Source organism: Actinoplanes subglobosus, assembly GCF_042650585.1.
In the GTDB taxonomy this organism is placed as follows: domain Bacteria; phylum Actinomycetota; class Actinomycetes; order Mycobacteriales; family Micromonosporaceae; genus Actinoplanes; species Actinoplanes subglobosus.
In genome coordinates this window covers 286,673-344,343 of the sequence record NZ_JBHSBL010000028.1, presented here as the reverse complement: position 1 = coordinate 344,343, position 57,671 = coordinate 286,673, and the positions used below count along the sequence as shown (strand labels likewise).

Here is a 57,671-nt window from a genome sequence, read left to right as displayed (position 1 = left end):
GTCGGGGTGAAGAAGACGATGACCGCCCGGCCGAACGGGCGATCCGCCGATTTCATCGCGCCGTCGACCGCCAACGGATGCGCAATGGCCTGCGCGTACTGCTACGTGCCCCGGCACAAGGGGTACAGCAACCCGATCACCGTCTTCGCGAACATCGAGCGCGTGGTGGCGTACCTGCAGAGGCATGCGACCCGTCAGGGCGCCAAACCGGAACCGAACGAGTGCGACCCGGTTTCCTGGGTCTATGACATCGGCGAGAATTCGGATTGTTCGGTGGACGCCCGGGTCAGTGACAACGTCCGCGACCTGGTCGAGCTGTTCCGGTGGCTGCCGAACGCGAAAGCCAGTTTCGCCACCAAGCACGTCAACCGGGATCTACTGGAATGGGATCCGCAGGGTCGGACGCGGATCCGTTTCTCGTTGATGCCACCGGCCGACGCGAAGGTTCTGGACATCCGCACCAGCACCGTCGCGGAACGCATCGCGGCCATCGACGACTTCGTCGCCGCCGGATACGAGGTGCACGTCAATCTCAGCCCGGTCGTGGTCCGGGACGGCTGGCTCGACGACTGGCGTGACCTGCTCGACCAGCTGGACGCCGGCATCGGCCCGGAGGCGCGACGGCAGCTCGCCGCCGAGATCATCTTCCTGACCCACAACCGGGGTCTGCACGAGGTCAACCTGGGCTGGCATCCGCGCGCCGAGGACCTGATCTGGCGTCCCGAGCTCCAGCAGGTGAAACGCTCGCAGAACGGCGATCTCAACGTCCGCTACCGCACCGGCGCCAAGGGGGCGTACGTGCGGGCCCTCACCGGCCTGATCGCCGAACGGACCCCCTACCTGCGGGTCCGGTACGCGTTCTGACACGACGCGCCCGGCGGGGCTGAGCCGCCGGGCGCGCCACTGTGGGGAGCGGGTGGGTCAGGTGAAGCGGGCGGCGATCCAGTCCGCGACCACGGTGACCGACTGGACGACAGCCTGGTCGTGGTTGGCGCCGGGAATGGTGTGGAAGGTGACCGGCACCCCGTAGGCCTCGATCTGGTCGACGAGGATCTCGGAGGCGAAGTACGGGACCGCCTCGTCCTCGGTGCCGTGCACGATCAGGACCGGGGCGCTCAGTGCGGTCTGTGCGGGGTTCTCGTAGGAGGCCATCTTGCTGACGACCGCGGCGGGCACCACGCCGCCCTCGACCAGGTCGGTGGCGGAGAAGTTCTGGTAGGTCGCGAGGATCTCCGGCAGGCAGCCGGACTGGAGCACACCCAGCTGCGCCTCGGCCGGCGCGGCGAGCACGTTGTTCGGTTTGAAGCTCGGCTCGACGACCGAGACACCGGTCAGCGCCATCACCAGGTATCCCTGGCCCGGGGTGCCCGGGATGTAGTTGATGAACTCCTGCGTGTTGGAGACCGGCGCGATCGCCGCGGTGCCCTTGAGCACCAGGTTCCCGTCGTAGCTCGGGGCCAGCTGGCTGGCGAACAGCGAACCCTGTCCACCCTGCGAGTGGCCGTCGACGACGTACTGGGTGGAGAGCGCGGAGTCCAGGTTACGGGCGGCACGGACGTTGTCGATCAGCGACCGGCCGGCACTGGCGCCGATCAGGTACGGGTGGGCCTGCGCCGTGCCCAGTCCCGGGTAGTCGGGTGCGGCCACGGTCCAGCCGCGGGTGAGCATCTCGGCGATGGCCAGGCGCGCCTCGTTCCAGAACACGGCCTGGCTGGTCGACGGGGCACACTGGTCGGCGAGTCCGGTGGTGCCGTGCCCCCACGCCACGACACGGTTCTTCTTGTTGGTCTTCGGGGTGAGGACCAGCCCGGTCGCGGTGATCACTCCACCGTTGATGTTCGTCGTCACGTACTGGATCCGCTTGCCGGTGGCAAGAGCGGACAAACTCGTCGGCAGACTCGCGGTCGTCGAGCTCAGCACGAATCCCGGCAGAGTCGCGTACGCCGGTCCGGCGGTCGCGACCAGCATCCCGGCCGCTGCGATCAGCGCGGCGAGAAGAAGTCGGGAGATCTTTCTCATGGCACCACGTTCCCCTGCAAGATCCGAAGTGGATGATCGATGGATGCCACAGCCTAAAACTGATCTACCCTGCGGCGGATCGGTAATCACGGGCACACTGACGTGCCTATTCGGGCATCGCCACACGTCAACTGAATGATGTGCCAGTCGATTTCAAAAGATCCATTTAATCGGCGGTTCATTATCGTAATCAGACACCGCTGGGGTACGTCTCCGGCTCGTGGACGTTCACCCGCAGAGTGTGCAGGGGCCGCAGCGCCCGCGTCCCGGCAAACCAGAGAAACGCGTCGTACCGCTCGCCGAGGACCGTCGGCACGTAGTTGGCCCAGCGTTCCCGTTCCGGCCGGTAGACCACGCCGATCGCCCGGTGCGGCAGCTCGGTGGTGAGCAGATCCGGTCGCGGGCCCCCGGCGGGGAAGACGAAGAGAGCCTCCGGCGGGGCGGCGTTCTGTAAGACTTCCTCCAGCGAACCCGGCCGGGCAGGCGGCACGCCCATCGCCTCCATCGACCCTCCCCACTGCGACCCGGCGACCACGGTCCCGTGGTACGTGCCGAGACCGACCAGCAGCGTCCGGTCCGCACCGAACCGCTCCCGGGCCAGCTGGCCCAGCGTCACCTCGCCGTATCCGGCCTGGTCGGTGGCCCGCGCGTCGCCCACGTGCGTGTTGTGCGCCCAGACCACGGCCCGCGACGCCGGCCCGTAGCGGTGCAGCAGCCGGTCAAGGGTGGCGTCCATGTGCCGGTCCCGGATGTTCCACGCCTCCGGGCCGCCGCGCACCATCGTCCGGTAGTAGCCCTCCGCCCCGGCCACCACCTCGGCGTTCTGCCACACGCCGAAGTCACGGCCGGCCAGCTCGGCGAGCATCGCGACGACCTTGCCCTCGCACGCGGCCGACACGAACTGGGTGGCCCAGCCGTACGCGTTCGGGTCCTCGTTGAACGGCTCGAAGCACCGGTAGGCGTCCAGGGCGGCCGGCACCCGGTCCGGGTCGTGCTCGCGCAGCCACGTCAGGATCTCCCGCATCGACTGCCACAGCGAGTAGACGTCGAGCCCGTGGAAGCCCACCCGGTCGTCCGGCGGCCGTCTCTCGTTGAGACCGCGCAGCCAGCGGGTGAAGTCGACGGTCTCCTCGTTGGCCCACATCCACGTCGGCCAGCGGTCGTAACGCAGCAGTGCCTGGCGCGGGTCCGGGCCGTCACCGCGCACCGCCGCGTTCACCCGTTCACAGTCCGGCCAGTCACCCTCGACCGCGACGAACGAGAAACCGCGCTCGGCGATCAGCCGCCGGGTCAGCGCCGCCCGCCACTCGTAGAACTCGTGTGTGCCGTGGGAGGCCTCACCGATCAGCACGACCCTGGCACCGGCCGCCCGGTCCAGCAGGACCTCCAGGTCCCCCGGATCACGCAGCGGCCGGGCGATCGAGGCCACCTCGTCCCCGTAGCGGATCACCCCCGCCGCGTACCCGGACCGGGTCGCGTCATACGTCCGACCTTGTCATGCTGGGAGGATGGGACGTCCCACGCTGTACGACGCAGCCGGCGGAGCACCCGCCATGCTGGCCCTGGCCGCCGACTTCCATCAGCGCTGCCTGGACCATCCGACGCTGTCGCACCCGTTCTCGCACGGCGTCGATCCGGAGCACGTGCCGCACCTCGCCGCGTACTGGGGTGAGGTGTTCGGCGGTCCGCCGGTCTACTCCACGACGCGGGGCGGGCACCCGGCGATGATCCGCGTGCACGCCAACCAGTGCGACGAGGATCCGTTCTCGGCGGCGTTCGTCGAGTGTTTCGACGCGGCGGTGGCGGCGACGCTCCCCGATGATCCGGCTTTGCGGGCGGTGCTCGGCGACTACATCCGGGCGGGCACCACCGAGGTGGTGCCCTACATGCCGTTGTCCGCGGCGGGGCCCGCCGACGTGCCGATGCCGCTCTGGACCTGGGCCGGGCGCCAGGGGCGGGACGGGTCGGTGTCGACCGGGGAGGCAGTCACCCGTACCCCATAGGTCCGGGGTTGCAGTTGACCGAGATATTCGTGGCCGGTGAGGTGGCACCAGGCCGGGAGGTCGAGCGGCGCCGCCGGGTCGGAGGCGATCAGGTGGACCACCGCGCCCGCCGGCAGGGTCGCGATCAGCCGGCGCAGCTCGATGAGGAGCAGGACACAGCGCCGGTCGCCGCCGTCCAGGACCACCGGCGTCACGGCAGCAGCGCCAAGGTCGCCGGGAGCTGCGAGTGCAGCGGGGCGGGCAGCTCGCCCGGGGCGAACCAGGCCAGGTCGTCGAACTTGTGCGGCTCGCCGATCCGGACCTGCCCGGGGTCGACCCGGACCGCGAAGACCACCGCCACCCAGTGCGACGGCGGATCGTCGCGCAGCACGTTGCGGACACCGAGTTGCCGGATCTCCCGCGGCACCGCCGCGTATTCCTCGCCGACCTCACGGGTCACCGCGGCCTCGAACGTCTCGCCGAACTCCAGCGCGCCGGCGCCGCAGTCCCAGGCGCCCGGCTCGTCACGGGCCTGCGCCGAGCGGCGGGCCAGCAGGATCCGGCCGGCGCCGTCGTGGCAGACGAAAACACACGACACAGAAGGCTTCATGCCTTGATCATGCCTCGGCCTCAATACCGCGGACGGGCGGCCAGGATGCAGGTGTCGTCGTCCGGGTTCGCGCGGCGCAGCCTGGCCAGCATCTCGGCGAGCGGCTGCTCCGGGGCGGCCCGGACCGCGTCGTCGACCGTCGCGATCACCGAGTCCAGGCCGACGTCCGGCCCGCGGTTGCGCTGCTCGACCAGCCCGTCGGTGTAGAGCAGCAGCACGTCTCCCGGGGTGAAACCGACGACCGCGTCGGCGTAGCGGGCGCCGTCGACCACCCCCAGCATCGGACCCGCCGGGCGGGGCAGCGGCACGGTCCGGCCGCCCCGGCTCAGCAGCGGCGGCGGATGGCCGGCCTGTGCCCACACCAGCTCGTGCCGGGCCGGGTCGAAGCGGGCCACCACGGCGGTCGCCGCGAGTTCCGGGTCGTCGCCCTCCAGCTCGCAGATCAGCTGGTTCAGGTATTGCAGCAGGGTGCCTGGGTCGCTGGTCACCACGGCCAGGGCGCGCAGTGCATGCCGCAGCTGCGCCATCGTCGTCGCCGCCTGCGTGCCGTGCCCCGCCACGTCACCGACCGCCAGCAGCACCGACCCGTCGCGCAGTGCCGCCGCGTGGTACCAGTCGCCGCCGATCATCGCCTCCTGCCCGGCCGGCAGATAGCGCACCGCCACCCGGACCCCGGGCAGGTCGATCGGCTCGTCCGGGATGGGCAGGATGATCCGCTGCAACCGGGCCGCCAGCTCGTGCTCGGCCGCGAGGGTCCGCTCCACCTCGGCCAGCCGTTCGGCACCGGCCGGTCGTGCGGGCTGCCAGCTGATCAGCAGGCCGGGCCCGAGCCGCCCGGCCCGGATCATGAAATCGGCGTCACCGAGCCGGACCGGCCCCAGCTCGGCGGGCTCCCCGGTGTCCAGCACCCGCTGGTACGCCGCCCACCGGTCGCCGCCGATCACGTCCGGATCATGGCGGCTCACCGGGAGGCCGATGAGCTGGGTGCCGCGGCGTCCGTCCGCGGTCACGGCCGACGGGCTGGCCGCGGCCCAGATCAGGTCGATCAGGCGGCCGCCCGGATCGGTTTCGGCCGCCAGGTAACCGGACATCCCGGGCAGTGTGTCGAGGACGGTCTGCACCGTGGCGAGCCAGGACGCGCCGGGGCGGTCCCCTCCGGCCGGGCCGTCCGTGCCGCCGGGCTCCCACGCCGGGGCAGACCTCGGGCCGAGGGCCGTCCACGCGTACGCCTGCGCTCCCACCGGTAACCCTCCCGCCGCTCCGGGTTCCTGCTTACGCCTGCACACCGCACCTCTGCATCCCCCGATCATCCGGCCGGGTGCCTACGAATCCATCTCCGTCGCACAGGCCACCCGATCGAGGTCCGACGATCGGCCCCTTCCGGTAGGGCCACCCGGCCCCCACCACACGGGAACGGACCTGCCCCGCCGGTCGTGGGCACCGCGCGCGACGCCCCGGGACGGGGTGGGCCTCGTGGGGCTGGGTGACCCGTACGGGAGCAGGTTGATGCGGAGGGGCGGACGGTGCGTGGCGAGGAGACCGGGAGCTGTGGGGAGGCCGGCCGCAGTTTCGTGAGGTGGCCGGGCGGGGCGGGCGCGAGCGAGATCCGCGCGGCGGTACGCTCCATGCCATGCCGATCCGGACCGTGCCGATTTCCGGGTCCCGCTGATGAGGCGCGGGGAGATCTGGACCATCGGTGATCGGGCCGATCTGCGCTATCGCGTTCTCGTGCTCTCCGGCGACAGCTACAACGAGCGGAAGAACGCGGCGCCGTTCTGTGCGCCGATCGTCCGGCAGCGTGGGGTCACCGAGTTGCCGCCCTACGCGGTGGCGCTCACCGAGCAGGATCCGATCACCGGTGTGGTGGTGGTCAACCGGATGCGCCGGCTGCCGGCGTCCACCGGGGCGGAGCGGATCGGCATGGTGACCGGCGCCAGCATGGCCCGGCTGGCCGACGCGATGCGGGACCTGTTCGAGCTCTGACGGCCGTCAGGCGGCCCGGCGGGTGGCCTTGTCGTCGTACATGGACTGGTCGGCCCGGCGGATCAGCTCGTCGGCGTCGAGGGTGGCGTCGGAGAGAACGGCGCCGATGCTCGCGCCGACCCGCACCTGTTCGCCGCCCAGGGTGATCGGCGGGTCGAGGGCCGCGTGCAGGTGGGCGGTCAGCCGGCGGGCGGCGGCGGTCTGGTCCGGGTCGTCACAGAGCAGCACGAACTCGTCGCCGCCGTACCGGGCGGTGAACGCGCCGGCGGTGCGCAGGCGGGCGGCGACCTCGGTGAGGAGCTGATCGCCGGCGAGGTGGCCGAGTTCGTCGTTGACCTGCTTGAAGCCGTTGAGGTCGCAGAAGAGCAGCACCACCGAGGGCCGGCCGGCGCGCTGTTCGGCGGCCAGGGCGGCGTCCAGGCGGTTCCAGAGTTCGGCGCGGTTGGGCAGGCCGGTGAGCAGGTCGTGGGTGGCCTGGTGGCGCAGCTGCCGCTCGGCCTGCTCGCGCTGGCGGCCGAGCCGGGCCACCCGGAACGCGACGAGCGCGACGATCACCAGGTTGCCGACCGTGAGCAGGGCGGCGTCACCGCGGACGCCGAGGATCTCGCGGATGCCGGAGACGGTGGGCACGATGGTGACCGCGCTGGTCAGCAGGATGACCCGGCCGGCGAAGAGGCGGTCCGGCGGGACCGGCCCCGGGCGGGCCATCAGGGGCGCGGACGGATGCAGCACGGCCAGGCCGAGCAGCGTGTAGCTGACCATGAAGGCCATCTCGCGGTACGCCGAGGTCTGTGCCGTGACGCTGCCGGTGACCAGGATCGCCCCCACACTGGCGATCAGGTCGGTGAGGACCGCGGCGGCGAGCAGCAGCAGCGGCGCGGGGCGGGGCCGGGACGTGTGCAGGACCCGGATCAGCATGCCGAGGACCCCGGACAGCAGCAGGACGGTGGCGAGCAGGCTGGTCTGCAGCAGCAGTTCGACGCCGGCCGCGTCGAGGGACGGCTGCAGCAGCAGGGTCCAGATGAGGGCGGCGGCGACGATGGCGGCCACCCCGGCGTCGAGGAGGCCGCCGATGTCGTTGCGGCCGCGCCGCAGGACCAGAGCCACCGCGGCGGCGAGCATGTGCAGGTTGCCGACGGCGAGGACCAGGTCGGCGACGCCGACGAGGGCGGTGCCGCCGGCCAGCGACGTGACGTTGCTGGCCACCATCCAGACGGCGCCGAGCAGCAGCAGGAGGTACGGCAGCCGGTCACCGCGCGGGACCCGGCGCAGCAGCCAGCCGGTCGCGGCGACATCGAGCAGCGACATCATGAGGAACAGCCCGAGCCGGCCGGACACCGAGACCACGGGCACGGCCGCCGTGCAGGCGAGGCCGACGGCGAGCAGGGCCGCCATGCCGGAGAAGCGGGTCACGGCTGTGCGATCGGCTCCGGCGGCGCAGACTTGAGCATGCTCACCACGTGGACGTGATCGAACCGGACGGACCCGATTCCCGTAAGAATGACCGCGGGGCCCGTAACGGGCGGGTAACGAGGAAGGACGTAGTCGATGTCGCAAAAGGCGCAGATCGGTGTCACCGGCCTGGCGGTGATGGGCCGTAACCTGGCCCGTAACTTCGCCAGGCACGGGCACACCGTGGCGTTGCACAACCGCTCCTACGGCCGCACCAAGGAGCTGGTCGAGGAGTTCGGTCACGAGGGCTCGTTCCTGCCGGCGGAGACGGCCGAGCAGTTCGTGGCGAGCCTGGAGCGCCCGCGACGCGTCGTCATCATGGTCAAGGCCGGCCCGGCCACCGACGCCGTGATCGACGAGTTCGCTCCGCTGCTCGAAGAGGGCGACATGCTGATCGACGCGGGCAACGCGCACTACGCGGACACCCGGCGGCGGGAGGCGGCGCTGAAGGCGAAGGGCCTGCACTTCGTCGGCGCCGGTGTCTCCGGTGGCGAGGAGGGCGCACTGCACGGCCCGAGCATCATGCCCGGTGGGCCGAAGGAGTCGTACGAGGCGCTCGGCCCGCTGCTGGAGGACATCGCGGCGAAGGTGGACGGCGAGCCGTGCTGTGTGCACGTCGGCCCGGACGGCGCCGGTCACTTCGTGAAGATGGTGCACAACGGCATCGAGTATGCGGACATGCAGCTCATCGCCGAGGCATACGACCTGCTGCGCCAGGTCGGCGGGCACTCCCCCGCGGAGATCGCCGACGTGTTCAAGGGCTGGAACGAGGGCCGGCTGGGCTCCTACCTGATCGAGATCACCGCCGAGGTGCTCAAGCAGGTGGACGCCGCGACCGGCAAACCGTTCGTGGACATCGTGCTGGACCGCGCCGAGCAGAAGGGCACCGGCCGCTGGACCGTGCAGGCCGCCCTCGACCTGGGTGTCCCGGTGTCGGGTATCGCCGAGTCGGTGTTCGCCCGCGCGATCTCCGGCGGCGTGACCGAGCGCGAGGCCGCGGTGGCCGCGGACCTGCCCGGCCCGACCGGTGGCGGTGGGCACACCGGCGACCTGCGGGCCGACGTCGAGCAGGCGCTGTTCGCGTCGAAGATCGTGGCCTACGCGCAGGGCTTCCAGCAGATCCAGGCGGCCAGCAAGGAGTACGGCTGGGACATCGACCCGGGTGCGATGGCGAAGATCTGGCGGGACGGCTGCATCATCCGGGCCAAGTTCCTGGACTTCATCAAGCAGGCGTACGACAAGAACGCCGCCCTGCCGACGCTGCTGGTGGACTCGTACTTCCAGGACGCGGTGGCCGGCGCACAGGACGCGTGGCGCCGTGTCGTGGTGACGGCCGCGCAGCAGGGCATCCCGGCTCCGGGCTTCTCGTCGGCGCTGGCCTACTACGACAGCCTGCGGGCCAAGCGCCTGCCGGCCGCCCTGATCCAGGGTCAGCGGGACTTCTTCGGGGCGCACACCTACCACCGGGTGGACAAGCCGGGTTCGTTCCACACGCTGTGGGCGGCCGAGGGCCGTCCCGAGGTCGACGCCTGACGGTCTGACTAGATCGTCACGGGTTCCGGCGCCGCGGGGCGCGCCTTCACGGCGTACATCGCGGCGTCGGCCCGGGCGATCAGGCTCTCCCGGTCGGCGCCGTCACCGGGCCAGGCGGTGGCCGCGCCGACCGAGGCCCCGATCCGGACGGTGCCACCGGGCACCTCGATGGGTTCGCGCAGGATCACCGCGATCAGGTCGGTGACGGGTTCGCCGCCGCGCTGCAGGACCACGAACTCGTCGCCGCCGAGACGGCCGACGGCGTCGTTCGGGCCGACGATCTCGGACAGGCGCTGGGCGACGGTCTGCAGGACGATGTCGCCCGCCTGGTGGCCGTACCGGTCGTTGACCGGCTTGAAGCCGTCCAGGTCACACAGCAGCAGGGTGACCTCGGCGAGTTCCCCGCGGTCGAGGGCCGACATCGCCTCGTCGATCTTGGTGACGATGTGCCGCCGGTTGTAGAGGCCGGTCAGTTCGTCGTGATGGGCCTGGTGGGCCAGCGTGCGCTCGGCACGGGCCCGCTGGGCGGAGAGCAGGCGCAGGCGCAGCACCACCAGCGGCACGACGAGCATCGTGCTGACCGGCAGGACCACGCTGGCCGGGCCGTCGGCGCGGATCGCCTGGACGGCGGCGATCGCCGGGTTCGCGCAGAGTGCCGCGCCGAGCAGCCCGAGCGGCGGGTGGCGCGTGACCGCCGGGCCGGGCGCCGGTTCGGTGACCCCCGGGGCGGTGGGCAGCAGCGGGGCGACCGCGAGGGTCAGGTAGGCCAGCATCATGATCTGGGCGGTCCAGACCGAGCTGCCGTGGATGGTGTGCACCGAGACCACGTCGTTGGCCAGCGTCAGGAACGCGGTGAACACCAGGTAGCCGAGCGGACCGCGGGCACCCGGAGCGGTGACACCGATCCGGACGAGGCAGCCGAGGACCGCGGCGAGCACCAGAACGTCGCTGAGGAGCAGCACCTTGCCGAGATCGGTGGCGCTCGCCCCGAGGTAGGGCCCGATCAGCCATTCCCAGAGCGGGCCGGCGGCGCAGAGCCCGAACAGGGCGGCGTCGATGAGACCACCCGGGTCGGTACGGCCGTGCCAGCGCAACGCGGTGGCGGTGCTGACCAGGAACAGCAGGTGCGCGGCGGCCATCACGAGGTCGGTGACCGACCCTTCGGCCGCGCCGAAGTGGTGCCCGGGGATCCAGTCGGGCCACATCACGGTGCCGAGGGTGAGAAAGCCGAGCCCGGCCACGGCGGCCAGCCACGGTCCGCGGTCGGTGAGGTGCCGGGCACCGAGCGCGAGCAGGTAGGTGACGATCGGCACGGCCGTGACCAGTGCGAAGATGACGTTGCGCAGCTCCGGGGCGGCCACGGCGTACCCGGTGGCCACCATCGACCAGAGGACGAGCAGTCCCGCATGCACGGGCCATGCAGGCGCCGTCGCACGCGGCCAACCCATAGGTGTTCCCCTCTGCCCGATCTTCGGTCTCTTCCGACTCAGCCTGATCGACGGCCGGGCGCGCAGCCTGAGGAAAGGCCGCCGCCGGACCGGGATCTGGCCGATCAGGGCCAGCTCACGCGTCGACGGTGACCGGGGAGTCCTCGGCGACCCGGCCGCTCAGCGCCCGGTAGGGGCGGCTGACCATGGCCAGGGTGGTGGCGATGACCCCGATGATCCCGGTCAGCACGAAGACCAGCGCCATACCGCGGTCCGGGCCGGTGCCGAACCAGGAGCCGATCGCCTCGGCCCCGGCACCCCCGTCGCTCATGAACGGGATGAACACGAACTGGGTGATCGGCGAGATCAGGAACGCGGTCAGCGGTGACGCGGCCTGCTCGACGCTCTGGGCCAGGCCGAAGACGCGACCCTGCCGCTCGTAGGGCACGACCCGCTGCAGGATGGTCTGCTCGGCGGCCTCCGCGTACGGCACCAGCAGCATGTACAGATACATGCCGGCGGCCATCGTGAAGATCGACGCCCAGAGCGGGAAGATCAGGATGATCGCCCAGAGGACGACGTTGATCAGCAGGAGCAGCCGGACCGGGCGGGCGCCGAGGCCGGTACGTGCCACGAGCAGCCCACCGACGATGAAGCCGGTGCTGAGCACCCCCCACAGCAGGCCCCATGTCTGCACGGACACCAGCGACAACCCGTACGCGTCGGCGAGCGCCATGAACACGCCACCGAGGAAGTTGTTGAACGTGCTGAACAGGATCAGCGCCGGCAGCCCCGGCACCCCGCCGATGATCCGCAGCGTGCCCCGCAGGTCGACACCGGGAGCGGCGGCCGCCTCGTCGTGCGCGACCTCCCGCTCGGGGATGGCGACGAAGAACAGGTGGACCAGGGAGAGCCCGAGGACGGCGATCGCCAGGATCAGCACCGAGAACATGCCGTCGAAGGCGACGAGCACGCCACTGATCACCGAGGTGACCAGGAAGCTGGCGCCGGAGACCGTGCCGACCAGGCCGTTGGCCCGGTCCCGGCGGTCCTCGTCGATGAGCAGGGTGACGAGCGTGGGCAGCGCGATGGTGCGGATGTTGCCGGCGATCACCCCGACCATCAGCAGCAGCACGAACGCCCAGAGCCGCGCGTCCGCCGGGTCGTGGAACGCCTCCTCCGGGACGGCCAGGTAGACGCCGAGGGCGGCCGCGTAGAGCAGCAGGGACGCCGCGGCCGAGCCCTGGAGGGCGGTCTTCTTGCGGTGACCGTCGACGAGGCTGCCGAACCAGATGCCGGTGAGCGCGGTCAGCACCAGGAAGATGCCGGAGATGACACCTGTCGCGAAGACCGATTTCGTCTGGAGGTACGTCCAGAAGGTGACGGCGAACCAGACGCTGAAGTTGATCACCGACACCAGGCCGGTGTTGAACAGCAGCTGATAGAAGGTCCGCACATGGCCGGTGATGACGGTCATGGGGTGCACGGTAATACGTGCACCCCCGTTGAGGTCCACCTGATAAGGGTCAGGCCACCTGTACCGGGTCCGCCGCCATCAGCGCACCGCAGTCGGCCGCGGGCAGCGGTTTGGCCATGAAGAAGCCCTGACCGTAGCGGTAGCCCATGTCGCGCAGCCGGTTCAGCTGCTCCTGGTTCTCGATGCCCTCGGCGACCGCCTTGAGCTGCAGGTGCTCGGCGAGCTGGGCGACCGCCGCGGCCACCGCGAGCCGGCCCCGGTCGGCCCCCTCGGCGATGCCGTCGACGAACGACTTGTCGAGCTTGAGCACGTCGACCGGGAACGCCCGCAGCAGGCTGAGCGACGACTGGCCGGTCCCGAAGTCGTCGAGCGCCAGCCGTACGCCCATGTCGTGCAGGGCTTGCAGGGTCTCCCGGACCTGCCACCCGTCGACCACCGACGACTCGGTGACCTCGAGGATCAGGTTGCGCGGGCGGAGACCGGTGTCACTGAGCACGGCCGCGACCTCGTCGACGAACCCGGCCGAGCGCAGCTGCCGGACCGCCACGTTGACGTTGACCGCCTCGACCGCACCGGCACCGTGCACGGCCTGCCACTCGGCCAGCTGCGTGCACGCCTCGCGCAGCACCCACGCGCCGAGCGGCACGATCAGCCCGGAGCGTTCGGCTACCGGGATGAACTCGACCGGCGACACGAAGCCGCGCTGCGGGTGCTGCCAGCGGACCAGCGCCTCACAGCCGTGCAGACCGCCGGTGACCAGGTCGAAGACGGGCTGGTAGAGCAGCCGGAGCTCACCGCGGGCGATGCCGTTGCGCAACTCACCGGCGAGCGTCGCGTGGTTGATCATGTCGTCGCGCATGCGCGGCTCGAACCGGACGAGCGACGCCTTGCCGCTCTCCTTCGCGGCGTACATGGCGATGTCGGCGTTGCGCAGCACCTCGTCGGCGTTCTCGTCGTGCCCGGCCAGGGCGATGCCGGCGCTGGCGTGCAGCAGCAGCTGCTGGTCGCCGACCCGGAACGGATCGGCCAGGGCGAGCAGGAGCCGGTTGCCGGCGGCCTCGGCGGCGGCCGGATCGTCGTCGGGCAGCAGCACGGCGAACTCGTCGCCGCCGAGCCGGGCCGGCATCTCGGCCGGGGTGCACTGCTCGCGAAGCCGCTGGGACACCTGGAAGAGCAGCTGGTCGCCGGCGGCCGGGCCGATCGTGTCGTTGATCATCTTGAAGTCGTCGACGTCGATGAGCAGGGCGGCCGACCGCTGCTTGGCGTCGAGACGCTCACCGAGGGCGACCAGGAACCGGGCCCGGTTGGGCAGGCCGGTCAGATTGTCGCTGAGCGCGAGACGTTCGAGTTCGGCCTGCTGGCGGCGGATGCCGCGGAGGGCCAGAGTGTTCTCGCGCAGGCTCAGCAGCTGGCGGGCCACCACACAGCCGGCGATCAGGAACGCGCCGATGATCACGGTGCGCTGGCGGGCGCTCATGTCCTGGGCGCTGACGCTGATCACCAGGCCGGCCGTGGCCACGACGGCGGCGAACGGCAGCAGGTTGAACAGCGACCGGCCGGTGACCGGCGCTGCGGTGTCCGGCCGGTCCAGGGCACGGCGCTGCAGATAGGCGCCGACACAGATGCTCGCGCCGGTCAGTGGCAGCGCCAGCACGGACAGCGCCAGCCGGGCCCCGTCCTCGCCGGCGATCAACAGGATGGTGCCGACGACGCAGGTCAGCGGGCCGGTGGTGAGCACCCGCAGGGCGGCGCCGTCCACCACGGTCTCCGGCGCGGCCGCCGCCTTGCCGACCACGACCAGCAGCAGCACGCCGCCGACGCCGAGGACCGCGGCGATCACCTTGGCGCTGAGCTGGGTGCCGGCCGGGGCGAGGTCGAGGACCACGTACCAGAAGACGAGGGTGCTGGCGACCGCGATGGTGAACGTGTCGAGGACGGCCCGCAGCCAGCACAGGGCCGTACGGCGCGGGCCGGGCAGGCCGAGGAACGCGGTCATCAGCAGGACGACACCGATCATCATCGGTGTGGCCACCCACATCGACATGCCGGTGTTGTTGTTGGCCCGCAGCTGGGCGACGACCGCCGTCACGCCGAGGCTGATCGCGGCCAGCTCCATGCGCAGCCAGAACGTGCGCACCGGAGCCGGCAGCCGGTCGGCCCGGGTGATCCGCCAGGACGCGTAGACCCCGGCGGCCAGGGCGATCGGGCCGCCCAGGTAACCCCAGAAGACGTCGTCGCGGCCGCGGAGCAGCAACCACACCAGGACGCCCACGTTCGCCCACACGGCGACCAGCACGGGGACGAGTCCTCCGGTGTGGGACCGGGACGCGGCAGCGCTCTCGGGTAGGGTCATCGCTCTCGTACGGCTCCTGCCCCTATAGGCCAGTCTGCTTACGACTGACAGTCGGCGCGGGAGCCGTCGACCTGAGACAAACGATCAAGCCGAGAGTGCGGCGGACACCACAGCCCGGGCCTCCTCCTGGATGCGGGCCAGGTGGTCGGGACCGTGGAACGACTCGGCATAGATCTTGTAGACGTCCTCGGTGCCGGACGGGCGTGCCGCGAACCAGCCGGACCCGGTCACCACCTTGAGCCCGCCGATCGCCGCGCCGTTGCCGGGCGCGCTGGTCAGCACCGCCGTGATCGGCTCGCCGGCCAGCGAGGACGCGGTCACCTGCGACGGCGACAGCTTGCCCAGCACCGCTTTCTCCGCCGGGGTGGCCGGCGCGTCGATCCGCGCGTAGGCGGGCTCACCGAACCTCGCGGTCAGCTCCCGGTAGTGCTCGCTCGGGCTCCTGCCGGTGACCGCGAGGATCTCGGAGGCCAGCAGGTCGAGGATGATGCCGTCCTTGTCGGTGCTCCAGGCACCGCCGTCACGGCGCAGGAACGACGCACCCGCGCTCTCCTCACCGCCGAACCCGATCGACCCGTCGAGCAGGCCGGGCACGAACCACTTGAAGCCGACCGGCACCTCGTCCAGGCGGCGGCCGAGGTCGGCGGCGACCCGGTCGATCATCGACGACGAGACGAGCGTCTTGCCGATGCCGGCCCCGGACGGCCAGCCGTCGCGGGAGGCGTAGAGGTACGCGATGGCGACCGCGAGGTAGTGGTTCGGGTTCATCAGGCCGCCGTCGGGGGTGACGATGCCGTGCCGGTCGGCGTCCGCGTCGTTGCCGGTGGCGATCTGGAAGCGGTCCTTCTGCTCGATCAGGGAGGCCATCGCGTAGGGCGAGGAGCAGTCCATCCGGATCCTGCCGTCCCAGTCCAGCGTCATGAAGCCGAACCGCGGGTCGACCAGCGGGTTCACCACGGTCAGGTCCAGGTCGTGACGGGACGCGATCTCGCCCCAGTAGTCGACGCTCGCACCGCCGAGCGGGTCCGCCCCGATACGCACCCCGGCCGCGCGGATCGCGTCGACGTCGATCACGTTGGGCAGGTCGTCGACGTAGGTGCCCAGGTAGTCGTAGGTCTGCGGGGCCTGCGGACGGGCCGCGCGCCGCACCTCCTTGAGCCCCGCCGCGATGATCGCGTTCGCCCGGTCCTGGATCCACCGGGTGGCGTCGGTGTCGGCCGGGCCGCCGTTGGGCGGGTTGTACTTGAAACCGCCGTCGTCCGGCGGGTTGTGCGACGGCGTGACCACGACACCGTCGGCCTGCGCGGCGTTCGCCCGGTTCCACCGCAGGATCGCGTGCGACAGCGCCGGCGTCGGGGTGTACCGGTCCCGGTCGTCGACGAGCACCGTCACGTCGTTGGCGGCGAACACCTCCAGCGCGGTGATCAGCGCCGGTTCGCTGAGCGCGTGCGTGTCACGGCCCAGGAAGAGCGGGCCGGTGGTGCCCTGGTCCCGCCGGTACTCCACGATCGCCTGGCTGGTCGCGGCGATGTGGTCCTCGTTGAAGGCCGTGCGCAGGCTGGAACCGCGGTGCCCGGACGTGCCGAACGCGACCCGCTGCCCCGGCTGCGCGGGATCCGGGTGCTCGGTGTAATAACGCGAGATGACCTTCGGAACATCGATGAGGTCGGCCGCTTCGGCGGGCCGGCCGGCGCGGGGATGGACGGACATGACGGCCTCCTCGGTGGCGGGGTCAGGCGCTGTAACGGATCGTATCCACACCGCCTACTTGAACCTTTCCCGACGCCGATACGAACTACCCCATGTGACCCGGGTGCTCGCCTTCCTGTTCGTGCTGCTGACCGCCGTTCTCGTGCTGCCCGCCGCCCCCGCCTCCGCGCACGCGGCGACGGTCGGCTCCAATCCCGCTCCGGGAAGTGTGATCGGCACCTCGCCGTCCGAGGTGACGGTGACCTTCAGCGAACCGGTCACGCCGGTCGACGGGCGGGTCCAGGTGATCGCCCCGGACGGCGAGCGGATCTCCGGGAAGGTCGAGGGCGGCGGCAACGTCATCCGGATCCCGGTCCGCAAGGCGAGCAAGCCGCTCGGCACCTACCTGATCAGCTTCCGGGTCATCTCGGCCGACAGCCACCCGGTCGGCGGTGCCATCACCTTCTCGGTCGGCGCGCCGTCGGCCCGCCCCGAGGAGCCCGCCGCGACCACCGGGCCGCACCCGTCGGTCGCGGTCGCCGTCCCCGTTCTCAAGACCATCGGGTACGCCGGGGTCACGCTCATCGTCGGCCCGGCGCTGTTCCTGGCGTTCCTGTGGCCGCCGAGGCGCTCCCGGGCCGGGGCGTCGCGGATGATCCGGATCGGTCTCGCACTGACCGCGGCGGCCACGCTCGGCGCGCTCGGCACCCAGGCCCAGCAGGGCTCCGGCTCGCCGATCTGGACACTGTCGGCCGGGGAGTTCACCGAGGTGGTGACCAGCCAGTACGGGCTGCTGCTGCTCGGGCGCCTGGTGGTGCTGGGTGCTCTGGCCGTACTCCTGCCGCCTCTGCTGCGCCGGCCACGACGCACCGTGACCGTGCCGCAGACCGTGACCGCCCCCGTTCTCGTCGGTGCGGGCGCGCCGGCGCCGCAGCCGGCCCCCGCCGTGAAACCGCAACCGCAGGTCACGCCGCGGAGAGCTCGCGCCGGGGCGGTTCTCGCGCTCGGCGCCGCCGGCCTGACCACCTGGCCGATGACCGGTCACGCCATCGCCGTACCGCTACCGGCGGTGACCGTCGCCGCCGGTGTGGTGCACATGGCCGCGATGGCCGCGTGGCTCGGCGGCCTGGTCACGCTGACCGTCTTCCTGCTGCGCGGCACGCACGAGCGGATGCTCGGGGTGATCATGCCGGTCTGGTCGCGGTGGGCAGCGCTCGCGGTGGTCTGGCTGGTCATGGCGGGCGCGGTGCAGGCCGTGATCCAGCTCGGCTCGCTGCCGGCGCTCTGGCAGACCGGTTACGGGCGGCTGCTGCTCGTCAAGATCGGCGTCCTGGCCGGGGTGCTGGCCGCGGCGGCCGGCGCCCGCCGGATGGTCAACCGGGCCCGCAACGGCCGCGGGCTGCGGCGCACCGTCGTCGTCGAGGTGGCCGCCAGCGTGCTCATCCTGGCCCTGAGCTCGATCCTGGTGCAGGTCGACCCGGGCCGCAGCGCGTCGGCCAACGACCAGGCGGTCAGCGGCAAGGGCATGTCCGAGACGCTGACCAGCAACCTCTACACCGTGCAGTTCAACATCTACCCGGTCGAACTGGGCGAGTACAACACGGTCCACGCGTTCCTCTACCGGCCGGACGGCGCGCCGCTGCAGGCCGAGGAGTGGCAGGTGTCGGCCCGGCTGCTCGACCCGGCGCTGGAGGCGGTGCAGCAGCCGATCTCCGGGATCGTGCCGGGCAACCAGGCGCTGGGCTCGCTGTCGTTCCCGCTGGCCGGGACGTACGAGGTGGTCTTCACGATCCGGGTCAGCGAGATCGACCGGGCGAGTGTGAAGACGACGGTGACCGTCGGCACGTGACGGGAGTCCCGGCGGCCGGTCCGGCTAAGGTCTCGACGTGCTGATCCTGCTTCCGCCGTCCGAAGGCAAGACCCCGGCCCCGGCCGGCACCCCCGTCGACCCGTCGACACTGTGGCTACCGTCGCTGGCCCCCGCCCGCACCCGGGTGCTGAAGAAGCTCGCCGGTCTGTGCGCGCGCACCAGTGAGCGGTCGATCGCGGACAGTCTGGCGGTGCTCGGGCTCAGCGACGGGCAACGCGGCGAGATCACGCGCAACGCGGGCCTGCTGGAGGCACCGGCCGCCCCGGCCGCACAGATCTACACCGGGGTGCTCTACGAGGCGCTCGGCACCGCGACCCTGGCGGCGGCGGAGAAGGAGTGGCTGGACCGGACCGCCGTGGTGTTCTCCGGGCTCTGGGGTGCGGTGCGGCTCGGTGACGCGATCCCGGCGTACCGGTGCGCGGTCGGCGTCACCCTGCCCGGGATCGGAGGGCTCACGGCGTACTGGAAGAAGGCCCTGAAGAAGCCTTTGGACGAGGCGACCGCGGGCGCGCCGGTGCTGGATCTGCGGTCCGGCGCCTACGCCGCGATGTGGGCGCCCGGCCCGGACGCGGCGGTGCTGCGGGTGCTGCACGAGCGGGTCGTCGGCGGCGTCGCCAAGCGGTCGGTGGTGAGCCACTTCAACAAGGCCACCAAGGGTCGCCTGGTCCGCGCGCTCGCCGTCGAGCAGGCCGCGCCGGGATCGGTGGACGAGCTGGTCACCGCCCTGCGCGACCTGAAGTTCACGGTCGAGGAGCAGGCCGGCCCGGCCTCCGGGCCGCGCCGGCTCGACGTCGTGGTCGCGGAGCTCTGACCGTCACTCGGCCGACAGGATGTCGACGACGAATCGCAGGTCGCCCCGCTCCGGGCCGTAGGCGAGGTTGGCCGGCACGTCCAGCTGGATGCGGCTGCCCACCTTCTGCCCGGGGATGCCCTTGTCCCAGCCCTGGATGAGGTTGCCGGTGCCGATCTGGAAGCTGATCGGGGTCGACTTGCCGTTCTCCCACGACGAGTCCATCTCCTCGCCCGAGGTGTAACCGATCAGCTTGTAGTTGACGCTGATGGTCTGCCCGGACTTGACCACCTCACCGGTGCCGGGGATCCGCTCCTTGATCACCAGGTCGGTGAGCGTGCCGGTGCCCGTCGTGACCGTCGGCTCCTGGTCGATCGTCTCGGCCGCCGCGACGGCGGCGGCCGTGGTGGGCGCGGCCGCCGGCTCCGTCCCGCCGGTGTCCTTGTCCTTGCGGACCACGAAGAACACGACCACCAGGACGACGAACACGAGTGCGCCGCTGAGCACCCCGGCGATCGCCTGCCCGCGGCGCTTGCTGCTGGACATGGTCTTGTCGCTCATTCGTCAATCTCCCGGTCGGCGAGTCGGAAACTCCGGACACGCTACTCGTAACTGGTACCGACCCGGCGAAGAACCTCCCCCGAATCGCCGAGGTGGGCGATCCACCGTACGTGCCCGACCCGCCGCCCCCTCTTCACCCCGGCCTGCCGGGATGAGATCGTTTACCGCTCCTGCCCGTCCCACGATCTGGAGGATCCTTGCCTCTGCACGATCCCGGAGGACGGCACCACTGGCGTGACCAGCTCGCACCGGGCGCGGTCATCCTCGCCGGAGTCGTCGCCGTCGCCCTGGTCGCCTGGGCCATCCACGCCCGGACCGGCCGCGACGAGCCGGCCGCCGCCCCGCCCACGGTCACGGCCACCCCGGCCGAGCAGATCCCGATCCCGGTGCCCAGCATGTCCGTGACCCCCTCGATGACACCGATCGATCAGATCGTCGTCGAGCGGGTGCCGATCGCCCCGGTCGTGGATCTCCCCGCCGAAGGGGAGATCGACTGGGTGCACTGGGGCGAGAACGGCCGGTTCTCCCTCGAACGTGACAGCGGTGGCGGGTTCACCATCCTCGAGGGAACACCGGGCGAACCCCGGGAACGGCACACGGCCAGCCCGGAGCGATTCACCTTCACCGGTACGCCCAGAGCCGGCGTGGCCAGCGGTGTGCACACCTGCGGCACCGGCAACGGGTTTACCCTCTCCGCACCGGCCGGAACCGGGTCGAACACACTGCGGCTCTACGTCGGCGCGATGAAGGCGCGGGGCAGTATGCGTATCGAACTCAGTACCGGCGGCGAGGCGTACACCGACACTTTCGAAAGCCGCGACGGCCCGATGGCGACAACGGCCTATGTCGTTGCATACCGCGCATCGGGAACTGGCAAGATCTCGATCAAGTGGATCACCGACGCGACGTTCGATGAGGACTGCGGCGGCGTGGCCCTCCAGGCCGCGACTCTGAGCTGAAACTCTGCACTCTGGTTTGTGACCGGAAAGGGGAACCCTGTGTTCGCGGGCTGGGGATCGCGGGTCGCCCGCCTGAGGTGGCCGGTGCTCATCATCGCGCTCGTCGCGGTGATCGGGTCCGGCATCTGGGGCTTCGGCGTTTTCGGTCAGCTCACCGAAGGCGGCTACAACGACCCACGGAGTGAGTCGGCCCGGGCCGCCGACGTGGCGGCCACCGCGACCGGTGGGCAGGGTGGCGACGTCATCGCCATCTACACGCCCGACCAGGGCACCATCGACGACGCGGCGCTCACCAAGCGCATCAAGGAACGTCTCGCCGCGCTGCCGGAGTCGGCCGTCGAGTCGCAGACCTCCTACTGGGACTCCAAGGCGCCGACCTACGCGGCCGAGAACAAATCCAGCGCCGTCGCCGTCATCACGCTCGCCGGCGAGGACGACGCCGCCAAGATGGAGGCGTACGCCGACATCGAACCCGCCCTCGCGGTGCCCGGCGCACACGTCCAGCTGGCCGGCGGCATCCCGCTCGCCCACGCGTCGTCGCAGCGCTCCACCGACGACCTGGCCTTCGCCGAGCTGGTGTCCCTGCCGATCGTCCTGATCCTGCTGCTGCTCATCTTCGGGTCGCTGGTCGCCGCCTCCCTGCCGGTGCTCGTCGGCGGCGCCGCGGTACTCGGCTCCCTCGGCGTCCTGCACGCCGTCGCGCTCACCCACGAGGTCAACTCGTTCGCCGTCAACGTGGCCAGTCTGCTCGGACTCGGCATGGCCATCGACTACGGCCTGTTCATGGTCGGCCGGTTCCGGGAGGAGCAGGCCGTCCACGACACGTCCGAGGCGGTACGACGGACCGTCGCCACCGCCGGGCGCACCGTCGTCTTCTCGGCCACCCTGCTGATGACCGCCCTGGCCGGGCTGCTGCTGTTCCCTCAGGGGTTCCTCAAGTCGCTGGCCTACGGCGGGCTCGCCGCGGTCTTCCTGGCGATGATGCTGTCCCTCACGCTGCTGCCGGCCCTGCTGGCCGTCCTCGGGCCGCGCGTCGACCTCATCCCGATCCGGCTGCCCGGGCGCGCCTCGACCGGTGGCTGGGAACGGCTCGCCGGATGGGTGCTGCGGCGGCCGGTGCTGGTGGCCGTACCCATCCTCGGCGTCCTGCTGCTCCTGGCCGCACCGATCGCCGACGCCCGCTTCGGCGAGAACGACGAACGGCAGCTCCCGGCCGGCGACCCGTCGCGTGTGGCGATCGAGACGCTGAAGACCGACTATCCGCAGTTCAGCTCGGACGGCGTACAGATCGTGGTCCGTGCCGCGAACGGCGGGAAGCCGGACGTGAAGGACCTCAGCGCCGCCGCCGCGAAGGTCACCGGCGTCGAGACGATCACCACCACCGGTGCCGGCAAGGACACCGTCATCCTGACCGCCGACCTGCAGAGCACCGACACCTTCAGCGACGAGGCACGCGACGCCGTCGACGGGCTCCGCGCCCTGCCGGCCCCGGCCGGCACCGAGGTACTGGTCGGCGGCACCACCGCCCGCAACGTCGACAGCCTGGAAGCCATCGGCGCCGAACTGCCCCTGATGATCGGGCTGCTCGCCGGGGCCACCCTCGTGCTGATGTTCCTGGCGTTCGGATCGATCCTGCTGCCGATCAAGGCGGTGGTGATGAGCGCGCTCAGCCTCACCGCCACGTTCGGCTCCCTCGTCTGGATCTTCCAGGAGGGGCACGGGGCGTCCTGGCTCGACGTCACACCCACCCCGCTGGAAGCCGGCATCGTCGTCCTGATGGCCGCCGTCGTGTTCGGTCTCTCCACCGACTACGAGGTGTTCCTGCTGTCCCGCATGGTCGAGGCACGGTTGCGGGGGGCCAGCACCCATGAGGCGGTGGCCGTCGGGCTCGCCCGTACCGGCCGGGTCATCAGCGCCGCGGCGCTGCTGCTCATCGTCGTCACCGGGGCGTTCGCGCTCTCGTCGATCTCGACGATGCGGTTCATCGGGGTCGGCATGATCATCGCGCTGGTCCTGGACGCGACGGTGGTCCGGGTGCTCCTCGTGCCGGCCGTCCTCGCCATCCTCGGTGACGCCTCGTGGTGGGCGCCCGGGCCGTTGCGGCGGCTGCAGGAGAAGGCCGGACTCGCCGAGTACGCCGGCGAGGAAGAGCCGACCGGGCGGCACGCCTGGCGACCGATCGATCCCTCGTTCGAGGAGACGGCCGTCCTCGACGGGACGTTGCTGGCCCGGGCCCTGCCGGCGGCGCCCGCGCAAGCCGCGTTGACGTCTGGCTCGGACACCGTGGTCCTCGATTACGACGCGTTCCTCAAATACCTCTCCGAGAAGGATGAGGCGGTGGTCCGGGCGGGTGGTCTTCTTTCCCTCCCCTCCGGTACGCCGTCAGGGGATTCGTCCTCGGCAGGGATATCCGGTCCTGGCCGTCATCGGGATGCCGACGAGGAGCCGGATTCCTCGTCGGCGGACCTCTCGTCTGAACCTTCGTCGGACCTTTCGTCGGATCTCTCGTCGGATCTTCCGTCGGACCTTTCTTCCGCGTCCGCTGCCTCCTCGCCCTCCGATTCCGACTCCTCTTCCGCCGGCTCCTCTCCCCTCCCCTCCTCTTCCTCCTCGGATTCCTCGTCTCCCTCGCCGTCCTCTTCCTCGCCCTCCTCTTCCTCCTCGGATTCCTCGTCTCCCTCGCCGTCCTCTTCCTCGTCCTCCTCTTCCTCGTCCTCCTCTTCCTCGTCCTCCTCTTCCTCGCCCTCCTCTTCCTCGCCCTCCTCTTCCTCGGAGTCCTCTGACCTCGACGAACGCGAGCCGGATGCCTCGGCGGCGGATGACGTTGATGAGGACGTCAGCCCGGATTCGCTGTGGGCCGAGGTGGACGCCACGCTGGCCGCCGGAGCCGAACTGACCAAGCCGGACGCCGAACCGTCGCTGCTCGAGGCCTACACGGAAGCCCACTCGGCGGACAGCCTCGACCCGGCCGCCACCCACGTGCTGCGGCTGCCCACCAGCGCCTCCCCGGCCTCTCCCGGCTCCGACCCGGCGGCGACCCAGGTCATCGAACTCCCTGGTGCGGACGCTCCTTCTGCCGAGGTTCCGCCCGCCGCGGCGGATGGTTCCGCGCCCGCGGAGACCGAGGCGGCCGATTCCGCCGACGGGCCGGGCCGCTCAGCCAGTTGGTCCGACGAGCCGACGATCTTCTCCGCAACGGTCTACAACGGCCTGTTCACGGACGAGACCGTGCGCGCGGCGACCCCCGATCCGGAACCCGGCGACCTCGAGGAGCCGGAAGCCACCACCAGCGACGACGAGTTCTACCAGTTCCCGGACGATTCCGGCGTTTCCGCGATCGCCGGCCAGGCGGCCGAACCGGAACCCGCCGACTCCGAACCGCTCACCGTCTCGACCGCCGGCCCGGTCGACGTCGAGGCACCCGACCCGGTCAACGGCGAGGCGGTCGATCCGGCCACCTCCGAAACTGCCGAGCCGCAGTCGTCCGAGCCGCACTCCTTCGAGCCGCACTCCTTCGAGACGGCCGTACCGGTCGCCTTTGAGGCAGCCGACCTCGAATCTGCCGACGCGGAGTCGGCTGACCGCGAAACCAGCGACGCACCGCGCGGTGACTCCGGGTCCGAGGACTCCGATTCCGGCTCCGCCGGCCACACTCGTGCCGACCTGTCGTCCTACCTCGAGCCCGCGGACTCGTCACCCGCCGAACCTGCCACGGACCCGTTCTCCTGGCGCTCCGACCCGCGACTGGCGAACCTCACCGCCCCGGAACCCGACACTTTCCCCTGGCTGGACCGCTACGCCGCGCTACCCGGAACACCTCAACCCACACCGGAGGCGGCTCTCCCGCACCCGGCGATCGACCAACCCGACACCCAGCGTCCCCAGAACCTCGACGACTGGCTGGCCAGCGCTCCCACTCCGCCCCGTTCCCGGTCCGCGCGCCCGGAGACCCTCGGCGATCTGCCGACTCCGGTCAGCCGAAACCGCCCGGACAGCCTGGCCGACCTTCCCAGCCGCAAGAACACCGCTGACGCGCCGGCCGCTGTCCCGGCAGCGGCCGACGAGCCGCCGACCTTCGAAACGGACGAACCGGCCGTACCGGAACTCTCGGTCCCCGATGCTCCGGCCTACCTCGCCGAGCACCCGGACCTGTCGCGGCAGGACGACCAGTCGCGGCAGGACGACCAGCTCGTCACGCTCGCGGCCACCGAGACCCCCGAATCGGTCACCGCCGAGCCCGAGCAGCTGACCGAACCCGAACCCGAACCCCTCCCCGACACGACGTCCGAGACGGTCTTCGACCCGACCGAGACGCTTCCCGAGCCCACCGAGGCCGAGGCCGAGACCGAGGTCGAGGCCGCCGCTGTCGAGGCTGTCGACGTCTTCGCGACCTCGGAGGATCCCGAGGGCGCTGAAGAGAGCACGCTCTCCGAACCGCTCACCGGGACCTTCGTCGAGCCGGCCGCCGACGAGCCCGCCGAGATCACCGACCTGGAACCCGCCGAGGCGGCCTCCGCCGACGAGCCCACCGACGTGCCGGCAACCGATGAACCCACCGAGCCGGCGGAAGTGGACGCCTGGCGCGATCCCGCAGTTCTCGCACAGTCAGCTGTCGGCTCCACCATCCCCAGCACGTCGGCCACCGACGCCGAGGCAGACCGCATCGAGGCAGGCGACACCGAGGCAGACCGCATCGAGGCAGGCGACACCGAGGCAGACCGCATCGAGGCAGGCGACACCGAGGCAGACCGCATCGAGGCAGGCGACACCGAGGTAGACGGCATCGACGAAATCGGCATCGACGACGAGGATGACGCCGATCCGGAGGACATCGACCCGTCACTTCCGGTCGCCTCCCCCATGGCCGCCACCACGGAAGAAGACCCGGAGCCCATCCCCCCATCAACCCCGGACGCGATCGAGGACCCGGTGGACGACGAGATCACCGAAGAGCCGGCACTCCCGGCCGACGAGGCGGCCCTCCCCGAACCCGCCGTCGCCGCAGTTGTATCCCCCGCTCCCGTGTCCCCCGCCCCGGAACAGTTCCGCCGCCCGCAGACCCTCGACGAGTGGCTGAGCAGCCCGGTCCCTCTCCACCGCCCTCAGACGCTGGAGGACCTGCCGGTGCCGGCGGCGCAGGCCGGCCCGAGCACCCTCGGCGACGTCAAGCCCTCTAGGCCGGAGACGGACCGGAACGAGGCCGACTTCCCGCGCGGCCGCCGGCCGGAGACGCTGGACGACCGGTTGCGGGGCACGGTTCGCCCGTCGACGCTCGCCGACCACCTGTCGGAACCCGGGCGTGGGGCACGGCGTCCGGCGAACACCGGGCCCTCCTGGACCGGTGGGTCGGGCGAGCACCCGTACGATCGTCAGACCCGCCGCCCGGCCTCGCTGGCCGACCATCCGGGCCCGGCCCGGGGTAATCCGGACGAGGAACCCGGTCCGGACCAGGCCCGCTGAGGAGACAGCCCACCGGCCGGGTGGGCTGTCTCGCAAGTGCTGCGGCCGACGCCTGCCCGCGCCGATAGGACGGCCGGTAAGTACAGTGCGTGCGGGTAGGGAACAGAGGGGGACGTAGGAATGACCGGCATCGACCCGGACGCCGTGAGCGTGGATCAGGACCGACTGGCGGTCTGTCTGGCGGTCCTGGCCGAGGTGGAGCAGCTTCCGCCGGAGCATCCGGACGCGGTGCGGGTGCGGCGGGCGACCGCCGGCCTGTTCAAGACGGTGAAGGTGCAGCGCCGCAAGGAGCGCCGGCAGGCCGTGGTGGCCGCCGATCGTGCGGTGACCGAGGCTACGGCGACCGGTGCGCCGGGCCGCATCGATGACGAGACGGCGGGGATCCCGCTGCGCAGCACGGTTCGCGGTGCGACGGCCGGTGTGCTGAAGCAGGCCCGTGGCTGCTACGTCTGCAAGCAGCGTTTCACCGTGGTCGACGCGTTCTACCACCAGCTCTGCCCGTCATGTGCCGAGCTGAACCATTCGCGGCGTGACGCCCGCACCGATCTGACCGGCCGGACAGCGTTGCTCACCGGCGGTCGCGCCAAGATCGGCATGTACATCGCGCTGCGTCTGCTGCGTGACGGCGCGGATCTGACGATCACGACGCGGTTCCCGCACGATGCGGTCCGCCGCTTCGCGGCGATGCCCGACAGCTCCGACTGGCTGCACCGGCTGCGGGTGGTCGGCATCGATCTGCGAGACCCGGCGCAGGTCGTCGGCCTGGCCGAGTCGGTCGCGGCGCGCGGTCCGCTGGACATTCTGATCAACAACGCAGCCCAGACGGTACGCCGTACCCCCGGCGCCTATTCCGAGTTGGTGGCGGCCGAGTCGGCCCCGCTGCCTGACGGACCGCTGCCGGAGCTGGAGTTCTTCGGTGGCGCCGCGTCGATCGGTTCCTCTCCGGCGGCGGCGTTGACGGCGGCGTCCCCGCCCACACTGTCGGCGAAGGAGGTCACCGAGATGGCGTTGACCGCCCGGTCGGTGGCGATCGACGCGGGCGGCCTGGTGCCGGACACGACGTCGACGAACAGTTGGAGCGACCGGGTCCACGAGGTCGCGCCGCTGGAGTTGCTCGAGGTGCAGCTGTGCAACGTGACAGCGCCGTTCATCCTGGTGAGCAGGTTGCGGCCGGCGATGACGGCGTCGAAGTTCCCGCGCCGCTATGTGGTGAACGTGTCGGCCATGGAAGGCATCTTCGCCCGCGGCTACAAGGGTGCCGGCCACCCGCACACGAACATGGCGAAGGCGGCACTGAACATGCTGACCCGCACCAGCGCGGAGGACATGTTCGCCGACGGCATCCTGATGACCAGCGTCGACACCGGCTGGATCACCGACGAGCGCCCGCACCCGACGAAGATGCGACTGCACGAGGAGGGCTTCCACGCCCCGCTGGACCTGGTCGACGGCGCGGCCCGGGTGTATGACCCGATCATCCGCGGCGAGCAGGGCGAGGACGTGTACGGCTGCTTCCTGAAGGATTACGCTCCCGTCGCCTGGTGACGGCCGGCCGGAAATGCCCGACGGGCCGCACCGTGAGGCGCGGCCCGTTCGGTCTGTAGGGACATTCGCCACGCAAGGTGACGATCAGGCCATGCTGCCGCCGCCGTAGCCACCGCCGCCGCCACCGCCGCCGCCACCGCCGCCACCGCCGCCGTAGCCGCCGCCACCGCCGCCGCCGCCGTGACCGCCACCGCCGTGACCGCCACCACCGCCGCCGCCGTGACCGCCGCCACCGCCACCACCGTGACCGCCGCCACCGTGACCGCCGCCACCGTGACCGCCGCCACCGTGACCGCCGCCACCGTGACCGCCACCGCCGTGACCGCCACCGCCGTGACCGCCACCGCCGTGACCGCCACCGTGACCGCCGCCGTGACCGCCACCGTGACCGCCACCGTGACCCGGCCAGCCGGGGAATCGAGGAATCCAGTTGTTGTGGTAGCCGAGGCTCCCGTATCGGATCCCGCCGTAGGCCCTGAACGGATGCCGGTACGGGCCACCGATGTCGTAGGTGGAGTAGACCAGGTAGTTCGGCTGGTAGGGCCACCCATCAGGCCACCCGCCGTCCCAGCCGTCCCAGTTCCAGTCGTCTCCCGCTACCTCAAGTACCCAGACCCAGCCATAGCTGGGGTGTTCCACCTGATACGAGTGGAAGTTGCCCCAGGCACCGACTGTCCTGCCGTACGCACCGGCTCGGTCGCAGAGCGACTGGGTGGTGTAGTAGCCGACGACGTAGTCGTCACCCCAGATGCCGGCTTCCGTCGGCGACGACGCCGCCTGATTCACCGGGCTGACTGCTTGCTTGGTCCCCTGATCAGCGGCTAGCGCGGGACCTGCTATCCCGAGCGCGGCCGCGAGGCTCATGCCTGCGGCTGCCGCCAGTACTCGCTTTGGGTTTCTCATTGCAACACCTTTTCGGGACAAATCGCCATGACTTGGGTAGCTCATCATGACGCTCGAAGCCCAATCCGGCATTCTCCGGAAAGCTGACCGTTCGGATGATCCGCTTTCCATCCTTGAAGTCAGATTATGACCGTTTATGTTTAGCATGCGTAGGCCGCTGAACAGGCACTATGCAAAGTCACCCCGGATAAACCGGACAGCCGTCACCGTGGGCCGTAGTGCGGCGGAAAGCCGCCCTGGAGCCGCCCCGCCCTCGATCCGGCACCGGCGACCCGATCCCGAATCCACACCGGACGAATGGGCCGGCCCCGGGTCCAGCCGGATATCGGTGGCCCGCCACCGCGTTTTCACCGTATTCACGATCGCCACGGCACCATCATCAGAACAAGCGCTACCAGCAGGAACACCGTTTCCAGGATCCGCCGTCAAATGGCCGGCTCAGCCAGCCGACGAAGCGCGAACAGGATCAGCCGACGGAACGGCCGAGACGATCAGCGGCACCAAGCCCCCGGGGCGCAAACAGCCGCAAAACGACATCAGGGAAGAACAGCAGCACCACGAGACCGAGACGAACAGCGACACCACAACGCCAGCGACGCACAACACCACAGCACCGCGACGAACAGCAACACCACAACGCCAGCGACGCACAACACCACAGCACCGCGACGAACAGCAACACCACAACGCCAGGAACGAACAGCAGCACCACGACGCCTGGGACGGTCAGCTGGAACCGCGACCGGCCGACGGTGATCCGCCCGCGTCCGGCAAGGCCCGATAGGCCGGGCGCAACACGACGGGGATCGGCTGCCCGAGGTGCGACAAGCCGGGCGCATCGAGCTGGTCGAGCAGGGCGTCCGGCCGCACGCCGACGGGACCGTCGCTGGAATACGGCTCGGACGGCGCCGCGACGCCCCAGAAATCGACCGGATCCGGGAAACCGGCAGGACTGTGCTCCGCGCCGGAGGAGGAGCCCCCACCGGCATCGCCCCGGTCCGCCCCGGCGGAAGAGCCCCCACCGGCAGCGCCCCGATCCGTCCAAGCGGCCGAGCCCTCACCGGCAGCGCCCTCCGCCCCGGAGGAGGAGCCTCTACCCGACGAGCCGGTGCCCTCCGAACCGGAGAAGGAACCCGCACCGTCGGCGCCCTGGCCCGGGCCGGAGGACGTGTCGTCGACGGCAGCCGCCTCACGCAGCCGGCGGAGGCGCATCAGCAGCTCGTCGGGTGGTCGCCCACGCCAGGTGAACACCTCGAACGGGTCGCTCTCGAACGCCCTGGCCAGCGCATAACAGGTAGCCGCCAGATGGGCGCACGGCATCGGCCACCGCTCGCAGGTGCAGTCCATCGCCACCTCGTCGAGCGACAGCGGCAGCAGGCTCAACCCGGCGCCGGCGAACATCGCCTCGATGCCCGGCGGCATCCGCCCGTCCAGGAGATCCGCGACATAGCGCGCCTCACCGACCAGTGTTTTCTCGACCCGCGCCCACTCGGAGGCACCGAAGGCGCGCACCGCGATCCGGGACCGGAACGCGGTGGCGTCATCCGGCCCACGAACGAGGGCGACCACGAGGCTGCCGGAGACCGTGAGACTGCGCACGTGGCCGGCCCGCTCATCGCGCCGCCCGCGAGCGAACGTCGGGCCCATCCGCAGAGACTCGAACATGCCGAGAAAAGCCGGCGAGAAGTCAGTCACCGACAGCCTCCAACGCACGAACGAAACCGGCGCGGGCCCAAGAGGATCCAGTCACCCTCAACGCGAACGAAACCGACGCGCGCCCGAGAGGATCCGGTCACCGGCAACCCCCAACGCGAACGAAACCGACGCAGGCCCGAGAAAATCCAGTCACCGGCAACCCCCAACGCGAACGAAACCGGCGCGGGCCCAAGAGGATCCAGGCACCGACGGCACGGGAACGAGGCCGGAACACGCCGGGAAGGATTCAGTCAACGATGGCCTCCGGTGCCAGGGCGAACAGATCGCGGATCTCGCTCGCCGACAGGGCGCTGAGCCACCCCTCGCCGGAGCCGACGACCCGCTCGGCGAGGATGCCCTTGTCGGTGAGCACCCGGTCGATGCGCTCCTCCAGTGTGCCGAGGCAGACGAGCGTGTGGATGTGCACGTCGCGGCGCTGGCCGATCCGGAACGCGCGGTCGGAGGCCTGGGTCTCGGTCGCCGGGTTCCACCAGCGGTCGATGTGGACGACGTGGTTGGCGGCGGTCAGGTTGAGGCCGGTGCCGCCGGCTTTCAGCGAGAGCACGAACACGCCGGGACGCTCGGCTCTCTGGAAGTCGGCGACCATCCTGTCGCGGGCGCCGCGTGGCGTGCCGCCGTGCAGGAACCGCACCGGCACTCCGAACCGGGCCGCCAGATGCGGGGTGAGCATCGCACCGAAACGGGCGAACTGGGTGAAGCACAGCACGCTCTCCCCCGCCCCGAGCGCATGGTCGACGATCTCCTCGAGCCGGTCGATCTTGCCGGACCGGCCGGGCAACGGCGACGCGTCCTTCAGCAGCAGCGCCGGGTGCACGCACGCCTGTTTCAGCTTGGTCATGGCGGCCAGGACCAGACCCTTGCGCCATTTCTCGCCGGGCTCGGCGAGGCGCTCCAGCAGGTCGTCGAGGACCGCCCGGTACAGGCTCACCTGCTCCAGGGTCATGCCGCACAGGTGACGGACGTGCCGTTTGGACGGCAGCTCGGCGGCGATGCCGTGGTCGGCCTTGGTGCGCCGGAGCAGGAACGGGCGGGTCGCCTGGCGCAACCGGGCGGCAGCCTCCTCCTCGGCGTAACGCTCGATCGGCACCGCGAACCGGGCCCGGAAGGTGTGCGCCGAGGCGAGGATCCCCGGGTTGACGAAGTCGAGGATCGACCACAGCTCGGACAGCCTGTTCTCCACCGGCGTGCCGGTCAGGGCGATCCGGTTGCGGGCCGGGAACCGGCGGACCGCACGGGCGGTGGCGCCACCACTGTTCTTGATGTGCTGCGCCTCGTCGAGCACCACCCGGTCCCACGGGATCGCGGCCAGAGCGTCCGCATCACGCACCGCCGTCGCATAGGTGGTGAGCACGATGTCGGCCCCGGCGGCGAGGACGGCCGGATCCTCCCGGTCGGCTCCGTGCAGCACCCGCACCCGCAGCGACGGCGCGAACCGGCCCGCCTCACGCTGCCAGTTGCCGAGCACCGACAGCGGGCAGATCAGCAGGGCGGGGCCCTCCCGATGGTGCAGCAGCAGGGCGAGGAGCTGCACGGTCTTGCCGAGGCCCATGTCGTCGGCCAGGCACGCGCCGAGCCCCAGCGAGTCGAGGAAGGCCAACCACGAGAAGCCCCTCACCTGGTACGCCCGGAGGGAACCCACCAACCCGGCGGGCGACGGCAACACCTCCAGCCGCTGGTCGAGGCGCCCGCCGAGCAGGTCGGCCAGCCAGCCCTCACCGCGCGCGTCGGTCACCGGCAGCGGCAGCTCTTCCGGTGGCAGCAGCCGCACCAGGCGCAGCGCGTCACCCGCGGTCATCCGCCCACCGCCGCGGCGCAGGAACGCCAGCCCGGCGGCGAGCCGCTCCGGATCGAGGAACACCCACCGCCCGCGCAGCCGGACCAGTGGAACCTTGGCCCGCGCCAGGTCGGTGAGGTCGTCCTCGGTGAGGGTGCGCCCGCCGAGCGCCAGCCCCCACCGGTAGTCGACCAGCTCCTTGAGCCCGACCGCCCGATCGCGCAGCACCTGGGCGACCGGGTCGCGGCCGCGCACCTCCAGTGACAGGCCGAGGCTGGGCCGGCGCCGCCACCAGGCGGGCAGCAACACGCCGTAGCCACCCTCCTCCAGCAGCGCGGCGTGGCTGAGGAACCGGTGGGCGCCCTCGGTGTCGAGCAGCATCTGCCCGGGATGGGTGCCGCGCAGGGCCTCGGCGAGGTCGGGGTAGAGCCGGGCGGCCCGGCCGAGCCCGGCGAGCAGCCGCTCCTGCGGATGGGACGTCCACCGGCGCAGCGGCGCGGACCGGTCACGCCACACGTCGGCCGCCGGGACCAGCACGCTCGGCTCGTCGACGGCCTGGAGCAGGAACTCCAGCCGCCACGTGTCCTCCGGCAGCGGCACCTCGGCGGGCATCACCGGCTCGTGCTCGCGAGGGTCGCTGAGGCGGAAGCAGACCCGCACCTCGGCGCCGCTGGCCGCCTGCTCGAACCAGGCGCCGAGCCGGCCGGCGAGGGTGTCGGCGAGCGCCGGGGCCGCGTCGAACTCCGGCTCGCCGGTCAGGGCGGCCAGCCAGCCGTAGTCGGCGAGGGTCACCCGCGCCTCGGCCAGCCGGGTGCGGACCAGGCCATCGGTGAGCCGGCCGAGAGCGGCGGCCATCACCTCGGCGGCGGGCGGCTCGGCACCGGCGGCGGGCGACTCGGCCCGGCAGGCCGGTGGCATGCGATCGCGCAGGGCAGCGAAGCGCACCGCGTCGGTGCCGGTCACGACCGGCCGCCAGAGCGCCACCGGGCGGGGGCCGTCGATCCGCACGCCGGGAAGCACCCGCCCGCGCCGGACCAGGTCGGCGGCGAACCCGCACAGCTCGACGAGCCACGCCGCGGAGGGGGCGACCCGGCCCTCGAACTCGGCGACCAGGTCGGCGTCGAGGAACGGCACGCTCACCGCCGGAACGCGCCAGGCCCGGGCCCGTGGCGTGCCCCGGCGCCCGGGCAGCCCCAGATGCGGCGACGGCAACGGGCCGGACCCGGTCGACGGCAGCAACAGGGTGGCCTCGGCCCGTGGCTCGCCGGCCGGCAGCCCGGCGGTGGGCACCGCGAACGGGTGGGGTGGCGCCGCGCCGCGCCGGGCGGTGAACCCGGCGGCCACCGCCGCGTCCTCCGCCCACAGGCTCAGGCCGCCGTCACGGCCGGCGAGCCCGTGCAGCACCCGCACCACGGTGGCGCCGGCCGGGACGATCGCGGTCATGCCGGGCCCCGGAGGCGGCACGACCGGCGGTTGCTGAACATGCCGCCGACTCTAGGCGCCCCCTGTGACACTTTCCCGGCGCGGCAACCCCGCCGGTCGTCCGAACGTAAGCACCGTCACTCCACGGTCCAGGTGATGGCGGGTGGCCGCACCCGGGCGCAGACGGGCCCGCCGTCCGGACCGGTCAGCCCGAGACGGCCGACCAGCACACCCGTCCCACCGGCGGTGGCGCGCAGCAGGTCACCGGGGATGTCGCCGAACATCAGCTTGGCCCGGCGGAACATGGCGAACCCGCCGGTGCCGGTGGCACCCCAGCTGAGGTAGAGGAACCGCGCTCCGGGCCGCCCGTGCACCCAGGGCCCGCCGACGTCGACGAGCCCGTCCACCTCGCGGGTGTCGACCTCGATCTCCCAGACGGCCCGGTCCTCGTGCACCGCGACCAGGTCGACGACCTCCTGGCGTCGCTGCACCCCGACCTGCACGCCGCCGAGCCGCAGTCGCTCCGCCTGTGGCGCCCCGGTCCGCCCCGGCAGGGAGTCTCCTTCGATCCGGATCCGCATGCGACCGACTCTAGGCGGAACCGGGCACACCGGCCCGGGCGGCGCTAGGGTGCCTTTCATGGAGGCTGCCGGTGGGACCGGCCCTGACTGGCTGAGCATGCCGGGCACGCCGGGGCGGTGGCGGCGGATGCGGCTGCCCGGGTTCGCGGCACGGGTCTGGTCGCCGTCCGGCGGGGCGGCCCGGGTGCTGGTGGCGCACGACGGCCCGGAGTACCGGTGCCGTGGCCGGCTGGGTGACTTCACGGCGGCGATGATCGCGGCGGGGCTCGTCCGGCCGTACCACCTGGTGTTGTTGCCGCCGATCGACCGCGAGAGGAATTATTCGGCCGACCCGGGATATGCCGGTCTTCTGGCGCGGGAGATCCTGCCGCGGATCCGGGCCCGATTGGGTGGCGGGCCGGTCGTCGGTGCGGGTGTGAGCCTCGGCGCGCTCGCGATGCTGCATGCGCAGTGGCGTTTCCCGGAGTCGTTCGCCGGGCTCTTTCTGCAATCGGGCAGCTTCTTCCAGGTGCGGCACGACCGGCAGGAGGCGGGATTCCGTTTCTTCCGGCGGATCGTGCGGTTCACGAGCCTGCTGCGACATCCCGGAAAAGAGACCGGGACGGGGTACGGGATTCCGGTCACGCTGACGTGCGGCGTGGCCGAGGAGAACCTGGCGAACAACCGGGACATGGCGGTCGCGCTGCGAGAGCAGGGTTATGCCGTCGCATTCGAGGAAACCCCGGGGGCACACACCTGGAACGCGTGGCGGGATGCGCTGCACCCACATCTGACCGGCCTGCTGCGGCGGGTGTGGCCGGACTGACCTAGGGAGACGATGTGGCCGACGTCGAGCACACCATCGGCATGCTGCTGGGCACCGAGGACGACTGGCCACGCGCCTATGAGGCGCTTCTGCGGCGGCTCGGGGTGGTCTCCGGGGTGGACGGGCGCAGTCACCGGGCCCGGCCGGTACGGGTGACGATCGAACCGTTCAACCTGCGTGACACCCCCCGTCACGACCTGGTCATCGACCGCTTGGCGTACTGGTACTACCACCCGCGCGAGTGGCTGAAGAAGATCGCGCTGATGGACGACGTGTACCTGTTGAACAGCCCGTTCACGTTCCAGTCGATGGAGAAGCACGCGGCGTACTGCGCGATGATGCGGCTGGGCCTGAAGGTGCCGGAGACGGTTCTCGTGCCGTTCAAGAATCCGCTGGAGAATTCCCGGTGGGCCTATACGGCGGCGCGCTACAACCGTCCTTTCGATCTGGAGGCGACAGCCGCGTCGATCGGTTATCCGCTGTGGATGAAACCGTACGACGGCGGTGCCTGGGTCGGTGTCTCGAAGATCCGGAACCCGGCCGAGTTGCACGCCGCCTATGACGCGTCGGGTGAGCGGTTGATGCATCTCCAGGCGTCGGTGGAGGGCTATGACGTGTTCGCCCGCAGCCTGACCATCGGGCCGGAGACGATGGTGATGAAGTTCCGGCCGGAGCAGCCGATGCACGCCCGTTACGAGGTCGACCACCATTTCCTGTCGGCGGACGCCGGTGACGAGGTGGTGACGATCTCGCGGTTGGTCAACGCGTTCTTCCGGTGGGAATTCAATTCGTGTGAATCGCTGGTGCGCGGCGACGACGTGCACCCGATCGACTATGCGAACGCGTGCCCGGACGTGTCGCTGACGTCGCTGCACTACTACTTCCCGTGGGCGATGACGGCGCTGCTGCGGTGGACGGTGTTCTGCGTGGTGACCGGGCGCCGGCCCCGGCTGGACATGGACACGTCGGCGTACTTCGCGGTCGCCGACTCGGGCCGGACCTACGCCGAGAAGCTGGCCGCCTACCGGGGACTGGCCGACGAGTACTTCGAGACCGAGCGGTATCAGGAGTTCTGCGCGAAGAGCCTGGGCAACGTCGACGACATCGTCTACGACTGGGTGGTATCGGAGGAGTTCCGGTCGTTGCTACGCGAAACGGTCCGCGCGCACTACCCGGTGCACGAGCACGAGAAGTTCCTGGCGCACTTCGGGGGACTGATCGACGCCTGGATTCGTGACCAGGGGCGTTGACGCCGTAACACGTACGCAACCAATATGTGTGCATGCCTCTATGGGAGCGCTCCCTCAAGATAGCCGCGGTCTCCGTCCTGATGGTGGCCGGCGCCGCGGCGCCGGCCCAGGCCGACGAAGTCGAACAGGTCGTGAACGGCGGTTTCGACAACGGCACCGACCCGTTCTGGACGAACGCGGGCATGACGATCGGGCTCACCGACGGCCGGGCGTGTGTCGACGTGCCCGGCGGGACCGTGAACCGCTGGGACGCCGCGGTCGGCCAGAACGACATCGATCTGGTCGCCGGCGAGACGTACCGGTTCAGCTTCGACGCGAGCGGCGACGCCGGTCACGTCGTGCGGGCCATCACCGGCCTGTCGGTCAGCCCCTACGACACCTATTTCGAGCAGTCGCCGGTCCTCGGGGACTGGCAGCACTACGAGTGGACGTTCACCGCCAACGCGAGCACCGCCCAGGGCCAGGTCGCCTTCCAGGTCGGCGGCAGCCCCGACCCGTGGCGCTTCTGCGTCGACAACGTCTCGCTGGTCGGCGGGGTGCCGCCGGAGGTCTACGAGCCGGACACCGGCCCGCGGGTGCGGGTCAACCAGGTCGCCTACCTGCCCGACGGCCCGAAGGTCGCCACCCTGGTCACCGAGTCGACGACCGCGCTGCCCTGGGAGCTCCGCGGTGACACCGGACGAGTCCTGGCCAAGGGCACGTCGACCCCGCGCGGCGTCGACGCGTCCTCCGGCCAGAACGTCCACACCATCGACTTCGGCAAGTACAGGAAGCAGGCGAGCGGCCTCACCATCGCCGCCGACGGCGAGGTCTCCCGGCCGTTCGACATCAACGCGCAGGGGTACGACCAGCTGCGCACCGACGCACTCAAGATGTACTACACCCAGCGCAGTGGCATCGAGATCCGTGACGACCTGCGCCCCGGTTACGCCCGCCCCGCCGGTCACGTCGACGTCGCCCCCAACAAGGGTGACAGCGCCGTCCCGTGCCAGCCGGGCGTCTGCGACTACACCCTGAACGTGCGTGGCGGCTGGTACGACGCCGGTGACCACGGCAAGTACGTCGTCAACGGCGGCATCTCGGTGTGGGAGCTGCTCGCCGAGTACGAGCACAACACCGGCTCACGCAAGCTGAACCTGACCATCCCGGAGAGCGGCAACCGGGTCCCGGACATCCTCGACGAGGCCCGCTGGGAGCTGGAGTTCCTGCTGAGCATGCAGGTCCCGGCCGGCAAGGCGAACGCCGGGCTGGTCCACCACAAGATCCACGACCAGGCGTGGACCGGCCTGCCGCTGCTGCCGCACCTCGACCCGCAGCCGCGCGAGCTGCACCCGGTCTCCACCGCCGCGACGCTCAACCTGGCGGCCACCGCCGCCCAGGCGGCCCGGATCTACGGGAAGTACGACCGGGCGTTCGCGGCCCGCGCCCTGAACGCGGCCCGCACCGCCTACACCGCGGCCAAGGCGCACCCCGACCTGCTCGCCCCCGAGTCCGACGGGGTCGGCGGCGGCGCGTACAACGACAGCAAGGTCAGCGACGACTTCTACTGGGCGGCGGCCGAGCTCTACCTGACCACCGGCGAGAAGCAGTACAGCGCCGACATCCTGGCCAGCCCCGAGCACACCGCCGACGTGTTCGGCCAGGTGGCGTTCGACTGGGCGTCCACCGCGGCCGCCGCGAAGATCGACCTGGCGCTGGTCCCGAACCGGCTGCCCGGCCTGTCCGGCGTGAAGTCGCAGGTGGTGAAGGGCGCCGACAAGTACCTGGCGATCCAGCGGCAGCATCCGTACGGCGTCGCCTACGCCCCGGCGGACAACGTCTGGGACTGGGGTTCCAGCAGCGTCATCGCCAACAACCTGGTGGTCGTCGCAGCCGCGCACCGGATCACCGGTAAGGCCGCCTACCGGGACGGCCTGCTCACCGGCCTGGACTACCTGTTCGGCCGCAACGCGCTGAACATCTCCTACGTCACCGGGTACGGCGAGGTCGCCTCGCAGAACCAGCACAGCCGCTGGTACGCCGCACAGCTCGACCCGTCCCTGCCGCACCCGCCGGCCGGAACCCTGGCCGGCGGCCCGAACTCCTCGATCCAGGACCCGGTCGCGCAGAGCCTGCTCAAGGGCTGCACCGGCCAGTTCTGCTACATCGACGACATCGGCTCCTGGGCCACCAACGAGCTGACCATCAACTGGAACGCCGCCCTCGCCCACCTGATCGGCTACGTCGCCGAGCTCGACTGCTGACATCTGTCACTGCGTGACGGGTCCCTCCCGTCCTAGGCTCGTGAGCCAGAGGGCAAGGAGGGACCCGTGCGCGCTCTACGTTTCGCCACCACCCTGTACCGTCGCCGGCTGGACATCGCCTACCACGGATACCTCCGCGGCGACCCGATGTCGCGGCTGCACCTGGCGCCCGGCCGCGCCGACCCGTATGCGATCTACGAGGGTCTCCGCACCCGCGGCGAGCTGGTGCCGACCCGTCTCGGCAACTTCGTCACCGCGAGCCACACCGTCTGCAACACGGTCCTGCGGGACCGCCGGTTCGGGGTGATGGCGTCGGCGACGACCGGTCCCGCCGGGCCCGGCCAGCAGGTCGACATGTCGTTCCTGGACCGCGACCCGCCCGACCACACCCGGCTGCGCCGCCTGGCCCAGCCGTCGTTCAGCCCCCGGCAGATCACCGGCTTCCGCCCGCAGGTCGAGCAGACCGTCGACAAACTCCTCGGTACGGCCGCCGAGAAAGGCACCTTCGACCTGGTCAGCAGCTTCTCCGCGCCACTGCCCATCGCGGTGATCAGCGACCTGCTCGGCATCCCGGACAGCGACGAGGCCCGGTTCGCCCGGCACGGGGCGACCATCGGCAGCGCCCTGGACGGCATCCGTTCGCTGGGTCACGCCGCCCGGCTGCAGACCGCCAAGGCCGAGCTCGACGACGTCTTCATCCGGCTGATCGCCTCCCGCCGGGCCGCGCTGGAGTCCGGCGGCGCACCGGTCGACGACGTCATCGGCCGGATCCTGGCGACCGAGGGCGACCAGATCGAGGCCCCCGAGATCCTGCCGATGCTGCGGCTGCTGCTCGTCGCCGGTTTCGAGACGACCGTCAACCTGATCGGCAACGCGGTGAACGCGCTGCTCGACCACCCCGGCCAGTGGGAGGCCCTGTGCGCCGACCCGGCCGGGCTGGCCGCGGCGGCCGTCGAGGAGACCCTGCGGTGGGACCCACCGGTCCAGCGCACCGGCCGATGCGCGCGGGAGGAGTTGGAGCTGGCCGGGCAGCGGGTCCGGCGCGGCCAGTTCGTGGTGACGCTGATCGGCGCGGCCGGCCGGGACCCGGCGGTCTTCACCGACCCGGGCCGGTTCGACATCCACCGGGTGCCGGAGGCCGACCACCTGGCATTCTCCAGCGGCATCCACTACTGCGTGGGGGCACCGCTGGCCCGGCTGGAGGCGACCGTCGCGATCCAGCGTCTGGCCGAGCGGATGCCGGGCCTGCGCCGGGCCGGCGTGGTGCGGCGCCGCGGCTCCGGCCTGATCCGCGGCCCGATCCACTTCCCGGTCCAGGTCAGCGGCGCCCGGCCGGAGAAACCAGGGCGGTGAAGCGGGCCACCAGCGCCTCCCGGGTGGCCCGCTCGCCGTCGCCCGCGGCCGGCCACCACGGGCAGGCGACGTGGACGGCGACGACCCGGCCGGTGGCCAGCAGGCGTTCGCAGGCGGCCAGCACGTCGGCGGCGGCCGGCCCGCCGGCCACCGGGAACCGCAGGCGGGGCACCTCGGCCGGGTCGATGACGTCCAGGTCGACGTGCACGACCAGCGGGCCGTCCGGAGCGGTCTCCGCGGTGACGGCGGCGACCGGGACCCGCCGCACCGCACTGCCGGCCAGGTAGTCCGCCTCCGGCGGGTCGACGTCGCGGGCGTCGGCCAGCACGACCCGGCCGGACGCGACCGGGCGCAGGCCGAACCGGTCCGCGTACTCCCCCGGGTGTGCGCCGGTGACCAGGCGCAGCGACATCCCGCCGAGGTAGCCGGACCCGCTGGACTCGAAGGTGTGCAGATCGGCGTGGGCGTCGAACCAGACCATGGCCGGGTCGTCGCCGCGGCGCTGCACACCGGCGACGACACCCCCGGCGATCAGGCAGTCACCGGAGAACACCAGGGGCAGCCCGTCGGCGGCGGCCACGGCGGTCGCGACCGCCTCGTACTGCGTGGCAAGCCGTTCCCAGCGGTCCCCGGCCGGGAACTCGGGGTGCACGATGACGTCGGCCGGCGCCACGATGTCGCCGGCGGGCAGCTGATCGTCCTGGTGATAGGGCACGAGAATGATCGTCACGGATCAGATTCTCCAGCTCGGCGCGGGATCGGTCGAGGGCAGGCCGAACAGGCCGGTCAGGCCGGTGATCCGCAGCTGACGGTGCACGAACTCGCTCGGGTTGCGCACCACGAACCGGGTGGCCTGCTCCCGGGCGGCCTGGTGGACGCCGACGAGCAGCGCGATCCCCTTCGAGTCCATGAACGTCACCAGCGTCAGGTCGAGGGTCATCAGACGGGGCCGGTCCCGGTGCAGGACGTCCAGCAGCGTCGTCCGCAGGGTGTCCACCGTGGTCGCGTCGAGGCTGCCCCGGACGTCGACCATTGTCGCTCCGTCGGCCTGCTGTCGTGCCGTCATCGTGGCCTCGTCCATCACACGCTCCCGACCCCGGCGAACCGCACGTCCGCACGTCCGGAACGCAGACTCCCCCGCCGGTGTGACGACGGGGCGCACACGGCGTACGCCTGCAATGTTTTGGTCCCTGGAGTCGAGGAATCCGCAACCGGAGGGACGGTTTTCGGCGCATCGCGCCGATCATCTTGCGGCCCGCCACGGGCCGGGGTGACGGTGGCTGGAAGATTCCTGAAAGGAGAGCCGATGGCCGGGCGGGGCATCTTCGCGATCCGGGACGTGCGATCGCTGATCTCGGAGACCTCCGAGGAAGGCACACAGCTCAAGAGGGCGGTCGGCTCGACCCAGCTGACCGCCATGGGTGTCGGTGCGATCATCGGCACCGGCATCTTCGTCGTCATCGGCAAGGGCTCGTCGCTCGCCGGGCCGGCCGTCATCCTGTCGTTCGTGCTCGCGGCGGTGGCCTGCGCGTTCTCGGCGCTGTCCTACGCCGAACTGGCCTCGTCGATCCCGGTGTCCGGCAGCGCCTACACCTACGCCTACGCGACGCTCGGCGAACTCGTCGCGTGGATCATCGGCTGGGACCTGATCCTCGAGTACGGGGTGTCGGTCGCCGCCATCGCGGTCGGCTGGGGCGGCAATCTCAACGCTTTCCTGGACGCCACGTTCGGCTACGCCCTGCCCGACGCGATCTCGGCGGCGCCCGAGGAGGGCGGCGTGTTCAACCTGCCGGCCGTCTTCATCGTCCTGGCGATCACGTTCCTGCTGGTCCGCGGCGTCACCGAGAGCGTGCGGATCAACCTGGTGATGGTCGCGATCAAGCTGGCCGTGCTGGTGTTCTTCATCGTCGTCGCGTTCGTCAACTTCAGCACCGACAACTTCACCCCGTTCGCGCCCGAAGGGGTCGACGGGGTGACAGCGGCCGCGGCGATCATCTTCTTCGCGTACATCGGGTTCGACGCCGTCTCCACCGGCAGCGAGGAGGCCCGCAATCCGGCCAAGGACCTGCCGCTCGCGATCCTCGGGTCGCTGCTGATCTGCACGGTCTTCTACGTCCTGACCGTGGTCGGCGCGATCGGCATCGCCAGCCCCGCCCAGATGGCCGAGTCGGACGCACCGCTCGCCGCCGCACTCGACGAGGGCGCCGGGATGAGCTGGGCGGCGGCGATCCTGGCACTCGGGGCGGTCGTCGCGATCACCAGCGTGGTCCTGGTGATCTTCTACGGCCAGACCCGGATCTTCTTCGCGATGTGCCGCGACGGCCTGCTCCCGCGCCGCCTCGCAACGGTCAATCAGCGGTACGGGACACCCGCGCGCCTGACCATCGGCCTCGGCGTCCTGATCGCGATCCTGGCGGCGCTGGTCCCCCTGGGTACCATCGTCGAACTGGTCAACATCGGCACCCTCTTCGCGTTCGTGCTGGTCAACATCGGCGTGATCGTGCTGCGACGGACCCGGCCGGACATGCCCCGCCCGTATCGCGTGCCCTGGTCCCCGGTACTCCCGCTGATCGGCATCGTCTTCGCCGTCTACCTGATGACCGACCTGCCGTGGGACACCTGGGTACGGTTCGTCGCCTGGCTCGCGGTCGGCCTGCTCATCTACTTCGCCTACGGCTACCGCCACTCCCGCCTCCGCACCGCCCCAGCCGGCACCCCCGCCCCCGCTGCCTCATCGCCGGCCGCCTCCTCGCCCGCCTCCTCCTCGCCCGCCTCCTCCTCACCCGCCTCCTCCTCACCCGCCTCCTCCTCGCCCGCCTCCTCCTCGCCCGCCTCCTCCTCGCCCGATGAACCGCCTTCAAGCAGGCATCCGGATGTTTCGCCCGGACCGGACAATCCACCGCATCGGGACGACGGGACGAGATCGTGACGGGCCCGGCAACCGGACCGGTGATCGTGGGAGTCGACGGCGGCGCGTCGTCCACGGACGCGCTGACGCTGGCCGGCTGGGCGGCCCGAACCTTGGAAGCGCCACTGGTGGTCGCCGCCGTGCACCCGGCCCCCTCGGCGATCGGCTCGGGCCGTGTCGACGCCGAATGGATCAGCGACCGGCGGGGCGCCGCCGAACGCGCCCTGGACCAGGCCCGCACCCTGGCCGGCCCGGCCGACTACCGCGTGATCGCCTCCAGTTCGGCCGCCCACGGGCTGCACGATCTGGCCGAGCAGCTCGCCGCGACGCTGATCGTCGTCGGCTCCGCGGCCGCCGCCCCGAAGGCCCGCACCTTCGCCGGCAGCACCGCCGAACGACTGCTCGCCGGCAGCGTCTGCCCCGTGGCGGTGGCTCCCACCGGAATGCCGTCCCCGCCCGGCGAACTGGGCCGGATCGGCGTCGCCTACGTGGACACCCCGGACGGGCGCGCGGCCCTGGCCACCGCGGCACGTCTGGCGGCCCGGACCCGGACACCGTTACGCCTGATCACCGTCGTCGCGCGGGGCGACGCGGCCCGCCCGTTCCTGCTCGGCACGGACGCCGAACGCGCCTTCCTGGACACGGCCCGCGAGTCCTACGAGGAGGCGTTGCGCCGGGCGTCCGAGTCCGTCGCAGACATCCCGGTCGAATGGGAGCTGCGCTCCGGAGACGTGGTCGAGTCCCTGGCCGACCTGGACGACGTCGACGTACTGTTCTGCGGCTCCCGAGGCTACGGCCCGACCCGCCGGGTACTCCTCGGCGGAGTCTCGGCCCGCCTCGTGCGCCGAGCCCGCCGCCCGATAGTGGTCGTCCCCCGAGCCGGATCAGCGGCGATCGTCTGACCGGTTCCCCCGTTTCCACGCCGAACGCATGGCCCGATAGCCGTCGTACACGAACCGGGGCGCATCCGCCGCCGAATCGTCGTGCACGCCGGCGAACGGCAGTCCGAACCGTCCGATCCGCGATACCCCCCACGCCCAGCGCGGCACCCCACCGGCCCAGACCCGCACGATCCAGCCACCACCGGAGACGATGTCGATGTCCTCCACGTCGAACCAGTAGTACCGGAACGTCCGCAGCGGATTGACCAGCTGGACGTGGTCCTCGTGCAGCACCACGCGCACCAGCGCGACCCGCAGCAGAAACGCTCCGAGCAGCGCGAATCCGGCCATCGCGGCGATCAGCCCGGCCGGCACCGGCCCCGGATCGGAGGCGGTCATGAACGCGAGTGCGGCCAGCAGCGGCAGGCAGATCAGAACCCCACCGGCGAACGAGAAGAAGAGCAGACCGGCGAGGGACCGAAGCACGCGGGGACGGCTCATGCCGATGAATTTAGCGGGGTGGCTCTCGTCCACACCATCATGCGACTCTGCATTCAACCGAGCATGGGAGGCCATGTGACGTTCAGAGTCGACCCAGAGGCCCTCGATCAGGCCGCCACGCTGCTGGAGCGTAACCGCAGCGTGGTCCCGGACATCCAGGGTTTCATCGCGAAGTATCTCGCCAAGGGCACGGCGAACCAACTCGGCGGACAGGGCCTCCTGGCGTACTTCGCCTATGACCACGACGAACAGATCGAGCGGGCCGACCATCGTCTGCGATGGGTAAATGGCGTCTGGCAGAGTGGCGCGGTCAATCTCGGCGTATCCGCGGCGACATATCGGGCCACCGAGACACACAACGCCGCCGAACTCGACGCCACAATTCGCATCCCTATCCTCCAGCAGAGACCGGTGCTCGACCCGGACCCCGCACACTGGGACGAACACTTCGCGCCCGCCGCCGACTTCCATGACGTGGCCGATCCCACCCGCGGGGTCTCCTCACCTCCCGATGAGTCCACCGACAGCCTGGAACCGAAGGCCGCAGAAGTCGCCCAATGGGTCGGCAAAATCAACGACACAGTCAGTCTCAACTGGTGGCTGCGCTACGCGATCAAGGAGGTCTACGGCCGCGACCCGGTCAAGGAGGCCCTCGACTGGCTCGCCGGCGACTGGACCGTGTTCGCGCGTTACGCCGTCGCGTGGAAACACGTCGCGTTCTCGATGGCCGCCATGAGGGACAACATCGCGCACACCGACGATGCGCTGGCCGCGACCTGGGAGGGTAATGCCGCCACCCTCGGCCTCACCTGGATGCAACGGTTGCATGTCGCGATGACCGTGGAGACCGATTTCTACGATCGGTTCCTGTACGGCACATGCCAGGGTTACATCAAGATCGCCTACTACGGCTACGAGAACCTGAACTATCTCGTCGGTGAGCTGATCGATCTACTCCTGGAGGCGGCACTCGCCGTCCTGGGGCTGGTCACCGACGGACTGAGCACGATTGCGGCCGCGGTCATCGCGCTCTGCGACGCCATCCTGTTCATCGTCGACTTCTTCCGGCAGATCTACCACGCCGGCATGGTCCTCACAGCGATCACCGGTCTGCCCGAGGAACCGCCGCTGATGATCGCGGACCTGTTGCTGGCCGACCCGGATCCGCTTGGCCGTAATTGCATCTCCGTCCCCGCATCGAGGTGAGTCCGAATGAGTACCGACGGATTCCCGGTCCCTCCGATCGATCGGGAAACGATCTCCCGAATACGCGCTGAGCTGCAAAGGCAGATCCGGGAAGCGCCGCCGGCCACCGATCCGCTCGTCCGGGAGATGCAGGAGAACATCCTCAACGGCGCCCGCGGACGCGACCTGCTGCACATCGAGGCCTACCGCGAACACTTCGCAGCGCGGGGCGACGAGATCATCCAGCGCCTGCGCCGGCTCCGCGAGGACCTCGACAGGGCGGCCGGGCACTCGGCCGACGACGAGCCCGACCGCTAGGCGCGGTGGCGGCCGATGTGGTCGGTGTCGTCGATGGGGGCGGCGGGGACGGCTGAGGTGGGGGCCGCGGCGGCTCGTTCGTCCCATGGGGAGACGGTGGAGGGTCGGTGGCCCGAGGACTGGAGGTCGCGCAGCGGGACGTAGACGCGAGCGTCGACCGCCTCGGCCAGGAGCAGGGCGGCGACCAGGGCGGTGGGGCGTTCGGCGGGGTCGCGGGCCAGGCACCGGGAGCACAGGTCGAGCACCTCGGGCGGCAGGAAGTCCAGGTGGGGCAAGGGTTCCGGGTCGGCGAAGCGCTGCGCGACCACCATCTCGGTGTGGGTACGCGCCGACCACGGCAGGCGGCCCGCCAGGCAGTGGTAGAGCAGGGTCCCGAGGGCGAACATGTCGGCGGCGGGGGTCGCGGAGTGACCGTCGAAGCGTTCCGGGGCGATGTAGGCGGGGGTGCCCATGACAGGGCCGTCCGGGTCGACCTCGGGTGTGCCGACGACGGCGGCGATGCCGAAGTCGAGGACCTTCGCGCCGGAGGGGGTGAGCATGATGTTGGCCGGTTTGATGTCGCGATGCACGACGTTCTCAGCGTGGGCGGCGGCGAGCGCGGCCGCCACCTCGGCGCAGATGCGCACGCCGATGCGCCAGTCGATGGGGCCCCCGGCGAGGTGTTCGCTCAGTGTCTGGCCTTCGACGAGTTCCATCACGATGTACGGCACGTCCCGATCGGCACCGGGCGAGGTCCCGAAGTCGTGGACCCCGGCCACGTTGGGATGGGCGAGCCGCGCGGCCGAGCGAGCCTCGGCGCGGACCAGGGCGACCCCGGTCTCGCCGAGGGTGCCCTCCACCGCCGGATGCATGATCTTGACAGCGACGGGCCGGTCGAGGACCCGGTCGTGTCCGCGCCACACCTCCGACATGCCACCCAGGCCGATCCGGTTGACCAGCCGATAACGACCGCCCAGCGTCCGCATCCGCACCCCCTGTAGCCACGTTCAAGGGGTGCCGTTACCCGGGCGGGTCAGGCACAAAACCATAGAAATGGCGGAGCCGGTCACCTTGTGGGTGACGGGCCCCGCCATTCGACAGTGCGGCCGTTTTCGCGCCCACCTGACGTCGCTGATGACGTTAGGTCATCGCCCCGGAAGGCCCCGAACCGGCCCCCACCAGGGGTGATCACGCTCTCAGCCGATCATCCTGTGCTCGCGAAAGGTCACCATGAGTGAACTGCAGGGTCAACGAATCTCGGTACGCAGATCGTGCGCCCCATCCGGCCGGGTCGCCTCGTAGTAGAGCCGCTGACGCCCGTCGGGCAGAGCGACCAGACTGAGATACCGCAGCCCGTACGGCTCGTGAGGGCTGCCGACCGGTTCCCGCTCCTCGGCCGTGAGCGGGCCGAACGTACCGTCGGGAAGCCGCAGGCCGTGGGCGACGCCGGTGCGCTCCTCCCAGTTCTCCCCAGCGGTGGCCCGCCCGTCGTAGGAGGCGACGATCCGGTCGCCGTCGACGACGACCGAGGAGACCCGGACCCCGCGGGCGTCCCAGGCCCCGGGGCGGCCGGCCAGTGCGGTCCGCACCCAGGTCCAGTGCACGCCGTCGGGGCTGGTCGCGTACTCGGTGGTCATCCGGTCGGCGTCGTCCCAGGACTCGAGCGGGTGCACCGACGCCCACAGATGCCAGCCGTGCTCGTCGTGGTGCAGCACCGGGTCCTTGACGCCGGCGCTCTCGTCGCCGGCCAGGACGGTGCGGGGCTCGGCGGTGGCCAGGCCCTCGGGGGTGCCGGCTTCGAGCAGGTCGACCCGCCAGTGCTTGGTGCCGGGGGTGGCGGCACTGACATAGAGCCGCCACCGCCCCTCGGGGGTACGGACCAGCGCGGGCCGCTCGAGCGACTCGGCGCCGAAGCGGTCCTTGGTGATCTCGGCGACCACGGTGAAGGTGAGGCCGTCCGCCGAGCGGGCCACCACGTTGGCGATGCCCCGGCCGGCGCCGATCGGGAGCCGCAGACGGTACGCGAGGTAGACGTAGCCGTCGGCGTGGACCGTGCTGGGGGCGCCGGACCAGGCGCCGGGCTCGGATCCGGGCGGCTCGACCACCACCGTGGCGTCGTCCCAGCCGGGCAGTGGCAGAGCGGTGGTTCCGATGGTCAACGCGGCTCCCCAGGGTAGTCGGGTGACGAACCCGTCAAGTGTGCATCATCTATCGAGATTGTGGGGTTTAGGAGGCTCGGGCGTGTCGGTCGAGACTGAGCCAGTCGTCGTACCGTTCGCCGGTGACATCCTGCAACAGGGCGATGTCCTCCGCGAAGTAGGGCAGCAGCGCGGCGCGCTCCTCCGGTGTGGTGACCGGCCGGTTGCCCTTCGTCCGGTGCAGGAGGGTGAGCAGCGGACCCCGGGCGGCCAGGCGCAACGGCACCGGGAAGTGGTGCCCGAAGTTGCCACCGGCGCGCAGCAGGCCCCGCAGCACCCGGTTGACCCCGTTGTCCTCGACGTAGTGCCGGTTGACGTTCTCCTTCGGGATGGCGGTGAGGATGCCGGTGCGCACGCCCAGGAAGGAGCAGACCCGGTCCAGGGTCTCGGCCGGATTGTCCTTGAGGTCGCGGTAGCGCAGCAGGAGCACCTGGTCACGGGAGAACCGCTGGTAGAGGTGCTGGAGCTGCCGTCCGTAGAGGCCGAGCCCGATGTAGTGCCAGAAGTCGGCCCACTGCCGCTGCTGACGGGACTCCTCGGCACGGCAGGCGGCGAGGAAGTCGGCCTCCTCCTCGAGACCGGCGACCCAGAGGTGGGTCCAGTTGGAGTGGGCGCGGTCGACCGGGTCACGGAGCAGGATGATCAGCTTCACGTCCGGGATCAGCGCCCTGATGCGGTCGTGCGACTTCAGGTCGTACAGATAGAAGGGTGTGGCCTCGCCCTTGAGGGCGCCGGCAGGCGCGGCGGCGAAGAGCTTCTCGTAGGCGGGGCGCCGCCAGATGTGCTCCTGGTAGGTCTGCACGTCGCCGGGTCCGCCGACGGTGGGCGGCGGGCCGTCGGAGAGGAAGAACTTCGGCTCCTTGACCGGCGACAGGTAGAGGTCGGGATGGCCGGTCAGGGCGGCGTGCAGGGCGGTGGTCCCGGCTTTGGGCACACCGGCGATCAGGAAGTCGGGAAGAGACATGTGGATCCCCCTCGGCTGAAATGAGACTTAGCCTACAGATCCACTAGGATTTCGCAGCCCTTCGCCCCTGTGGCGGACGCCTCGTTGGGCCATGATGCCCGTTCCCGGCCCCGGGTATGCGCAAAAGAAGCGAACCGTCCGGTAACCGTCGAACCGATCCCGGCGGTGTGGCCGATGGCGGCATCGGCCGGCCCGGCGGTCGCCGGACGATCACCGGCCACCCGAACGGCCGAGGCCGGTCAGACGCCGCCACCACGGGACGGCGGAGCGGAACCGCCGGCAGCCGCCAGAGGGACAAAGGGCACATTCGGTGCCGGGTCGGTAGTGCTCGTGCGCCCGGTACGGGTGTCCACAGACGCAGAGTCCGGTTTCAGTCGCCATCACTCCACCAACGGCTCACAGCGACGCAGGCCACGCGCTTCCCACCAGATCGATGCTATCGCTCACCCACTGCGATTACAGGTCCACCACCGTGACACGGCCACGAACACTTTCCGTGATTGCCGTATACCGGCTCGTAGAAATCGCCACGCAACCGACTTGTCCTGATTTAAGGAACTTCACCGATTTCCTGACATTCGTCGGACACGTTCCTTACCGCCCCTCCGCGTCCAACGGTGTCCACTACTAACAGTGAGATCTGGCAGGAACCTTCACGATAAGAGAACGGTTACTACCAGGTACTTAACGTCACTGTGACCCTCATGGCCCCGTCGGACTGTTGACGCTGCGTAATCCGTTGCTAGGTTGATCACTCGAAGCGAGCGGCCGTGCAACCGCCCGTCGCACCGGTCGTATTGCCGCCCCCGGAAGGGACCGACATGGAGTTCTCGCAGTTGACACCGAACACCCACAGTGACCGACCGCAATCACCGACCGTAAGCGTGGTGATTCCCACGCTGAACGAGGAGCGGAATCTTCCGCATGTGTTCGCGAAGCTTCCGCCGATGATCACCGAGGTGGTCGTCGTCGACGGCGGGTCCAAGGACCGCACCGTCGAGGTGGCGCGGCAGCTCCGGCCGGACGCCGTGATCGTGCAGCAGACCCGTACCGGCAAGGGCAACGCACTGGCCTGTGGCTTCGCGGCCTGCACCGGCGACATCATCGTGATGATCGACGCCGACGGCTCGACCGACCCGGCGGAGATCCCGCTCTTCGTGGAGAAGCTGATCCGCGGCGACCACTTCGTGAAGGGCTCCCGGTTCAGCCACGGCGGGCACAGCCACGACATCACCCGGCTGCGCAAGCTCGGCAACGACGGGCTCAACCTCGTCGTGAACATCCTGTTCCGGACGCACTTCACCGACCTGTGCTACGGCTACAACGCCTTCTGGCGCTCGGTCGTCCCGGCCCTGGACCTGCCGGACGTGCAGATCCCCCGCCAGGCCGGCGGCCGCAAGCTGTGGGGCGACGGCTTCGAGATCGAGACGATGATCAACATCCGGGCGGTCGCCGAGAAGCTCAAGGTCGGTGAGGTCGGCAGCACCGAGCACGAGCGGATCTTCGGGCAGAGCAACCTCAACACCTTCCGGGACGGCTTCCGGGTGCTGCGGACCATCCTCAGCGAGTACGGCCGGATGCACCGCCGTCGCCGTGGCGGCCTGCGCCCCTTCGTGGAGAGCCTGCGCCCCGCCCCCGTCGCCGCACCGAAGTCGCGGGTCCGCCCCGCGGTCACCACCCGGCACGCCGTCGCCCCGCTCAACCCGGCCGGCGCGTCGCTCGACGACTGACCGCCCCGCGACGAGCCACAGGAGCCACCCCCCGTGAAACACACCCCCCTCGCCACGACCATCGTCATCCCGACCTACTCCGAGGTCCGCTGGGAATACCTGAACCGGGTGCTCGCCTCGGCCCGGTCACAGACCCACGCGGCGGACGAGATCGTCGTGGTGGTCGACCACAACCCGGTGATGTTCGAACGGATCAAACGCGAACTGCCCGGCATCACGGTGCTGGAGAACGCGTACGCCCAGGGTGTCTCCGGCAACCGGAACACCGGCGCGTTCCACGCCCGTACGCCGCTGATCGCGTTCCTCGACGACGACATCATCGCCGACGAGCACTGGCTGGCCCGCCAGATCGCGCCGTTCACCGACCCGTCCGTGGTCGGCACCGGCGGCGCGATCCGGCCCGCCTGGGAGGGCCGCGCCCCGCGCTGGATGCCGGCCGAGTTCCTGTGGGCGGTCGGCGGGTCGTACGCGGGGATGCCGACCCGGACGTCGCCGATCCGCAACGTCTGGTCGGCCAACATGATCGTCCGCCGGGACGTCTTCGACCGGGCCGGCGGGTTCCGGGTGGGCTTCGGCAAGCTCGGCTCCCGCAACCGGCCCGAGGACACCGACCTGTGCCTGCGGATGAGCCAGGTCAGCGGTGGCCGCTGGATGTACGTGCCGGACGCGGTCATCCAGCACGAGGTGCCGGCCGAGCGGGCGAGCTTCCGGTTCTTCGTACGCCGCTGCTACGCCGAGGGCCGCGGCAAGGTGCAGATGGCCGGCCTGCACGAGAACGACGCGCTCGGTGCCGAGAAGAACTACCTGTGGTCGCTGCCGAAGGCGATGTTCCGGCACCTGGTCGCCGGCCTCACCGGCCGCGGATCGGACCACTTCCTGCGCGCCGGCGGTGTGGTCGCCGGTGTCGCCGCCGCCGGCTTCGGTGGCGTCGTCGAAACCGTCAGCTCCAGGCGGCCCAGCCGCCGTACCCCGGTGGAGGCCACCCCGTGACCGCGACGTTCCCGGCCGCTCCGCGGCTCGACGACACCGGCGTCCTTCCGGCCGTCGTCCTCGACCTGGAGATCTCCGAACCGCTGCCCGCGGTCGGCGCGACGGCACCCGACGGCCGGCGGGTCCAGCAGGCGTGGGCGCTGGTCCGGCTCTTCACCGAGCCGGTCGGCACCCTGATGGTGGATGTACCGGAGCAGGGGCTCACCCCGGAGGCGCTGGCCGGCGCGATCGACGGTGCGCTCGGCAGCGAGTTGCGGCCCCGGCTCGGCGGCGCGCCCGTGCCGTACACCGGATTCGTCCCGACGACCGAGCCGGCCTTCCTGGCGAGCCGGCGCGCGGCCCTGGCCGCCGCCCCCGACATCACCGTGGTGATCTGCACCCGGGAGCGGCCCGGCGCGCTGGCCCGCTGCCTGGACAGCCTGCTCGACCAGGTCTACGCGCCGGCCCGGGTCCTGGTCGTCGACAACGCGCCGGCGACTGGGGCGACCGCCGAGGTGGTCCGCTCGGCGGCCCGCCGGGGCCGGGTCGACTACCTGAAGGAACCGAAGCCGGGCCTGTCGTTCGCCCGGAACGCGGCCGAGGCCGCCACCCGCGGCGAGATCGTCGCGTGGCTCGACGACGACGAGCTGGCCGACCGCTACTGGCTGGCCGAGGTGGCCCGCGCGCTGGTCGACAACCCGGACGCCGACGTGATCTCCGGGGTGATCGTGCCGGCCGAGCTGGAGACCCGGGCGCAGGTCTGGTTCGAGCAGTTCGGCGGGCACAGCAAGGGCCGCGGTTTCCGGCCGGCCACGTTCGGGCCGCACACCGCCCACCTGCAGAGCCCGCTCTACCCGCTGCCGCCGTTCGGCACCGGCGCGAACATGACGTTCCGGCCCGGCGTGATCGAGCGCATCGGAGGCTGGGACACCGCGCTCGGCGCCGGCACCCCGGCGATGGGCTCGGAGGACACCCTCGCGTTCACGCAGGTGCTGCTGGCCGGCGGGACGATCGTCTACCAGCCGAGCGCGGTCACCCACCACTACCACCGGCGGGACTTCGAGGGCCTGCACAAGCAGATGGTCGGGTACGGCACCGGGCTGACCGCGGCGTACACCAGCCTGCTGCTGGGACGGCCGGGACTGTTGTGGCCGCTGATCCGCCTGGCCCCGACCGCGCTGCGCGACCTCACCGGCGCCGACAGCCTGCGGGTCTCGACTCTCCAGGACGATTTCCCGCGTGAGCTCCTGACCGCCAACCGACGGGGGATGATGGCCGGACCGGGCGCGTACCTGCGAGGACGTCGTGCGGCCCGGGCGCGACTGCGCGCCGGCCGCTGAAGGAACCCGACTGTGGAGGGTCAAGTTCATGGGTGACCAGCCGACGCCCGACGACGATCGGGCGCCGGAGGAGGCGACCGGCGACGCGACCGATGTGATGACGGCCGCCCCGGAGACGGACACGGTCGCCATCCGACTGCCCAGCGCACCGGAGGCCGACGGCACCACGAAGGTCAGTGCGCTGACCACGGTGCGCAAACAGGCGGCGGCCGAGACCGTCGTGCTCCCGGTACAGCCCGAGCCCCGCGACGTCCACGACCTGGGCTGGGCGCCGTGGGTGCTGGCCGTCTCGGCGTTCGGCGTGATCCTGGTCGCGCTGGCCTACGCCGGCGGCCGGCACGAGGCCGGCTGGGCGATGACCGTCTACTGGATCGGCCAGGTCGTCGTCTTCTCCCCCGTCGTGTTCCGGCTGCTCAGCCGGCTGGCCGGGGTGGCCGAGTCGTTCGTGCTGGTGATGGGGCTGGCCGCCAACCAGTACATGCTCAAGTGGATGTACAGCCCGGACCAGTTCCGGTTCCCCGACGAGCTGCAGCACTGGCTGGCGACGACGCTGATCACCGAGTCCGGTGACCTGTTCCGGCCGAACAACGCGCTGCCCCCGGCCGTGCACTTCCCCGGCCTGGCCGAGATGGGCGCCGGATTGTCGCTGCTCACCGGGCTGCCGGTGACCGCGGCCGGGACCATCGTGGCCGGTGTCGCGCACCTGCTCTTCGTGGGCCTGCTCTTCGCCGCCGTGCTGCGGGCCAGCAACTCGCCCGCGATGGCCGGCGTCGCCTGCGTGACCTACGCGACGGCCATGCACTATCTCTTCTTCAATTCGATGTTCCTGTACGCGACCGCCGCCCTCCCGTTCTTCATGCTCACCGTCTGGGCGCACCGCCGCTGGCGGACCGGCGGTGGCCACCTGTTCCTGGCGCTGACCGTGCTGGGCATCGCGATGACCACCGTCACCCACCACGTGACCGCGTTCGCGCTGGTCGCCACCCTGCTGCTGCTCGCCGGCACGGAGCTGGTGCTGGAGCGGCCGCGGCCGTGGGCGACGCTGATCGCACCGGGCATCGCGCTGGCCGCGGTCTCGGCCTGGATCGGGCTGGTGGCGCGGGACGTCATCGACTACCTGGAGTCGCCGGTGCAGCGGCTGGCCGCGGCGCTGAACCAGATGTTCGGTGGCGCCGCGAGCGAGCAGGCCGGCACGGCCGACGCGGTGCCGCTGGTGCAGCTCGCCGTGCAGGGCCTGGGCCTGCTGGGTCTGCTGGTGCTGTTCCTGGCGGTGGCCCGGGACATGATCCTGCGCAAGGACCGGGACTCCTGGCGGTGGGCGGCGCTCGTCGGCGGGGCGGCGTTCTTCGCCGGCAACGGTGCCCGGTTCCTCGGCTCGGGTGGACCGGAGATCGCCGGACGGCTGTCGACGTTCACCTACGTCCCGATGTCGATCATCGCGGCGATCGCGATCGTGCACGCGGTGCGGATCATCCCGGACAAGGACGAGAAGGGCCGGCGCTGGCTGTCGGTCCCGCCGCCGGGGGTGGTGGTCACGACCGGGCGGCGGCTGACGAGACAGGTGTACGTCGGCACGACGCTGATCACACTGCTCATGGTGGGTGCCCGTACCGGTGGCTGGCCTCCGGTGTCGGCGCTGGTGCCGGGCCCGTACATGCCGGCCGCCTACGAACGGTCGGTCGACGCCTACGGGGTGGACGCCGCCCACTGGCAGGCGGTGAACCTGCCCGGCCACTCGCGGGTCGGCGGCGACATCACCGCGGTGGCCCTGTCGTCGACGTACGGCCGGACCGACCCGGTGCGGGAGGTGGGACCGCTGTACTGGGCGACCTGGTGGGGCTCGGCCGAGTACGACCTGGCACGGAGCCTGGGGCTCGGCTACCTGGTCGTCGACGAGCGCCTCGGTGAGAGCGTGCCGGTGGACAACGCCTACTTCCAGGACGACCCGATGGCCGGGCGGATCACCGAGCCGCTCAGTGAGGCCCAGCTGGGCAAGTTCGACCTGATCCCGGAGATGTCGCGGATCTACGACAACGGCATCGTCCGGATCTACCGTCTGGGGGGCTCATGAATCCGGTGCGTGCGGGTGTGGTGGCCGGTCTGACGGTCGCGGCGGCGGTCGCCGTCGAGTTCGGGCCGCTGCCGCTGTCCCTGCCGGGCGGGCTGCTGCTCGGATTCGCGCTGCCCGGCTTCGCGATCGGCGAGGCGATCTTCCGGCCGGGACGGCGCGACGTCGGCGTGGTCGAGCGGATGATGATGGTCCCGGCGCTGAGCCTGGCGGTGCTGGTGCTCGGCGGCCTGGCCCTGTGGGGCGTCGGCGGCCACCTCAACCGGACCAGCTGGATGCTCGTCTGCGCGGTGAGCACGCTGATCGCGACCGGTGCCGCCTACTACCGGACACTGAAGGCCGAGCCCGCCACGGCGGAGACGCCGGAACCGGCCGTCCGGAGAACCGTGCAGGAACGGCTCATCCGCGAGATCCTCCCGCTCACGCTCGCGGTGCTGCTGGTCGCCGGTGCGGGCGTGTGGTCGTACGCCGACTCGGTCAACACCTACGACGTCACGGTGAGCACGCTGTCGGCACAGACGCCGGGCCCGGTGGACGCCGACGGCAACCGGGCCGTGCAGGTGACCGCGACCGGCCTGGCCGCGGGCGAGTGGACGCTCGTGCTGAGCGACCCGGCCGGCGTGGAGGTCGGGCGGCAGGGTGTGCGGCCGGACGGCGACGGTGGCTGGTCGGGTCAGGTCACCATGCCGGGGGACGAGCGGGTCACGGTGAACCTTTTCCGAGGTCAGGACGCGTCGGCGTTCCGTACGCTGATCATCTCGGAAGTCTCGTAGACCGGGAGCCCCTCGCATGCCGCAACGCCGCTGGATGGCCGTGGTGGCGTTGCTGGTCGCCGGGTGCACGCCGACGGCGGTGAAGGAGCCGGCACCCGCCGCGGCCCCGGACCCGCGGTCGGCTCGGGCACAGCTCGCACTCACCCGGGAGGCCGGCGCGTGGCCCGGCGTGAACGGGCTGTCCGGCGTGAACGGCTTCCCGCTGCTCGACACCGCGTCGGTGACCGATTTCTGCACCGACCGAGGTCGGCCGTGCGGGATGGCGCAGACCTACACCGACCGCACCGACTACGCGTCGATGACCAGCGGCTCGGCCTGGGTGTTCGAGTCGTTCGCCGACTTCGACGGCGTCCTGGTGATCTCCCAGGCGCTGGTGCCGGACAAGGGCGAGGCCCTGGTCGCCGACTGCGCGGCCGGTGTCTACGACCAGCACTGGCGCGACTTCGGCGCGCTGATGGTGCAGCACGGCCGGGGTGACTCGGTGGTGCGGCTCGGCTGGGAGATGAACGAGTCGTCGATGGCCTGGCGTGGCCTCGACGCGACCGCCTACATCGGGTGTTACCGCGCGGCCGCGGCCGCGTTGCGCTCCACGAATCCGCAGGTCGTGCTGGACTGGACGATCAACGCGCACAACACACCGGCCGATCTGTGCGGCGGCCTGAGCACCAACTGCTACCCGGGCGACGACTACGTCGACGTGATCGGCATCGACAACTACGACCACCATCCGTGGTCGCCGACGCAGGCCGATTTCGATCGGACCGCGGCGGCGCCGGAGGGCCTGCAGTGGCTGTTCGACTTCGCGCGGGCGCACGGAAAGCCGTTCTCGGTCGGCGAGTGGGGAGTGATGCCGACCGGGGACGCCGGCAAGGACAACCCGGACTTCGTGCGGTGGATGCACGCGTGGTTCGCGGAGCACGCCCCGTACCTGGCGTACGAGGCGTGGTTCCAGCGGTGCGACGGCACGGTCTCGCAGTCGGCGATCCTGCGGCCCGACGACCCGGACTGCCTGCCGAACACCGGCTCGTCGGACGTCTACCGGGAACTGTTCAGCCGCTGAACCGCTCGTTCTCGCCCATCTCCCGGTAGGCGGCGGCCGCGTCGGGCAGCGAGTCGAGCCGCCAGTGCTCGGGGTAGCTGGGGTGGGTGTCGGTGTCGAACCAGACCACCCCGCCGATCGCCGGCCGCTGCTCCACATAGGTGCCGAGCTCGCGGATCCAGTCGGCCTTGGTGGTGCCGCCGTAGTCCTTCGACCCCACCTCGGTGATCATGATCGGTTTGCGGGCCGAGTACTTGGTGTAGATCGGGTCGAACAGTGTGGCCGGGGACTCCCGGTGCAGGTTGTAGCCGGAGACACCCACCCAGTCGACGAAGTCGTCGCCGGGGTAGTACGCGTCGATCCGGTTCCAGTCGTCCTTCGGGCTGGAGTTCCAGTTGGGACTCCACACCCAGGACACCTTGTCGGCGCCCTCGTCGTCGAAGATCCCCCGCAGACGGCGGAAGCACTTGACGTACCCGTCGGTGTCCTCGTCGTTCCTGGCCCCGCCCCACCGGTACCAGTCGCCGTTCATCTCCCAGCCCCAGCGCAGCAGGGCGGGCCGGTCCAGGTCACGGATACGGCGGGCGGCCGCGGCGATCAGGTCGTCGGCGTCGCCGTCGAGGATCGCGCCGTACTTCGGGCCGCGCCACGACACCATCGGGACCGACGTCTCCGGCATCCCCTCGATGCTGTCGGGCAGCCGGTCCTCCCAGGCGTAGAAGACGTGCGTGATCCGCTGGTCCCGGCCGAGCTGATCACGGCGCAGCTTCACCGCCTCGGGGTAGGTCATCCCGTCCAGCCCCAGGTAGGAGCCGAGCATCGCCTTCCCGGCGGTGAACGGCACGGTCCCGCCGAGCTTGCCCTCGGCCTTCGCGAACGGTGACGGGGACGCCGAGGGCGGAGCGGTCGGGGTGCCGCTGACGACGAGGGGCGTCTCCCGGGAGGCGGCCTTCCACATCCCGAAGACGCCGGCCGAGGACGCGGCGCCGAGCCCGGCCAGTCCGAGCAGACCGCGGCGGGTGACACCGTCCTCGGGACGGCGCCGGTGACCGCCGGTCACG

46 protein-coding genes and 1 pseudogene (2 of these 47 running past the window's edge) are annotated in these 57,671 nt (G+C 71.0%); 23 read left to right on the top strand and 24 right to left on the bottom strand.

Going from position 1 to position 57,671, the window contains the following annotated elements:
* Positions 1–864: the 3' portion of a spore photoproduct lyase family protein gene (locus ACFO0C_RS41970; protein ID WP_378072421.1), read on the top strand. It extends 195 nt beyond the left edge of the window; the window shows 864 of its 1,059 coding nt (coding positions 196–1,059); the start codon falls outside the window, past its left edge; it ends in the stop codon at positions 862–864.
* 57 nt (positions 865–921) lie between these two features.
* On the opposite strand, the gene ACFO0C_RS41965 is transcribed toward ACFO0C_RS41970, so the two are convergent.
* Positions 922–2,019 (bottom strand): alpha/beta fold hydrolase, encoded by a 1,098-nt coding sequence (locus tag ACFO0C_RS41965; protein ID WP_378072420.1) that lies wholly within the window; start codon positions 2,017–2,019, stop codon positions 922–924.
* A gap of 190 nt (positions 2,020–2,209) precedes the next feature.
* Positions 2,210–3,469: an erythromycin esterase family protein gene (locus tag ACFO0C_RS41960; protein WP_378072419.1), complete on the bottom strand. Its 1,260-nt coding sequence runs from the start codon at positions 3,467–3,469 to the stop codon at positions 2,210–2,212.
* A 58-nt stretch (positions 3,470–3,527) separates the two neighbouring features.
* Here ACFO0C_RS41960 and ACFO0C_RS41955 point away from each other — a divergent pair, with 58 nt between their 5' ends.
* On the top strand, positions 3,528–4,022 hold the full coding sequence (locus ACFO0C_RS41955; RefSeq protein ID WP_378072418.1) for a group II truncated hemoglobin: 495 nt from the start codon (positions 3,528–3,530) through the stop codon (positions 4,020–4,022).
* A 26-nt stretch (positions 4,023–4,048) separates the two neighbouring features.
* Here ACFO0C_RS41955 and ACFO0C_RS41950 read toward each other — a convergent pair.
* The 3 genes and pseudogenes from ACFO0C_RS41950 to ACFO0C_RS41940 form a co-directional block, all read right to left on the bottom strand.
* A pseudogene (locus ACFO0C_RS41950) lies at positions 4,049–4,207 on the bottom strand (sulfurtransferase TusA family protein); the annotation flags it as partial.
* Positions 4,208–4,212: 5 nt separating this feature from the next.
* Positions 4,213–4,611 carry an NUDIX domain-containing protein gene (locus tag ACFO0C_RS41945; protein WP_378072417.1) on the bottom strand — a complete coding sequence of 133 codons (399 nt, stop codon included), beginning with the start codon at positions 4,609–4,611 and terminating at the stop codon, positions 4,213–4,215.
* 20 nt (positions 4,612–4,631) lie between these two features.
* Positions 4,632–5,852, bottom strand: coding sequence for a PP2C family protein-serine/threonine phosphatase (locus ACFO0C_RS41940; RefSeq protein ID WP_378072416.1), 1,221 nt, complete (start codon positions 5,850–5,852; stop codon positions 4,632–4,634).
* Positions 5,853–6,279: 427 nt separating this feature from the next.
* Here ACFO0C_RS41940 and ACFO0C_RS41935 point away from each other — a divergent pair, with 427 nt between their 5' ends.
* Entirely contained in the window at positions 6,280–6,594 is a 315-nt protein-coding gene (locus ACFO0C_RS41935; protein WP_378072415.1) for a type II toxin-antitoxin system PemK/MazF family toxin, read from the top strand.
* A gap of 6 nt (positions 6,595–6,600) precedes the next feature.
* Here the strand turns inward: ACFO0C_RS41935 and ACFO0C_RS41930 are convergent, their stop codons facing one another.
* Positions 6,601–8,007 (bottom strand): diguanylate cyclase domain-containing protein, encoded by a 1,407-nt coding sequence (locus ACFO0C_RS41930; RefSeq protein WP_378072414.1) that lies wholly within the window; start codon positions 8,005–8,007, stop codon positions 6,601–6,603.
* Between the two features lie 135 nt (positions 8,008–8,142).
* On the opposite strand from ACFO0C_RS41930, the gene gndA reads away from it, so the two are divergent.
* On the top strand, positions 8,143–9,579 hold the full coding sequence (gene gndA / locus ACFO0C_RS41925) for an NADP-dependent phosphogluconate dehydrogenase (protein WP_378072413.1): 1,437 nt from the start codon (positions 8,143–8,145) through the stop codon (positions 9,577–9,579).
* Positions 9,580–9,587: 8 nt separating this feature from the next.
* On the opposite strand, the gene ACFO0C_RS41920 is transcribed toward gndA, so the two are convergent.
* The 4 genes from ACFO0C_RS41920 to pgm all read right to left on the bottom strand — a co-directional run bounded on the left by ACFO0C_RS41920 (position 9,588) and on the right by pgm (position 16,546).
* Positions 9,588–10,991: a diguanylate cyclase gene (locus tag ACFO0C_RS41920; RefSeq protein ID WP_378072412.1), complete on the bottom strand. Its 1,404-nt coding sequence runs from the start codon at positions 10,989–10,991 to the stop codon at positions 9,588–9,590.
* Positions 10,992–11,142: 151 nt separating this feature from the next.
* On the bottom strand, positions 11,143–12,483 hold the full coding sequence (locus ACFO0C_RS41915; RefSeq protein WP_378072411.1) for an MFS transporter: 1,341 nt from the start codon (positions 12,481–12,483) through the stop codon (positions 11,143–11,145).
* 49 nt (positions 12,484–12,532) lie between these two features.
* Positions 12,533–14,836 carry a putative bifunctional diguanylate cyclase/phosphodiesterase gene (locus tag ACFO0C_RS41910; protein ID WP_378072410.1) on the bottom strand — a complete coding sequence of 768 codons (2,304 nt, stop codon included), beginning with the start codon at positions 14,834–14,836 and terminating at the stop codon, positions 12,533–12,535.
* Between the two features lie 84 nt (positions 14,837–14,920).
* Entirely contained in the window at positions 14,921–16,546 is a 1,626-nt protein-coding gene (pgm, locus tag ACFO0C_RS41905; protein WP_378072409.1) for a phosphoglucomutase (alpha-D-glucose-1,6-bisphosphate-dependent), read from the bottom strand.
* Positions 16,547–16,640: 94 nt separating this feature from the next.
* Between pgm and ACFO0C_RS41900 the strand changes: the two genes are divergently transcribed.
* Entirely contained in the window at positions 16,641–18,374 is a 1,734-nt protein-coding gene (locus ACFO0C_RS41900; protein WP_378072408.1) for a copper resistance CopC/CopD family protein, read from the top strand.
* Positions 18,375–18,411: 37 nt separating this feature from the next.
* A complete protein-coding gene (gene yaaA / locus ACFO0C_RS41895) occupies positions 18,412–19,206 on the top strand; it encodes a peroxide stress protein YaaA (protein ID WP_378072407.1) in 795 nt (264 codons plus the stop codon).
* Between the two features lie 3 nt (positions 19,207–19,209).
* On the opposite strand, the gene ACFO0C_RS41890 is transcribed toward yaaA, so the two are convergent.
* On the bottom strand, positions 19,210–19,746 hold the full coding sequence (locus ACFO0C_RS41890; protein WP_378072406.1) for an FKBP-type peptidyl-prolyl cis-trans isomerase: 537 nt from the start codon (positions 19,744–19,746) through the stop codon (positions 19,210–19,212).
* Between the two features lie 197 nt (positions 19,747–19,943).
* On the opposite strand from ACFO0C_RS41890, the gene ACFO0C_RS41885 reads away from it, so the two are divergent.
* The 3 genes from ACFO0C_RS41885 (at position 19,944) to ACFO0C_RS41875 (ending at position 27,710) form a co-directional block, all read left to right on the top strand.
* A complete protein-coding gene (locus ACFO0C_RS41885; protein WP_378072405.1) occupies positions 19,944–20,705 on the top strand; it encodes a hypothetical protein in 762 nt (253 codons plus the stop codon).
* 84 nt (positions 20,706–20,789) lie between these two features.
* The gene (locus ACFO0C_RS41880) at positions 20,790–26,165 is read left to right on the top strand and encodes an MMPL family transporter (protein ID WP_378072404.1); all 5,376 of its coding nucleotides are present in this window, start codon (positions 20,790–20,792) and stop codon (positions 26,163–26,165) included.
* A 120-nt stretch (positions 26,166–26,285) separates the two neighbouring features.
* On the top strand, positions 26,286–27,710 hold the full coding sequence (locus ACFO0C_RS41875) for an SDR family NAD(P)-dependent oxidoreductase (protein WP_378072402.1): 1,425 nt from the start codon (positions 26,286–26,288) through the stop codon (positions 27,708–27,710).
* 84 nt (positions 27,711–27,794) lie between these two features.
* Here ACFO0C_RS41875 and ACFO0C_RS41870 read toward each other — a convergent pair whose 3' ends face one another.
* The 5 genes from ACFO0C_RS41870 to ACFO0C_RS41850 all read right to left on the bottom strand — a co-directional run bounded on the left by ACFO0C_RS41870 (position 27,795) and on the right by ACFO0C_RS41850 (position 34,106).
* Positions 27,795–28,496 carry a hypothetical protein gene (locus ACFO0C_RS41870; protein WP_378072401.1) on the bottom strand — a complete coding sequence of 234 codons (702 nt, stop codon included), beginning with the start codon at positions 28,494–28,496 and terminating at the stop codon, positions 27,795–27,797.
* A gap of 583 nt (positions 28,497–29,079) precedes the next feature.
* A complete protein-coding gene (locus tag ACFO0C_RS41865) occupies positions 29,080–29,325 on the bottom strand; it encodes a hypothetical protein (RefSeq protein ID WP_378072400.1) in 246 nt (81 codons plus the stop codon).
* Positions 29,326–29,339: 14 nt separating this feature from the next.
* Complete coding sequence (locus ACFO0C_RS41860; protein WP_378072399.1) at positions 29,340–30,308, bottom strand: SWIM zinc finger family protein; 969 nt, start codon at positions 30,306–30,308, stop codon at positions 29,340–29,342.
* A 247-nt stretch (positions 30,309–30,555) separates the two neighbouring features.
* The gene (locus ACFO0C_RS41855; protein WP_378072398.1) at positions 30,556–33,546 is read right to left on the bottom strand and encodes a DEAD/DEAH box helicase; all 2,991 of its coding nucleotides are present in this window, start codon (positions 33,544–33,546) and stop codon (positions 30,556–30,558) included.
* A gap of 116 nt (positions 33,547–33,662) precedes the next feature.
* Positions 33,663–34,106, bottom strand: coding sequence for a DUF5990 family protein (locus tag ACFO0C_RS41850; RefSeq protein WP_378072397.1), 444 nt, complete (start codon positions 34,104–34,106; stop codon positions 33,663–33,665).
* Positions 34,107–34,164: 58 nt separating this feature from the next.
* On the opposite strand from ACFO0C_RS41850, the gene ACFO0C_RS41845 reads away from it, so the two are divergent.
* From ACFO0C_RS41845 to ACFO0C_RS41830, 4 genes are all read left to right on the top strand, one after another.
* Positions 34,165–34,911: an alpha/beta hydrolase gene (locus ACFO0C_RS41845; protein WP_378072396.1), complete on the top strand. Its 747-nt coding sequence runs from the start codon at positions 34,165–34,167 to the stop codon at positions 34,909–34,911.
* 14 nt (positions 34,912–34,925) lie between these two features.
* Positions 34,926–36,161 carry an ATP-grasp domain-containing protein gene (locus ACFO0C_RS41840; protein WP_378072395.1) on the top strand — a complete coding sequence of 412 codons (1,236 nt, stop codon included), beginning with the start codon at positions 34,926–34,928 and terminating at the stop codon, positions 36,159–36,161.
* Between the two features lie 32 nt (positions 36,162–36,193).
* The gene (locus ACFO0C_RS41835; protein WP_378072394.1) at positions 36,194–38,404 is read left to right on the top strand and encodes a glycoside hydrolase family 9 protein; all 2,211 of its coding nucleotides are present in this window, start codon (positions 36,194–36,196) and stop codon (positions 38,402–38,404) included.
* Between the two features lie 66 nt (positions 38,405–38,470).
* Positions 38,471–39,757 carry a cytochrome P450 gene (locus ACFO0C_RS41830; RefSeq protein WP_378072393.1) on the top strand — a complete coding sequence of 429 codons (1,287 nt, stop codon included), beginning with the start codon at positions 38,471–38,473 and terminating at the stop codon, positions 39,755–39,757.
* On the opposite strand, the gene ACFO0C_RS41825 is transcribed toward ACFO0C_RS41830, so the two are convergent.
* Together ACFO0C_RS41825 and ACFO0C_RS41820 are read right to left on the bottom strand one after the other, a co-directional pair.
* On the bottom strand, positions 39,723–40,487 hold the full coding sequence (locus ACFO0C_RS41825) for an arginase family protein (RefSeq protein ID WP_378072392.1): 765 nt from the start codon (positions 40,485–40,487) through the stop codon (positions 39,723–39,725). The genes ACFO0C_RS41830 and ACFO0C_RS41825 overlap by 35 nt on opposite strands.
* Before the next feature lie 3 nt (positions 40,488–40,490).
* Complete coding sequence (locus ACFO0C_RS41820; RefSeq protein ID WP_378072391.1) at positions 40,491–40,838, bottom strand: STAS domain-containing protein; 348 nt, start codon at positions 40,836–40,838, stop codon at positions 40,491–40,493.
* A gap of 225 nt (positions 40,839–41,063) precedes the next feature.
* On the opposite strand from ACFO0C_RS41820, the gene ACFO0C_RS41815 reads away from it, so the two are divergent.
* Together ACFO0C_RS41815 and ACFO0C_RS41810 are read left to right on the top strand one after the other, a co-directional pair.
* A complete protein-coding gene (locus ACFO0C_RS41815) occupies positions 41,064–42,686 on the top strand; it encodes an amino acid permease (RefSeq protein ID WP_378072390.1) in 1,623 nt (540 codons plus the stop codon).
* Entirely contained in the window at positions 42,683–43,567 is an 885-nt protein-coding gene (locus ACFO0C_RS41810) for a universal stress protein (protein ID WP_378072389.1), read from the top strand. Before ACFO0C_RS41815 ends, ACFO0C_RS41810 begins: the two co-directional genes overlap by 4 nt.
* Here ACFO0C_RS41810 and ACFO0C_RS41805 read toward each other — a convergent pair.
* Positions 43,550–44,047 (bottom strand): hypothetical protein, encoded by a 498-nt coding sequence (locus ACFO0C_RS41805; protein WP_378072388.1) that lies wholly within the window; start codon positions 44,045–44,047, stop codon positions 43,550–43,552. The two genes, ACFO0C_RS41810 and ACFO0C_RS41805, sit on opposite strands and share 18 nt — an antisense overlap.
* Positions 44,048–44,065: 18 nt before the next feature.
* Between ACFO0C_RS41805 and ACFO0C_RS41800 the strand changes: the two genes are divergently transcribed.
* Together ACFO0C_RS41800 and ACFO0C_RS41795 are read left to right on the top strand one after the other, a co-directional pair.
* Complete coding sequence (locus tag ACFO0C_RS41800; RefSeq protein ID WP_378072387.1) at positions 44,066–45,253, top strand: hypothetical protein; 1,188 nt, start codon at positions 44,066–44,068, stop codon at positions 45,251–45,253.
* Between the two features lie 6 nt (positions 45,254–45,259).
* A complete protein-coding gene (locus tag ACFO0C_RS41795) occupies positions 45,260–45,550 on the top strand; it encodes a hypothetical protein (protein WP_378072386.1) in 291 nt (96 codons plus the stop codon).
* On the opposite strand, the gene ACFO0C_RS41790 is transcribed toward ACFO0C_RS41795, so the two are convergent.
* The 3 genes from ACFO0C_RS41790 to ACFO0C_RS41780 form a co-directional block, all read right to left on the bottom strand.
* Positions 45,547–46,515, bottom strand: a complete 969-nt coding sequence (locus ACFO0C_RS41790; RefSeq protein ID WP_378072385.1) for a serine/threonine-protein kinase — start codon at positions 46,513–46,515, stop codon at positions 45,547–45,549. The genes ACFO0C_RS41795 and ACFO0C_RS41790 overlap by 4 nt on opposite strands.
* 261 nt (positions 46,516–46,776) lie before the next feature.
* Positions 46,777–47,688, bottom strand: coding sequence for a hypothetical protein (locus ACFO0C_RS41785; RefSeq protein ID WP_378072384.1), 912 nt, complete (start codon positions 47,686–47,688; stop codon positions 46,777–46,779).
* A 67-nt stretch (positions 47,689–47,755) separates the two neighbouring features.
* A complete protein-coding gene (locus tag ACFO0C_RS41780; protein ID WP_378072383.1) occupies positions 47,756–48,691 on the bottom strand; it encodes a sulfotransferase family protein in 936 nt (311 codons plus the stop codon).
* 887 nt (positions 48,692–49,578) lie between these two features.
* On the opposite strand from ACFO0C_RS41780, the gene ACFO0C_RS41775 reads away from it, so the two are divergent.
* Genes ACFO0C_RS41775 through ACFO0C_RS41750 form a run of 6 tightly spaced genes read left to right on the top strand, consistent with a single transcriptional unit; the run spans position 49,579 to position 56,631 of the window.
* The gene (locus ACFO0C_RS41775) at positions 49,579–50,421 is read left to right on the top strand and encodes a glycosyltransferase family 2 protein (protein ID WP_378072382.1); all 843 of its coding nucleotides are present in this window, start codon (positions 49,579–49,581) and stop codon (positions 50,419–50,421) included.
* A 33-nt stretch (positions 50,422–50,454) separates the two neighbouring features.
* Entirely contained in the window at positions 50,455–51,411 is a 957-nt protein-coding gene (locus tag ACFO0C_RS41770; RefSeq protein ID WP_378072381.1) for a glycosyltransferase family 2 protein, read from the top strand.
* Positions 51,408–52,730, top strand: coding sequence for a glycosyltransferase family 2 protein (locus ACFO0C_RS41765; protein WP_378072380.1), 1,323 nt, complete (start codon positions 51,408–51,410; stop codon positions 52,728–52,730). Before ACFO0C_RS41770 ends, ACFO0C_RS41765 begins: the two co-directional genes overlap by 4 nt.
* Before the next feature lie 28 nt (positions 52,731–52,758).
* The gene (locus tag ACFO0C_RS41760; RefSeq protein WP_378072379.1) at positions 52,759–54,801 is read left to right on the top strand and encodes a hypothetical protein; all 2,043 of its coding nucleotides are present in this window, start codon (positions 52,759–52,761) and stop codon (positions 54,799–54,801) included.
* A complete protein-coding gene (locus ACFO0C_RS41755) occupies positions 54,798–55,571 on the top strand; it encodes a hypothetical protein (protein ID WP_378072378.1) in 774 nt (257 codons plus the stop codon). The genes ACFO0C_RS41760 and ACFO0C_RS41755 overlap by 4 nt, the downstream gene beginning before the upstream one ends.
* Before the next feature lie 16 nt (positions 55,572–55,587).
* Positions 55,588–56,631, top strand: coding sequence for a glycoside hydrolase family 26 protein (locus tag ACFO0C_RS41750; RefSeq protein ID WP_378072377.1), 1,044 nt, complete (start codon positions 55,588–55,590; stop codon positions 56,629–56,631).
* On the opposite strand, the gene ACFO0C_RS41745 is transcribed toward ACFO0C_RS41750, so the two are convergent.
* Both ACFO0C_RS41745 and ACFO0C_RS41740 read right to left on the bottom strand, forming a co-directional pair.
* Positions 56,621–57,670 (bottom strand): glycoside hydrolase family 26 protein, encoded by a 1,050-nt coding sequence (locus ACFO0C_RS41745; RefSeq protein WP_378072376.1) that lies wholly within the window; start codon positions 57,668–57,670, stop codon positions 56,621–56,623. The genes ACFO0C_RS41750 and ACFO0C_RS41745 overlap by 11 nt on opposite strands.
* Positions 57,667–57,671, bottom strand: the final stretch of a protein-coding gene (locus ACFO0C_RS41740; RefSeq protein WP_378072375.1) for a polysaccharide deacetylase family protein. Its footprint extends 799 nt past the window's final position; only the last 5 of its 804 coding nucleotides appear in the window; its start codon lies off the right edge, out of view — the gene reads right to left on this strand; the stop codon is at positions 57,667–57,669. The genes ACFO0C_RS41745 and ACFO0C_RS41740 overlap by 4 nt, the downstream gene beginning before the upstream one ends.

Excerpts from the sequence above, each read along its gene's own strand:
- ACFO0C_RS41835 (WP_378072394.1), top strand. The coding sequence starts at position 36,194 with ATGCCTCTATGGGAGCGCTCCCTCAAGATAGCCGCGGTCTCCGTCCTG.
- ACFO0C_RS41790 (WP_378072385.1), bottom strand. The coding sequence starts at position 46,515 with ATGCGGACGCTGGGCGGTCGTTATCGGCTGGTCAACCGGATCGGCCTG.
- ACFO0C_RS41820 (WP_378072391.1), bottom strand. The coding sequence starts at position 40,838 with ATGGACGAGGCCACGATGACGGCACGACAGCAGGCCGACGGAGCGACA.
- gndA (WP_378072413.1), top strand. The coding sequence starts at position 8,143 with ATGTCGCAAAAGGCGCAGATCGGTGTCACCGGCCTGGCGGTGATGGGC.
- ACFO0C_RS41965 (WP_378072420.1), bottom strand. The coding sequence starts at position 2,019 with ATGAGAAAGATCTCCCGACTTCTTCTCGCCGCGCTGATCGCAGCGGCC.
- ACFO0C_RS41845 (WP_378072396.1), top strand. The coding sequence starts at position 34,165 with ATGGAGGCTGCCGGTGGGACCGGCCCTGACTGGCTGAGCATGCCGGGC.
- ACFO0C_RS41805 (WP_378072388.1), bottom strand. The coding sequence starts at position 44,047 with ATGAGCCGTCCCCGCGTGCTTCGGTCCCTCGCCGGTCTGCTCTTCTTC.
- ACFO0C_RS41945 (WP_378072417.1), bottom strand. The coding sequence starts at position 4,611 with ATGAAGCCTTCTGTGTCGTGTGTTTTCGTCTGCCACGACGGCGCCGGC.
- ACFO0C_RS41815 (WP_378072390.1), top strand. The coding sequence starts at position 41,064 with ATGGCCGGGCGGGGCATCTTCGCGATCCGGGACGTGCGATCGCTGATC.
- ACFO0C_RS41935 (WP_378072415.1), top strand. The coding sequence starts at position 6,280 with ATGAGGCGCGGGGAGATCTGGACCATCGGTGATCGGGCCGATCTGCGC.
- ACFO0C_RS41755 (WP_378072378.1), top strand. The coding sequence starts at position 54,798 with ATGAATCCGGTGCGTGCGGGTGTGGTGGCCGGTCTGACGGTCGCGGCG.
- ACFO0C_RS41910 (WP_378072410.1), bottom strand. The coding sequence starts at position 14,836 with ATGACCCTACCCGAGAGCGCTGCCGCGTCCCGGTCCCACACCGGAGGA.
- ACFO0C_RS41855 (WP_378072398.1), bottom strand. The coding sequence starts at position 33,546 with ATGACCGCGATCGTCCCGGCCGGCGCCACCGTGGTGCGGGTGCTGCAC.
- ACFO0C_RS41850 (WP_378072397.1), bottom strand. The coding sequence starts at position 34,106 with ATGCGGATCCGGATCGAAGGAGACTCCCTGCCGGGGCGGACCGGGGCG.
- ACFO0C_RS41890 (WP_378072406.1), bottom strand. The coding sequence starts at position 19,746 with ATGAGCGACAAGACCATGTCCAGCAGCAAGCGCCGCGGGCAGGCGATC.
- pgm (WP_378072409.1), bottom strand. The coding sequence starts at position 16,546 with ATGTCCGTCCATCCCCGCGCCGGCCGGCCCGCCGAAGCGGCCGACCTC.
- ACFO0C_RS41780 (WP_378072383.1), bottom strand. The coding sequence starts at position 48,691 with ATGTCTCTTCCCGACTTCCTGATCGCCGGTGTGCCCAAAGCCGGGACC.
- ACFO0C_RS41955 (WP_378072418.1), top strand. The coding sequence starts at position 3,528 with ATGGGACGTCCCACGCTGTACGACGCAGCCGGCGGAGCACCCGCCATG.
- ACFO0C_RS41915 (WP_378072411.1), bottom strand. The coding sequence starts at position 12,483 with ATGACCGTCATCACCGGCCATGTGCGGACCTTCTATCAGCTGCTGTTC.
- ACFO0C_RS41750 (WP_378072377.1), top strand. The coding sequence starts at position 55,588 with ATGCCGCAACGCCGCTGGATGGCCGTGGTGGCGTTGCTGGTCGCCGGG.
- ACFO0C_RS41795 (WP_378072386.1), top strand. The coding sequence starts at position 45,260 with ATGAGTACCGACGGATTCCCGGTCCCTCCGATCGATCGGGAAACGATC.
- ACFO0C_RS41760 (WP_378072379.1), top strand. The coding sequence starts at position 52,759 with ATGGGTGACCAGCCGACGCCCGACGACGATCGGGCGCCGGAGGAGGCG.
- ACFO0C_RS41875 (WP_378072402.1), top strand. The coding sequence starts at position 26,286 with ATGACCGGCATCGACCCGGACGCCGTGAGCGTGGATCAGGACCGACTG.